The sequence below is a fragment of the Bacteroides intestinalis genome (assembly GCF_003464595.1).
GTDB classification, from domain to species: domain Bacteria; phylum Bacteroidota; class Bacteroidia; order Bacteroidales; family Bacteroidaceae; genus Bacteroides; species Bacteroides intestinalis_A.
This window is the reverse complement of sequence record NZ_QRZF01000010.1, coordinates 1-57,671: the sequence shown is the minus strand read 5'-3', so window position 1 is coordinate 57,671 and position 57,671 is coordinate 1. Positions and strand designations below refer to the sequence as shown.

Genomic DNA, 57,671 nt, shown 5'->3' with positions numbered 1-57,671 from the left:
TTCTATTTCAGTATAGGTTGTTTTTAAATAATTTCCCAACGCATAGGGCACAAAGTCAGAGTAGTGCCCTCCAAAGTGGCAATCGTTCATTCGTACCAAATAAATGCGTTCTGCATCCTTATGGAAGTCATCATAAGTCATTTCATATTGCACCCAGAATGTAGACAGTGCAAAACATGCCAGACCGATTGCCAGTCCGATGATACTGATGATACTTTGTGTTCTGTACTTTAGTAGATTTCGATATGCTATTTTTAAATAATGGTGTATCATAACTAACCTCCTATTCTGCTTTCATGATTGTTGCCGGATTGATGCGTGTTGCTTTATTAACTTGCCAGAGCAATGTTCCTAATGAAATGCCTGCCACCACTAATATACCAATCAAATAGATGAATATACTGACAGGAGCTTTCACTGCAAAATCTTGCGTATAAATGTATATCAGATAATAAGATAAAGGTATGGTTATCAATATGGCAACTCCTATTACCCAAATGTATTTACGGAACAAAACCGTATACAGATCTCTCAATTGTGCTCCGTTTACTTTACGAATAGCTATTTCTCGATAGCGCTGACGGATATCAAACAGAGAAATACCGAATAACCCGAGACTTACAATTAGAATCGCAATACAGGCAAAAACAGAATAAATGATGGTTGTCTGTCTGTCCTGGGCATAGATTGCTTTTACATCTTCTTCCAGAATGCTGTATTCAAAATCTTCACTGCCATAAATCTTTAATTCCGTTTTACGTAAGAACTCAAGCACTTCTTTCTTTTTACCCGGCACACAGGCTATCTGATAGACATCGCCGCTCATCTGATTGCTTACCATATAAACAGTCGGTTTCTTTCCTAAAGATAAATGCCCGTTGTAGTAATCATCTACTACCGCCACGATGGGCTGGGTTTTGGAGTCGTCTCCTCTTTTCAGAGGATTTTCTATGCTGGCACCTTGGCAAGTGGTGTAGTTTAAGGCTTTCATAGCTGCCTTATTCGCTACCAGGACTCCGAAAAAACCTTGATCTGATAAATCAGGGAGTTCCCCTTCGATAAATTTAATGTCATAGATCCGAAAGAAATGAGGCGTGGCAAGACGCATATTCAGGTAGATCTTCTTCCCTTGCTCGTTTATATAATCACTGCCGTAATCTCCTTTAAGAATGTCAATATAGCTGGCCTCAAAATCTTCTATATAGGGGCAGGAAGAAAGCTCATTATCCAATGCGTTCACTCGTTCCTGGCGTTGTTTCATGCTCTCTTCTGTATAAATATTAAAGTCCTTTGACTCGTAAGCCAACTGGGCAATGATAATATCTTTGGTACGAAATCCCGGTTCGGTATTGAGTAGCATATTCAACTGGTTATTGAAATAAAGCGAGACTACCACCAATAAGAAAGTGAGTACGTACTGAATGCCCAGAAATAGGATTCGTGAATGTATTGAATGTCTTTCTGAACCTATGGAACGGATGGAGACAATAGAGGGAGTATAATTGTATTTGATGAATGGATAGAGAGAAGTAACTAACGGCAGTACTATCAATATGCCTAATGATAATTGCCAGTCAAATGTAGTATAGCCAAACTGATGGTTGAAAAGATTTCTCACCGGCACAGTACTTACTTCTACAAACAACCAGGCTATGAGCATAGCGGCTGATACCAACAAAGTATTCTCTGTCCATATATTAAGAAATAGTTCTTTACCTCTTGCGCCGAACACCTTTTTCAATCCGTACTCTTTTCCCCTCCGGAGCATAACAACCAGATAGATATTGATGAAATTCATGATACCTGCCAATAATACTAATAGGCATACTCCTATCATAATCCACAGATGAGAATAGCTGCCGATAGAGACCATCAATGTCTCTTCATAACTAATGGAGCTATCCCAATAGAATTGCTTGACGGGAATCAAAGAATAGGTATAAGTGCGGGTATCACCGCTTCCGGGTGAGTTTACGTATCTGGGGACACTACCTGTTTTGTTCAGCTTATTTATATCAGTGCCCGGCATGAATGAAAACAAGTCTATAGCCATGCGTTCCCAGCTATCAGATAAAGCTTTAGACAATACCACATCGAACTGCAGGAAAGTCTTGTTTCCAGGACTACCCAATACCCCCTCAATGGTTACATCTTTCCCATTAGAACAGCGGATTATTTTGCCTATCGGATTCTCCTTACCGAAAAGTTTGTGGGCAAATGCCTCTGTAACCAAAGCGGAGTGCGGTGAAGGTAATGTAGTGTTTCCCTGCACTACCGGGTAGCGGAATAGCTGAAAAAAGATACTGTCTGTCACGATGATTCGTGAAGGAAACCGATTCGCTCCGACCATTACATAATCTTTCTCCAAGGGAATGAAACTGCTCTGCATATTGATGTAGCGTTGATCGATAAGGCTGCTGTCTGTCCTATTGATAAGAACGCTTAGATATTGATTGCCACCCATATCCGCTTTGACACCATAAACCTGTTCCCGGTCAATGCAATGGCTATCCACCGTCAATTCCCTGTGGATATAGCGGAGTAGAATGATGCAACATGCCAGGCTGAAGGCCAGTCCCAGCAGATTGATGAGGGTATATGATTTAGAGCGCATCAGGAAACGCCAAGCGTATTTGAGTGTTTTCATGTTTCAGTCTTTATTATAATAATTTCTTTCTGTCATTTGGGCTATTTTTAGACAATGTTGTCTTTGTCCTTTACTTTAATATCAGCTCTTCTGCTTCGCCAAAGTTATCATATCCTGTTGTAATAACCCAATCTCCGGGTTGTAAACCATCTGTAATCTCGTATTGCTGCGGGTTCTGGCGTCCAATGCTGAGAGGAACACGTATCGCTTTAGTTTTGGATGCATTTAGCTTGTATATCCATTGTCCACCAGTGGATTGATAGAAGTTACCACGAGGGATAACAATAGCCTGTTCCGGCTGTCCCAACTCTATTTGTACGCGGAAACTCTTACCTACGCGTACGTTGTCAGGCATTTCTCCGGTAAATACCAAGTCCACATCGAAAGTGCGGTCTTTTACTTCGGGCACTACTTTAGTGATGCGGAGCGGATATTTGCGTCCCTGATAATTAATTGTGGCGGGAAGTCCTGTCGTAATGCGGTCTATGTAGTATTCACTAAGAGAAGTGTGTATTTTATATTGATCTAATACCTTGATTTCTGCAATACCTTGGTTGGATGCTACTTGTTGCCCTGGGGTAACTTTTACAAAGCTAAGCTGTCCGGCGACGGGGGCCTTAATTATTAAATTCTCCAGTCGTTCGCAAGCGCGTTCGTACTTCTTGCGTTCGCGTTCCCGGTCATTATTGATTAAGTCTTTGCGGATAATAGCAACAACGGAATCTTGCCGTAAACTCTCGCGCTGTAACTTTGCTTTTTTTACATTATAGTTATATTCATCTTCGGCAACCTCTAACTGAGCTTTACTCTTGATACCCATTTTAAATTCTTCCTTGTCAAGATTGAAACTTTTTTGAAGACGAGCCAACTCATAGTTTGTTTGTAAAGTTTGTTGTTGAAGAGTCAGGCTCTTCTGTTCCATTTCAATTTCCTTCTCACGGAAAGAAATCAGTTGTTTGTCCAGATCATCGCGCTGTTCTTCAATGTTGTGTATCAAGTCGGGATTTTCGAGTACAAGGATTGTATCTCCTTTCTGTAGCAGACTTCCCTCCTCGCCTACAATGCGATCTACGCTTCCAGATTCACGGGCATTAACGATAATGGTGAGAATGGGCTGGATAAGTCCTTCTACATCTACATATTCCATGAACTTATCATTCTTTACTTCAGCGATCTGCACATTTTCCTGATCGATACGCAGTTTGCTGGGACCGGCAGAAAGAATGATAACGTAAATGATGAAAGCAAGAAATATAATTCCTCCTGCCAAATAATAACGGTAGCGAATGTACCAGGGTTTCTTTTCAAGTTTAATATCCATAGTGCTTTTATTGTTTTACAATTTATAATCAGACGTATGATATGGCTTTTTATTTCCTTATCATTTCATCCATTACTTCTTCTATTCTCTCAGTTTCCGTTAGCGGGGCATCTTTTTCAAAATCATAAAGTGTCAGGCTACGGAGAGTATAGTACAGGCTCCAGTAATTATATAATGCAGTTATATAATTACGTCGGGCAGCATCTTTTTCGCTGATAGAAGCGTTGAGGTCGAGTACGGTAGATTTTCCTAAAATATAGAGCCGCCGGGCTACATCTGCGCGTCGTTGCGCTGTTTCATCCGTGCGGGCGGCAATGTGTACGCGCTGGGATTGCAGATTGAATTGTTTTACCAACTTGCGGACATTCAATTCAAAGTCTGTTTTATCCTGCTCTACTTGGGTATAAGTTAAGTCACGGTTGGATCGGGCTACCCGAATCTGCCCTTTTCCACGTCCCCAGTCTAATATAGGTAGACTGATACCGAGGGTAACATATTGTTGATCCAAAGGGTTATGGTAGGCATCTTTTAGTTTATTTCCGGTCTGTGTCAACCCGAAGCGGAGATAAAGATCGGCTTTCAGACCGGCATTGGCACGGGCATTGGCCACTTTGCTTTCACTTTCCAGTTTGCGGCGTTGCATATTCAGTATGTCCGGACTGTTTTGCCGTGCTGTGATTAGAGCGGCATTCAGATCTATTTGAAGATTGGGTACATGGTCGCTGACATCGACTTTAATCAATACATCTTCTTGGATACCGAGGTATGAACGGAGTTCCTGCATACTATTTTCTACCTCAATATGGGCATTCATGCGGTTGGTTTCTTCTGTCAGTTTATTCAGTTCCAATTGCAACATCTCATTTTCGGTAATAGTACCTATATTATAGCGTCCTTGTGCATAGGTATATAAGGTATCCGCATTAGCATAGTTGGTAGAAGCTATTTCATAGTTACTTTGTGCTGTGGCAAGAGCAAAGAATTTTTGTGTAGCATTAGCAGCAACAAGTTCCAGAGTTTCTATATAAGTCTTTTTTGCTTCCCGGTAACGTAATGGCTCGATACGACGGTTCCATTTCAGACTATTGTATCCGAAAAGCGATTGACTGTAGCCGACATTTATAGGTGATGTCTGCCAGGAAGTAGAGTGATCGCTAAACAAGTCAAGCCGTTGGGCAGAGGTTTCTACAAACAGTGTACCACCTGTCCATGGAATATTCTGCGTCAGACTTAGGGTCAGGTCGGTACTCAACAGGTTTTGCTCTACAAACTTTACACTACCGTCACCCATGGTGACTTTGTTAATGGCACGGTTGAGATAAGGGTCGGAAGTCAGTTTCAGAGCAGGCAGATAGTTTGCTTTATAATATTTGTAGTTCCAATAAGACGAACGGAAGCTGTGCTGGGCTGTTTGTGCATCGGGAGATTGTAGACGAGCACGCTCTATGGTTTGCCCTAAGGTCAATTCCATAGTCTGTTCTTGGGCAGTAGCGGTTACCAGAGTACCGCAGGCTATCAATGATAAAAGTATATTTTTGTACATAGTATATTCCTTTTGATAATAGATATTCAAATCTCGTGCCAAAACTGTAATTAATTGTTATATAGAATATTACTTCAGGCAAAGGGAATCTTATTCTGTGCCATACCGCACAAAAATAGTGCGCATACGCACACACAACACATTGATATATTACCTATCTTTGCCGACAAGTGATGATAGAAAAATAATAGCTTTTATGGAACAATTAGGAAAGATACTGATAGTAGACGATAATGAGGACGTGCTTTTTGCCCTTAACCTTTTACTGGAACCTTATGCTGAAAAGATAAAAGTTGCAGTAACCCCTGATCGTATTGAACACTTCATGACGACTTTCCAGCCCGATATAATATTGCTGGACATGAATTTCAGTCGCGATGCCATAAGCGGGCAGGAAGGCTTTGAGAGTCTGGAACAAATTTTGCGTATCGATTCTCAGGCAGTTGTTATTTTCATGACAGCATATGCAGATACGGATAAAGCGGTACGAGCTATTAAAGCGGGTGCCACAGACTTTATCCCGAAGCCATGGGAGAAAGAAAAACTGCTTGCCACACTTTCGTCCGGTATCAAGTTGCGTCGTTCCCGATGTGAAGTGAATCTGCTGAAAGAGCAGGTAGAAGTACTTAGTGGTGCGGGCAGTAGTGTGGAAGAATCCATAATTGGTGAATCAACTGCGATGCAAGAGGTGTTTGCAACGATAGAGAAATTACGCGATACAGATGCTAATATTCTAATTCTTGGTGAGAATGGAACGGGTAAAGATGTAATAGCCCGTTTGCTATACCGCTGTTCGCCACGTTATGGCCGCCCCTTTGTAACGATTGACCTTGGAAGTATTCCTGAACAATTATTTGAAAGTGAATTATTTGGTTATGAAAAAGGAGCATTTACTGATGCCCGAAAACCGAAAGCCGGGCGTATGGAGGTGGCAACGGGGGGCACACTGTTTCTGGATGAAATAGGTAACCTTTCATTGTCCATGCAGGCCAAGCTACTGACGGCCATTGAAAAACGCCAGATCAGTCGTTTAGGTAGTACGCAATCTGTACCTATCGATGTGCGGTTAATTTGTGCTACAAATGCAGATATTCGCCATTTGGTGGAAGAAGGAAATTTCCGGCAAGACTTACTCTATCGCATCAATACGATTGAACTGCATATCCCTCCATTACGGGAGCGGGGGAATGATATTATTCTCCTGGCAGAGTATTTCTTGCAGCGCTATGCCCGTAAATATCAGAAGGAAATGCGAGGCTTAACGCGTGAAGCAAAAGTAAAATTGTTGCGTTATCCTTGGCCGGGAAATGTGCGTGAGTTGCAGCATACGATGGAACGTGCCGTAATTCTGGGTGACGGTTCGTTGCTTCGCCCCGACAATTTCCTGTTTCAGGCTTCTTCCCCCCGTCCTAAGAAGGAGGAAGAAGTACTCAATCTGGAGCAATTGGAACGGCAGGCTGTAGAAAAGGCTATGCGATTGAGCGAAGGGAATATGACGCGGGCCGCAGAGTATCTGGGAATCACGCGCTTTGCATTGTATCGGAAGATTGAGAAGTTGGGATTATAAATTGATAAGCAGTATGAAGCGGTATTCCTTAATTGTTATCTTGCACATCTGCCTTCTGGCAGTACTTTCTGTAGGCGTCTATGTGTTATTTTGTGCAGACTTGTGGTTTAGTATGCTTATCACATTCTTGTTTCTTTTGGGGACGGGCATACACCTTTATTATATACAGATGAAACAATTGCAGATGATGCGTCGTCTGACAGACAGTTTGCGTTATAATGATATGACACAGGCATTCCGTCCACCTCATAAAAATAAACTGATGACAGAGATGGCTGTAGAGTTATCTGAAACTTTACAGGCTTTTCGTGCCCGTTTATTAGAGGAAGAAGTAAAACACCAGTATTACGAAAGTCTGTTGAATAAAGTGGATACCGCTGTATTGGTGACTGACATGTCCGGTCGTATTGAGTGGTTGAATCGTGCTGCTACTGCTCAATTGGGGCAAGATCCACAGTTGCCGTCCGAGTTTCTGAATCTTCCCTCAGGTGAAACACAAGTCATGCGTATTCATCGGAATGGGGCTACTTTGGAAATGGCCGTAGCTACTACCCTTTTCGTAGCTCGCGGCATGGAAAGACGCCTCATTAGTTTGAAAAATATCCATTCTGTACTGGAGCGGAATGAAATGGAAGCCTGGCAAAAACTAATCCGTGTACTCACTCATGAAATCATGAATTCCATTACACCTATCATCTCTCTTTCCGAAACATTGAGTGAGCGTGGAGTGCCTGTGGCATTAAAAGATGCAGGAGGCGAAAAAGAATATGCCGTAATGCTGCAAGCCATGCAAACTATTCATCGGCGTAGCAAGGGACTGTTGGGTTTTGTGGAAAACTATCGTCGTCTTACCCGTCTCCCCGCTCCTGTCTGCGCAAGTGTATCGGTTCGGGAGTTGTTTACTGATTTGCAGAAACTCTTTCCGGACGAAACGATTCATTTTGAACTTCCACCTTCAGAGAAAACATTGGATGTGGATCGTGCTCAGATAGAACAAGTGCTTATTAACTTGCTGAAAAATGCCCGTGAAGCATCTGGTCGTCGCGAAGAACCGAGAATTGAGGTGAAAGCTGCTTTTGCACCCAAAGTGACTTCTTCTTTGACTTCCTGGCGTTGTACGATTACTGTTCGGGATAATGGTGAAGGTATCTTACCCGAAGTACAGGATAAAATATTTGTTCCGTTCTTCACGACGAAAACTGCCGGTTCGGGTATTGGACTCAGTCTTTGCAAGCAAATTATGAATCAGCATGGAGGAAATATTTCCGTTTATTCAGAGCCGGGAAAAGGTAGTTGCTTTACTTTACAATTCGGTTAGATGGACATTGCATCTGCAAAAGGTTGTTTTGAGTCTATTAAAAAATATAAATATTATATAATCGTAAAAATTCTGTGTCGATATTTTATTGCTTTTAACAGCTACTAATTTTTCCATTATTTATTTTTGCAGCCACACAAATCGATAACTCATATTTAATTAACCATAAAATTCTATATGATTATGCGAACTAATTATTTGCTGCTATTAACCATTTTGTTGGGTTTGATACCCATGAATTACACACACGCCTCTGATTCTGTACCAAGCGTGTTTCTTTATTCTCCTTACACAAAGATTTCCGTTTCTCCGGGAACGAGTATTGACTACAAAATTGATTTAATCAACAATTCGGATGCACCGGTCAATGCTGATCTGTCCGTAACAGGACTACCCGCAAGTTGGAAGCGCGAGTTAAAATCTGGTGGTTGGAATATTAACAAACTGGCAGTTTTGCCTAATGAAAAGAAAGACTTTAACTTGAAATTGGAAGTCCCGCTAAAGATAAATAAGGGTAGCTATAATTTCATAGTCTCTGCCGGAGATTGCCAACTTCCGCTAACAGTCACTGTAGCCCAGCAAGGTGCTTATCAGACTGAATTTACTACTGACCAGCCCAATATGCAGGGAAATTCTAAATCCACATTCACCTTCAATGCTGTACTGAAAAACCAGACTGCCGATCAGCAGTTATATGCTTTGATGTCCAATGCCCCCAGGGGGTGGAATGTTATTTTCAAACCTAACTATAAGCAGGCTACCTCTGCACAAGTGGAAGCAAATGCCAGCCAGAATGTATCGATAGACGTTACCCCGCCAGCCAATGTAGAAGCCGGAAATTATAAAATTTCAGTACGTGCGGTTGCCGGTAATACATCTGCCGATCTGGACTTGGAAGTAGTGGTTACAGGTACTTATCAAATGGAACTGACCACTCCACGAGGGTTGTTGAGTACTGAGATTACTGCCGGAGATGTGAAGCGCTTGGAACTGGTAGTCAGGAATACAGGCTCTTCTTTACTAAAAGATATCCAACTCTCATCCGGTAAACCTACAGATTGGGAAGTTTCTTTTGAACCGGCTAAAATAGAAATGCTGAAAGCCGGAGAAACATCTACTGTTACTGCTGTAATGAAGGCTTCGAAAAAAGCTTTGCCCGGCGATTATGTTGCAACCATGGAAGCCAGAACTCCCGAAGTGAATGCTACCGCACAATTCAGGATTGCAGTAAAAACGCCTATGCTTTGGGGGTGGGTAGGAATATTAGTTATCGTTGTAGCCGTGGGAGGTGTCTACTATCTATTCCGAAAATATGGAAGGAGGTGATTATGGGCGAACAAGTGATTGTACTTACCGATTTGACTAAAAAATACGGTAATTTCACTGCTGTTGACCATATTAGCCTGTCAATCTGCAAAGGAGAGATCTTCGGATTATTAGGTCCGAATGGTGCGGGAAAATCCACAACTATCCTAATGATGCTGGGGCTGACGGAGCCAACTTCCGGCAAAGTGGAAATTTGTGGAATAGACTCCACTACAAACCCTATTGAAGTTAAGAAGAAAATAGGTTATCTTCCCGAAGATTTGGGCTTTTATGATGAAATGACAGGATTGGAAAACCTTGTCTATACAGCACTTCTGAATGGTCTTTCAAAGAGGGAGGCTGAGGAGAAAGCAAAGGAACTCATGCACCGGGTAGGGCTTTCCGAACAGGCAAACAAAAAGACCGGAAAGTATTCCCGTGGTATGAGGCAACGTCTGGGATTGGCAGATGTACTGATTAAGAATCCGGAAATCATAATCTTGGATGAACCGACATCGGGTATAGATCCTGCCGGAATTCAGGAATTTATTGAACTGATTCGTAATTTGAGCAGAGTACATTCCCTTACTGTATTGTTTTCATCCCATAACTTGGATCAGGTGCAGAAAGCTTGTGATCGTGTGGGCTTGTTTAATCGCGGAAAATTATTGGCACAGCTTGATCTTAAGGAGATGGAGGGTAAACAGGTGGAACTTATTGATGTCTACAATGATTATGTAAAGGAAGGAGGTGAGAAGCATGAACAGAGTTGAGCAGCCTTTCTGGGTTATTGTGAATAAGGAAATCCGGGATCATGTACGTAGCTGGCGTTTTATTATCTTACTTGCCATTATTACACTAACCTGTCTGGGGGCTTTGTATACATCACTCACCAGTATGCGCGAGGCTATCAAGTCCGGTGGTGTGGAAGATACTTTTTTCTTTCTGAAATTGTTTACTGTATCGGATGGTACGTTACCTTCTTTCGTTCTATTCATTAACTTTTTAGGACCGTTGCTAGGTATTGCCTTGGGATTTGATGCCATGAATTCGGAACAGAACAAGGGAACATTATGTCGTATATTATCACAACCGATACATCGTGATTGTATCATCAATGCCAAATTTGTTGCTGCATTGATCGTGATTACAATTATGCTGTTTGTATTAGGATTCCTGGTAATGGGCGCCGGATTGATTGCAATTGGTATTCCACCCACGCCGGAAGAATTTGCCCGTATCATTTCTTTTTTGGTCCTCAGTGTTTTCTATGTAGGACTTTGGTTGAATATGGCGATACTGTTTTCACTTTGTTTCCGGCAAACGGCGACTTCAGCCTTGGCTTCTTTGGCAATATGGTTATTTTTTAGCGTCTTCTATACGATGATTGTCAACTGGATTGCCAAAATGTTGATGCCTTCTGATATGATGTCTCCTTATTATGCCATCGGTTATCAGAAAATAGTTTGGGGCATAATGTCGTTGAATCCGTGCGAGTTATTCAATCAGGCAACTTCTGTACTGCTGATGCCGTCTCTCCGAAGTTTGGGGCCGTTAATGATGGAGCAGGTTCAAGGAGCTATACCCAGTCCTCTCCCATTGGGACAGAGTTTACTGGTTATATGGCCACAGTTGACAGGATTGATTGCAGTTACAATACTCTGTTTTGCTCTTTCTTATATTATATTTATGCGTAGAGAAATTCGTTCAAGGTAATTGATTGGTTGGGTTAAGAAGAAATCCCTGACGATACTTTATATTTTAAAGTCGTCAGGGATTCATATGTTGTAGTTTGTATTATTTCTGCCTTACATACTCCAGAGTGTATCCGTAGTTAGAACTCAGCACTAAAGAATCCGGTGTTAACTTATCTATTTTCAGAGTGTCCACACCTTCAATTTCTATTCCATTACCAATGCTTTTTACTGTCAGGTAAAGCTGATCGCCCTGTTGCTCCCACTCTTTGTATACCAGTGTATGCATATTAATGGAAGATGCTTCTCCATTCTCTTCCAGTTTGATGCCTTGTACTTCTCCGGGTTGGCCGTCGATAGGCATTATCCACGATCCTACTACGGTAACGGGGGCTTTAGTGCCACCACATGCAGCAAAAACGACTGCCATGACAGCCATACTAAAGATTTGTTTTTTCATGATGTCTTTTTTATTATAGTGTAACGTTGAAATCAGCCAATTGTTTTTCGGGGCATAAAGTTAGTTGAAAAATATCGTTTTGCCAGCTATTATTTTATGTTTTCTACATTCCTGTTTAATATATATGTTGATGGGGTATATTGATATCTCTGCTACCTATCTGGATATGGTCAACTCCGTACCTGGTCCGTATAAAGGTACCTTTATTGGGAGTTGATACGGACTTGGTACGGAGATGACACGGATGTGGCTATACTTTAATGAGCATTCAATACCTCATCAGAAACTTTTTATGAAAAAAACTTCAGTTTCCTTTGTTTATTACAAAATAGTTTCTACCTTTGCACTCGCTTTTAAGAAATAAAGCACTCGGGGTGTAGCGCAGTCCGGTTAGCGCACCTGCTTTGGGAGCAGGGGGTCGTGGGTTCGAATCCCGCTACCCCGACAGTAAGGTGAAAGAAGGTGTTATAAATGACACCTTCTTTTTTTTTAAACAACTGGGCACTTTTTCTATTAATCTTATCATTTTATTATAAAAAGTGAAGTAATATATTTCTCTAAAGTGTATATTATTTCTATATTTACTGCGAATGGATAAGTGTCTAAAAATGTAATATCATGGAGGAGAATCAAGATGTTCGTTGGTTGCAGCGTTATGATAGCTTTCAAAAAGCTTGTAAAAGAGTACTTGAAATCACTGAATCCGACAAATCCCCGGAGGATTTATCAGAATTGGAGCAAGAGGGACTTATACAGCGATTTGAATATACTTTTGAACTGGCATGGAAGGTATTACAAGATTTTTTAAAATACAAAGGGTATGAGTTTATGCAAGGTCCTAACGGTGCCCTTCAAAAAGCCTTTGAAGATGGTTTGATTTCCAATCATGATGCTTGGCGGAGAATGGCTAAAGCAAGAGTAACAACCTCGCATACTTATAATGAGGGTGAAGCTATCGAAATAGTAAAAAATGTATTTGAAGAATACGCTGTACTATTAAAGCAATTGAACATTAGGTTAACTCAAGAGAAATCAAATATAGAAAATAATATTTATCCGGAATAACTATGTACGGATTAAGTGATATTGTCATTGCTGATATTTGTAGTGTGCTTGAGAAGCATGCTAATATAGAAAAGGCTGTAATTTTCGGTTCACGAGCTAAAGGTAACTATGGAGAAGGATCGGATATAGATCTTGCTATAGTGGGGAATGATATTTCTTTCAATCAATTGATGGATATAAATATTCAAATAGAAGATTTGGGGTTGTTGTATAAAGTAGATGTTATTGACTATAATAAGAATATCGGTACTCCAATTGGAGACCATATAAATCGAGTAGGTTTACTGTTTTATGAAAAAAAAGAGAAGTAATATAATCACATCTTTAAATAAAACTCTCTTGTCAACGCAATGTATTCCGGCGTAAATTGATTGCGTTCTACCTCAATACATAAAGTTTCCTCCATACATTTTTGTTCCTGATGTCCGAATGCGATAAGTACTCTCCTGCTAGGCTTGCCAGGTTTGGTAAAAACATGAAGGCGTCGTGAAGGGTATAATTTGTATTTCCAGGCTGTGTCAGTTACTAACTTTTCTGCCTCAGTAGGAATGATGATACATACCCTTCCTTGATCTTCAAGAAGGTGTGCCGAACGCCGGAAAAGTAACTCGTAATTTAGTTCGCAGGTATGACGTGCCATATTGCGTTGCTTGTCAGGGCAGTTTAAAGCATCAACAAAATAAGGTGGGTTAGAAACTATCAGATTATATTTATTATCTGTTTGAAACAAACTGAAATCATTACAGATTACTTCTATCCTATTTGCCCATGGAGAACGTGCTATATTTTCTTCTGCCTGAGCTGCCGCGGCTTCATCTATTTCTATAGCCGTAACTTGTGAACGTGGATTACGTTGGGCTAACATTAAAGCTATCAATCCTGTGCCGGTACCAATGTCGAGGATTTGTTGAGGGGCTCCGGCTTCTGCCCAAGCACCCAAAAGAACTCCATCTGTACCTACTTTCATAGCACATTTATCATGCCATATAGTAAATTGTTTAAACTGAAAATAAGGATTTGGCATAGTTTATAGTTATTATTTGAGGGCAAAAATAGGCAAAGTCGGGAATATTACGACTAATTTGGCACTGTTTTTGTCTTTTTATAGAAAAGGTGCTTTATATTAATGAAGAATAGATTAACTTTGCAGGCGCTTTGTAAGCCCTGTCAGTGTGACATAAACTTAAAAAGAACAAAATGAAGAAAAGACTTTACCTAAAAGATATGGAGACAAGAGAAGAAGGAAACTCTTTCTCAGTAATTGCTGATTTTGAGGGGAATGAGGAACAATTGATGGATATTGAAGTGAATGAGATACTTCCGATATTGCCTTTACGGAATATGGTTTTATTTCCAGGTGTGTTTATGCCGGTATCTGTCGGGAGAAAGACTTCCATGAAATTGGTGCGTGAGGCGGAAAAGAAGAGTGCATATATCGGAGTAGTCTGTCAGAAAGTAGCTGAAACGGAAATGCCGATGTTGGAAGATTTGCATACCATCGGTACGGTAGGTAAGATTATCCGTATTCTGGAGATGCCTGATCAGACAACAACGATTATCCTGCAAGGCGTCAAACGTATGGAGTTGGAAGAAATTGTAGATACAACTCCGTATTTGAAAGGACGAGTAAGGGCACTGGAAGAAGATATTCCCGATAAAAATGATAAAGAATTCCATGCTTTGGTGGAAGCTTGTAAGGATCTGACTATAAGATATATCAAATCATCTGATATGTTCCCGCAGGATTCTGCATTTGCTATCAAGAACATTACTAATCCTATGTTCTTGGTAGATTTTATTTGCACGAATCTTCCATTGAAGAAAGATGAAAAGATTGAGTTGCTACGTATTGACTCATTGCGGGCACGTACTTACCGTTTATTGGAGATACTGAACCGGGAAGTGCAGCTTGCCGAGATTAAGGAGTCCATACAGATGCGTGCACGGGAAGATATTGACCAGCAACAACGTGAATACTTCTTGCAACAGCAAATTAAAACCATTCAGGATGAACTGGGTGGCGGTGGCCAAGAGCAGGAAATTGAAGAGTTGCGCCGCAAAGCACTCACAACCAAATGGAGTGTAGAAGTGAGAGATACCTTTATGAAAGAGGTGGATAAATTGGAGCGTACACATCCGCAATCTCCTGATTACAGTGTGCAGCTTAATTATCTGCAAACTATGTTGAGTTTGCCATGGGGAATATATACTACGGATAATCTCAATCTGATTAATGCCGAAAAGACTTTAAATAAAGATCATTATGGCTTGGAAAAGGTGAAAGAACGTATTTTGGAGCACTTGGCTGTATTAAAGTTGAAAGGTGATATGAAGTCGCCTATTATCTGTTTATATGGCCCTCCGGGAGTGGGTAAAACCTCTTTGGGACGTTCTATCGCTGCTGCTTTGAAGCGTAAATATATTCGTATGTCATTGGGTGGTGTGCATGATGAAGCAGAAATCCGTGGACACCGTAAGACATACATCGGTGCTATGCCGGGACGTATTATCAAGAGTCTGATCAAGGCAGGTTCATCCAATCCGGTATTTATCTTGGATGAAATTGATAAGGTAAGCTCAGACCGTCAGGGAGACCCCTCTTCTGCCCTGCTCGAAGTACTCGATCCGGAACAGAATACAACATTCCATGATAACTTTCTGGATGTAGATTATGATTTGTCTAAAGTGATGTTCATAGCTACGGCAAACAACCTGAATACTATTCCCGGACCATTGCTCGACCGTATGGAGTTGATTGAGGTTAGTGGTTATATTACTGAGGAGAAGATCGAAATAGCCCGTCGTCATTTGGTTCCGAAAGAACTGGAAGCCAACGGTATGAAGAAGAATGATATCAAGATACCGAAGAATACGCTGGAGGCAATTATCGAGTCGTATACCCGTGAAAGCGGTGTACGCGAACTGGAGAAGAAAATAGGTAAGATACTTCGTAAATCGGCACGCCAGTATGCTACGGATGGTTATTTTGCCAAACAGGAAATCAAGCCGGGAGATTTGTATGAATTCCTCGGAGCACCGGAGTATACCCGTGATAAATATCAGGGCAATGACTACGCAGGTGTAGTCACCGGACTGGCATGGACTGCCGTAGGTGGAGAAATCTTGTTTGTAGAAACCAGTTTAAGTCGTGGAAAAGGCGGACGTCTGACATTGACCGGAAATCTGGGCGACGTCATGAAGGAATCTGCAATGCTGGCTTTGGAATATATCAAGGCACATGCTTCTTTGTTGAATCTGGATGAAGAGATCTTTGATAATTGGAATATTCATGTACATGTACCGGAAGGTGCTATTCCTAAGGATGGACCTTCAGCCGGTATTACGATGGCTACATCTCTTGCTTCTGCCCTTACCCAACGTAAGGTAAAAGCAAATCTTGCTATGACAGGAGAAATAACACTTCGTGGTAAGGTGCTTCCCGTAGGAGGTATTAAGGAAAAGATTCTGGCTGCCAAACGTGCCGGCATCAAGAACATTATTCTGAGTGAAGAGAATCGTAAGAATATTGACGAAATACAGGAAATCTACCTCAAAGGATTGACTTTCCACTACGTGAAAGATGTGAAAGAGGTATTTGCCATTGCGCTGACCAATGAAAAGGTAGCCGATGCCATTGACCTGTCCGTAAAGAAAGAAAAGACAGAAAAGAAAGCAGAATGACATTCGACTTACAATATACAGACAGTAAAAGTAACGCGCGTGCAGGATTGATAACCACCGATCACGGGCAGATAGCAACACCTATATTTATGCCGGTAGGTACCGTAGGAACGGTGAAAGGTGTGCATGTAACCGAACTGAAAGAAGATATCGAGGCGCAGATCATATTAGGAAATACCTATCATCTGTATCTGCGTCCGGGATTGGATGTATTGGAAAAAGCCGGAGGACTTCATAAGTTCAATGGCTTTGACCGTCCGATGTTGACGGATAGTGGTGGTTTCCAGGTCTTTTCATTGTCGGGTATTCGTAAACTACGGGAAGAAGGTGCAGAATTCCGTTCACATATTGATGGTAGCAAACATATCTTCACTCCCGAAAAGGTAATGGACATCGAACGTACGATTGGTGCAGATATTATGATGGCTTTTGACGAGTGCCCTCCGGGAGATTCGGATTATGCGTATGCCAAAAAGTCATTAGGGCTGACGCACCGTTGGCTGGACCGTTGTATTCAGCGTTTCAATGAGACGGAACCAAAATATGGATACCAACAGTCACTCTTCCCCATTGTTCAAGGATGTGTATATCCTGATCTTCGCAAGGAGTCGGCGGAGTTTATCGCATCGAAGGGGGCGGATGGTAATGCTATCGGTGGTTTGGCGGTAGGTGAACCGGTAGACAAGATGTATGAGATGATTGAGTTGGTGAACGAGATTCTGCCGAAAGATAAACCCCGTTATCTGATGGGTGTAGGTACACCGGTAAATATATTGGAAGGTATAGAGCGTGGTGTAGATATGTTCGACTGCGTGATGCCAACCCGAAACGGACGGAATGGTATGTTGTTTACCAAAGACGGTATTATCAATATGCGCAATAAGAAATGGGAAACGGACTTCTCTCCTATTGAGGCAGACGGAGCTTCTGCTGTAGATACCTTATATAGTAAAGCGTATCTGCGCCATCTGTTCCATGCACAAGAATTGCTGGCTATGCAAATTGCATCTATCCATAATTTGGCTTTTTATCTGTGGCTGGTGGGTGAAGCTCGCAAGCACATCATTGCCGGTGATTTCTCTACATGGAAACCGATGATGGTAAAACGCGTATCTACAAGGTTATGAAAAAACTGAACTGGAAAATAAAAGGTATAAAGTTGCCGGATAACTGGAAGTGGTTGAAGCGGCTCGACTTCTACATTATCAAGAAGTTCCTCGGAACTTATGTGTTTGCCATTGCATTGATTATCTCTATTGCAGTGGTATTCGACTTTAATGAGAAGATGGATAAGTTCATGTCACACGAAGCGCCATGGAAAGCCATTATTTTCGATTATTATCTGAACTTTGTTCCTTACTTTGCCAATCTGTTCAGCCCGCTGTTTGTGTTTATCGCGGTTATCTTTTTTACTTCAAAACTGGCTGAGAACTCGGAGATTATTGCGATGTTTTCTACCGGAATGAGTTTTAAGCGGATGCTTCGACCTTATATGGTGTCGGCTGCCATAATTGCAGTAGTAACCTTTTGCTTAGGCTCTTATGTGATACCTAAGGGGAGTGTGACACGTATCAACTTTGAGGATAAGTACTATAAACAACGTAAATCAAATACTGCCCGGAATATTCAGTTGGAAGTGGATTCGGGAGTAATTGCCTATATTGAACGTTTTGAAGATCATAGCAAGACAGGATATCGTTTTTCGCTGGATAAGTTTAAAGATAAGCAATTGGTATCTCATCTTACGGCTCGTTCCATCACCTATGATACGGCATCTGTTCATAGGTGGACCATTAAGGATTACATGATACGCGAGATGGACGGTATGAAAGAAAATATTGTTAAGGGGGATCGTATTGACAGTACTCTTTTCATGGAGCCTGCTGATTTTCTTATTATGAAAAATCAACAGGAAATGATGACCAGTCCACAATTAAGTGAATATATTAGCAGACAGCGACAGCGTGGATTTGCCAATATCAAGGAATTTGAGATTGAATACCACAAGCGCATTGCCATGTCGTTTGCATCGTTTATCCTTACGTTGATAGGTGTTTCTCTTTCTTCGAAAAAGACCAAGGGCGGAATGGGATTGCATTTGGGTATAGGTTTGGCATTAAGTTTCTCATACATCCTCTTCCAGACGATTGCCTCCACTTTTGCTGTAAATGGTAATGTACCTCCGGTAATTGCCGTATGGATACCGAATATACTCTATGCTTTCATTGCATTCTACTTATATCAGAAAGCACCGAAATAAGGAATAACCGAATGAATAAAAATAAGAAGCCCCTCCTGCTCCTTGTGTTACCACAAGCGCAGGAGGGGCTTTTTTGTTGTATCCATTTCCTCTTTTGTCTTTGCTTCTTCATAACTTTAACGATGCATTCTCATCGTATGCGTATTTAGAAGCAACCTCACTTTCGTCTTACAGGTTCTTTAAATCTTTCATGGCAATGTGCAGTGAAAGCTTAATTCAAGTAAGCTGAAAGTTCTGCAGCAGAGATGTTTTTGGCTATAATCACACCATTATCATCCAGTAAATAGTTAGTAAATCCCCGGCCTAAACGGTACTTTTTAAAGATGCCGGACGACTCGCCTTTAGTTTCCACGAAACAGGTGGGCGTAACTATTTGGTCCTTACGAATGGTTTCCTCGAAGATAGATTGATATTCATCGAATGATACGGAAACCATTTCCACATTGTTGTTTTGAGAAGTTGAACGAAGTGCATTGCTTAAACTTGCGTTTTGCATCCGGGATTGCCCGTCGTAACTTGCCCAGAAACTGAGTAACACATATTTTCCCTTCATCTTGGACAGATTTTGAGTCGGTTGTTGCTCAGTCGACATAGCTTTGATTTTAAAATCAGGGGCTATGTCACCCACATTTAAACCTCCGGTAGGTTTGTCTTTTTCTACGAAAGAAGTCAAGGAACTAATTAGTAATACAACAAAAATCCATTTTACATGCTTCATGTAAGGCGGTTTTGGTTAATACTGGTTGATTTATAGGTGTTTGTCGGACGATGAAATAACGTCTTAACAAACAAATATACGCTCAACGTTTACTAAGATTATAGAACCATTTGTTCCAAATCGGGGGCAAAGGTACAATATTATTATAGAAAATCAAGTAAACGATTGACTTTTTCATGTTATATAACATGTTTTGCATCTCAGGATATCCCCCAACATGATATATATGATGCATTTGATGAATAGATTATGATGTGTTTTCTCATTAGCATTAGAAATTTTGCCTACTTTTGCATCGTGTTATTCATTAATTTAGATAAACAACTTTTATGCAACCATTGAGTACAGAACTTATACTTATCCGGGTCACGGGCGAAGATCGTCCGGGATTGACTGCATCTGTTACAGAAATTTTAGCTAAATACGACGCTACTATTCTTGACATTGGTCAGGCCGACATCCATAATACACTGTCATTAGGTATCTTATGTAAGACAGAGGAACAACATTCAGGATTCATTATGAAAGAGTTGCTTTTCAAAGCGTCTTCTTTGGGAGTGACGATTCGCTTCTATCCTATTTCAGTAAAGGAATATGAAGATTGGGTGAATATGCAGGGAAAGAACCGCTATATCCTTACTTTGCTGGGGCGTAAATTATCTGCCCGCCAGATTTCTGCCGTTACCCGTATTCTTGCTGAACAGGGGATGAATATCGATGCTATCAAACGTCTGACGGGACGTATCCCATTAGATGAATGTGATTCGCGTACACGTGCCTGCATCGAGTTTTCTGTCCGGGGAACTCCGAAAGACCGTATCACTATGCAGGAACAGTTAATGAAGCTGGCGAGCGAACTGGAAATGGACTTCTCTTTCCAGCTTGATAATATGTATCGCCGGATGCGCCGACTGATCTGTTTCGATATGGACTCGACTCTGATTGAAACGGAAGTAATTGACGAATTGGCTATACGCGCCGGTGTGGGCAATGAGGTGAAAGCCATCACTGAGCGTGCTATGCGTGGTGAGATAGATTTTACTGAAAGTTTCCGTGAGCGTGTAGCTCTGTTGAAAGGTCTGGATGAATCTGTCATGCAGGAAATAGCAGAGAATCTGCCCATTACGGAAGGTGTAGACCGCCTGATGTATGTATTGAAAAAGTATGGTTACAAGATAGCCATCCTTTCCGGTGGTTTCACTTATTTCGGGCAATATCTTCAAAAGAAATATGGTGTTGACTATGTATATGCCAATGAATTGGAAATAGTGGACGGCAAGTTGACCGGCCGTTATCTGGGAGATGTGGTAGACGGTAAGCGAAAAGCTGAATTGTTGCGTCTCATTGCACAGGTAGAGAAGGTAGACATTGCTCAGACCATTGCTGTGGGTGATGGAGCGAATGATCTTCCGATGCTGGGCGTTGCCGGATTGGGCATTGCTTTCCATGCCAAACCGAAAGTGGTTGCCAATGCAAAGCAATCTATTAACACGATTGGTTTGGATGGGGTACTCTATTTCTTAGGCTTCAAAGACTCATATATCGATTTGCCGAAATGAGTTGAACTATTCCGCAAATATATTTGTTTCATATAGTGACATATATATTTGCGGAACCTCTTAAATTTGAATACTATGAAGAGAATAAGGAACCTATTCTGTCTCTCTTTACTTTTAGTTGCAGTCGGCTTACCTGCTGTCGCACAAACAAAACTCCATGTTACCCTCCCCGATTCGATAACCACTGTTGGATATGCCACCGGACTTCGTAAGAATCTTTCTGGCCTGGTGGAAAGAATTACAGAAAATCAGATGAATAAAGACCAGATTACCAATCCGTTGGATGCCATCCGTGGACGGGTACCGGGATTGACAATTCTGAAAGGTTCGAATGGACCTGCTGCGCTGGATGCTGTCCGCCTGCGTGGCACTACCTCCCTGACTACTGGAAATGACCCATTAATTATTGTAGACGGAGTTTTTGGTGACCTGAGTATGCTTACATCTATTTACCCGGCGGATATTGAAAGCTTTGTTATCCTGAAAGATGCTTCGGAAACTGCACAGTACGGTTCGCGCGGAGCGTCGGGTGTGATTGAGATTACTACAAAAAAAGGTGTCAGCGGGCGTACAAGCGTTAACTATAATGGAAGTTTCGGCATTGCCTTGAGCTATAAAACAGTGAGGATGCTCAATGGAAATGAATTCCGGGCATTGGCTCAGGAGCGTGGCATCTCTATTTTGGATATGGGAAACAATACAGATTTCCAGAAAGAGATCGAGCAAACGGGATTACAGCATAATCATCATATCGCGTTTTCGGGAGGAACGAATACTTCCAATTATCGTGTTTCACTCGCTCTAATGAATCGTGAAGGAGTGATTGTTAATGAAAAGTTGCAGAACTTCACATCGAATATGAATATGACACAGTATGTATTCGATAATTTTCTTAAATGTGATCTTGGTATGTTTGGTTCCGTACAGAAGGAACGTAATCTGGTGAATCTGCACAAAATATTCTATTCTGCTGCTTCGTATAATCCTACTTTCCCGAATCACAAGAATCCGGAGACCGGTAACTGGGATGGATATGCTTATGCCAGCCAGTTATCACATCCGCTGGCATGGATGGATGTGAAAGACAAGAATGCTACATCGCATATTAGCACGCATGCCCGGTTGACGTTTAATCTGGCCGAAGCATGGAAACTAACTTTTTTCGGTTCCTATACATATAATGTAGTGGAAAATGCGCAGTATCTGCCTGTTGCTGTCTGGGCACAAGGGCAGGCATACAGAGGAGACAAGAAAATGGAATCATTGCTGGGTAACCTGATGCTGTCTTATAAAAAAGAATGGCGGAAACACTTTTTTGATGTTTTAGGACTGGCAGAGATACAGAAAGATAAATATTCCGGATTTTACACTACAGTTACAAATTTCAGTAATGACAAATTAGGCTATAATAATCTTCAGGGAGGTGCCATTCGTCCGTGGGATGGAACTAATTCCTACTACGAAGATCCTCGTTTGGTTTCTTTTATGGGGCGCGTGAATTATACATATGATGACCGCTACATCCTGACGGTGAATGCCCGTGGGGATGCATCTTCCAAGTTTGGCAGTAATCATAAATGGGGATTTTTCCCGGCTGTATCTGTTGCATGGGTAGTTAGTAAAGAGAAGTTTATGGAAAAGCTTTCTTTTATCGATAATCTGAAAATCCGTGCAGGATATGGTTTGGCAGGCAATCAAAATGGCATTGATTCATATACTACGTTGAATCTGATGCGACCTAATGGTATTGCACCGGTAGGTTCTACACCTGTAGTCACAATGGATAAGTTGCGGAATACGAATCCGGATTTGAAGTGGGAAGTGAAACAGACATTCAATGCCGGTATAGAAGTAGCTTTACTGGGTAACCGATTGCTGCTGACTGCCAACTATTATAATTCCAAGACGAAGGATATGCTTTATCTTTATAACGTGAGTGTACCCCCTTTTACTTATAATACTTTGCTGGCAAACATTGGTTCTATGCGTAATTATGGAACAGAGCTATCTATCGGCATTACTCCGCTGAAGACCAAAGACATGGAACTGAATATCAATGCCAATCTGACTTTCCAGCAAAACAAATTACTTTCTCTTGACGGAAACTACCAGGGCGAACATATTTCAGCTACAGAATACAAGAGCCTTGCCGGACTGGATGGTGCAGGATTCCACGGTGGATATAATCATATTGTTTACCAGATTGTGGGTCAGCCTCTGGGTGTATTCTATCTGCCCCATTGTACAGGGCTGGTATCCGATGGAAATGGTGGATATATCTATCAGATTGCCGATCTGAATGGCGGTGGTGTCAGTTTAGAAGATGGTGAAGACCGTTATGTGGCAGGACAGGCTGTGCCAAAGACGATACTTGGTTCTAATATCAGTTTCCGTTATAAAGATTTTGATATATCGCTACAGATAAACGGGGCATTCGGTCATAAAGTGTACAATGGTACTTCGTTGACTTATATGAATATGAACAGCTTCCCCGATTATAACGTCATGAAAAAAGCGCCTGCGCAGAACATTAAAGACCAGACAGCTACGGATTACTGGTTGGAAGATGGTGATTACATTAACTTTGATTATGTTACGTTAGGCTGGAATGTTCCGTTAAAGAATACCCGTTACTTTCAGTCGCTCCGCCTGTCCCTGACTGTTAACAATCTGGCGACAATTTCAGGTTACTCGGGCTTAACGCCTATGATAAACAGTTCGTCTGTAAATGCTACTCTGGGAATAGATGATAAACGCAATTATCCTCTATACCGCATATATACTATCGGACTTAGTGTAAACTTCTAAACCTTAAAGCCATGAAACGTAATTCTATATTTTGTTCGTTTTGTATTTTAGTTGCCCTTTGCTGGGGAATGACTTCGTGCGACGGTTTTCTGAAAGAAAAGTCTCGTGATGCACTGCCTGAAGAGGAAGGTTATAGTAATATCTCTGAACTCTATCTCAATGCAGTGGCATCCCTCTACAATTACATAGGTGGAAATGCTGATAGCCAGGGATTGCAAGGAACCGGCCGTGGTATCTATGACCTGAATACTTTTACCACTGATGAAGCCATTATGCCTACCCGAGGTGGCGACTGGTATGATGGCGGTTTCTGGCAAGGGTTATTTCTGCATAAATGGGGCGTAAACAATGATGCAATACAGGCCACCTGGGAATATCTTTATAAGGTAATTATGCTTAGTAACAACTCTCTGGAACATATAGAGACCTATGCTCTAACCCACTCTGATGTGGAGCTTTCCGGCTATCGCGCCGAGGTACGTGCTTTTCGTGCAATGTACTATTACTATCTGATGGATCTGTTTGGACGTATACCACTGGTTTTACACTCTAATGTTGCTTCAAAAGATATAGTGTTGAGCGAGCGTAAGAATGTATTCGACTTTGTAGTCAGGGAATTACAAGAGGCCGCTCCACTCCTGCCCGCCCAGTTCAGCAACCGTTCCGGCAATTATTACGGACGTTTGACACGTCCTGTTGCATACTTTTTGCTGGCAAAGTTGGCACTGAATGCCGAAATTTACACAGACAATAACTGGACAGATGGTGTTCGTCCTGATGGAAAGAATATCTTTTTCGAAATAGATGGCACTACATTAAATGCCTGGCAGGCTGCAGAAACTTATTGTGATAAGATCACAGCGTTTGGCTATCGCCTCGAGCCGGATTATACAGCTAATTTTGCTGTATACAATGAAAGTTCCGCTGAGAATATCTTTACTGTACCTATGAGCAAAACACTGTACACCAATCAGATGCAATATCTTTTCCGCTCACGCCATTATAATCATGCCAAAGCATTGGGGTTATCCGGTGAAAACGGATCGAGTGCTACCATTGAAGCCCTGCAGACCTTTGGATATGATACCGATCTACAAGACCCTCGTTTTGATTTCTGCTATTATGCAGGTACAGTCTACGATTTGAAAGGTAACGTTGTAAAACTGGATGATGGAACTGTTTTGGTTTACGAGCCGTGGAAAGTAAAGTTAGATATATCCGATGAACCTTACAAAAAGACTGCTGGCGCCCGCATGAAGAAATATGAAATTGATGATAAAGCAATGAAAGATGGTAAGCTGATGGAAAATGATATTGTCTTGTTCCGTTATGCAGATGTGCTATTGATGAAGAGTGAGGCTAAGGTTCGTGACGGACGCGATGGAGATGAAGAACTGAACCAAGTGCGTGCCCGCGTAAGAGCACCGGAACGTGTTGCTACTTTAGAGAATCTTCTTGCTGAACGTCAGTTGGAATTTGCATGGGAAGGTTGGAGACGCCAGGACCTAATTCGTTTCGGACAATTTACCCGTGCTTACAGCAGTCGTCCGCAACTGCCTGACGAGGAAAACGGATATACTACCGTCTTCCCTATTCCAGAGAAAATCAGACAGATGAATCCGGGATGGGAGCAGCATCCGGGCTATTAAAGGAATGGATTGCAAAGTCGCTTCATTCTTTTGTGTTAATCACTTTATTTCCTATCTTTGCGGCTAAATAAAAAGAAACATGAAGTTTTCCGAACTACAACTGAATGACCAGGTGCTTGATGCACTGGAAGCCATGCGCTTCGACGAGTGCACACCTATACAAGAGAAATCCATCCCCGTTATACTTGAAGGCAGAGATTTGATAGCCGTAGCACAGACCGGAACTGGTAAGACAGCCGCTTATCTGCTGCCTGTATTGAATAAACTATCGGAAGGTAACCACCCGGAAGATGCCATCAACTGTATTGTTATGTCGCCTACGCGTGAGTTGGCGCAGCAGATAGACCAGCAGATGGAAGGTTTTTCTTATTTTATGCCTGTCAGTAGTGTAGCTGTTTACGGTGGTAACGACGGAGTACTTTTTGAACAACAGAAAAAAGGGTTGATGTTGGGAGCTGATGTTGTAATTGCTACTCCGGGACGTTTGATTGCTCATCTTAGTTTGGGTTATGTTGATCTTTCGCGTGTCTCCTACTTCATTCTTGATGAAGCCGACCGTATGCTCGATATGGGATTCTATGACGACATTATGCAGATAGTGAAGTACTTGCCCAAGGAACGGCAAACAATCATGTTTTCTGCCACCATGCCTGCCAAGATTCAACAACTTGCTAATACCATCCTCAACAACCCTGCCGAAGTTAAGCTTGCTGTTTCCCGTCCTGCTGAAAAGATCGTGCAGGCAGCGTATGTTTGTTACGAGAATCAGAAATTGGGCATCATTCGCAGCCTTTTTGCGGAGCAGACACCGGAACGCGTAATTATATTCGCTTCATCCAAGTTGAAGGTAAAAGAGGTGACGAAAGCTCTTAAAATGATGAAGTTGAATGTGGGTGAAATGCATTCAGATCTGGAACAGGCTCAACGTGAGGAGGTGATGCATGAATTTAAAGCCGGGCGTGTAAATATCCTTGTTGCCACTGACATTGTGGCACGTGGTATTGATATTGATGATATCCGTCTTGTGATCAACTACGATGTTCCCCATGATAGCGAAGATTACGTTCACCGTATTGGCCGTACAGCACGTGCTAATAATGATGGCGTTGCTTTGACTTTCATCAACGAAAAGGAGCAAAGTAATTTCAAGCAGATAGAAAATTTCCTGGAGAAAGAGATTTATAAAATAGCTGTACCCGAGGAGTTGGGCGAAGCGCCTGAATACAAGCCACGCAGTTATGATGGTAGAGGCAAGAAAAACTTTCGTTCGTCCAAGGGAGGCAGAAATGCGAATAAAGGTGGTAGAAAGAAATAATGGTGAAGTTTTACTACTCCACCATTTTTATATGTAGCTCTTTATCAGCATCAATAGTCAGGTCCACAAGGTGGTAAACGGAGCTTTCCGGAATACGGAGCGTTGCTTCATAGTGATAGCCTTTTCCATTCACTCCCATGAAATCCATATCAGTAAGGATCATCTGGCTGAGTACCTCTTCCGGGAAGACAGTATGGAACATTTTCTTGGTTATATCTTGACCGTACAGTAAATTCTTCCCTTCATAGACACAGATATGTATCACATTGTCGTAGTATACATTGTCGATACCAATTCCTTCATCTGAATAAGTAGTCCTGATAACCTTCATCTTGGAGGGATTAATATAGACGTATCCCCGATAACGTGTCCCTTTATACATTACCACACTATCCTTTTGCACCACTTCGGAGATAGTGGGAATGGCTTCCGCTTCCTGACTGGAGAATGACAGTGTATCTTCCGGGTTTTCTGACTTATGCAGTTTCACGATTTCATCAGAAAGCGAATGGAACCAGAAACTGTATTCTGTCTGCCGGTCTATTTTATAAGCTATAGGGGTATTACCTCGTACATATATTGTGTCGCGAAGTACCTTGAAATAAACTGGAATATTTTGAGGGTCGACATAATAAATCGTATCACCGCTAATACGCATTAACGGCATATCCGTCTCGTCATCTATCCAGATACCTTGCAACATTTCTTTTGCGGTCAGATCTTCCTTGCTGGAAGTCTCTCCACTTTTGACGTTATTGCAAGATGTCAGCATAATAACGAGCACTATAGAAATAGTACTCCACTTCATCATAACTCCCTCCGTTTTAATATTCTTAATGTCCGATGCAATAATAAATAAACCCTTGCTCTTCCATTTCTTTTTTATCATAGATGTTGCGTCCGTCCAGTACTACAGCTCGTTCCATGGTCTTCTTGATAACTGCCCAAGACGGTAACCGGAACTCCTTCCATTCAGTAACCAGCATCAAAGCATCAGCATCAAGTACGGCATCATACATGTCTCTTGCATAGTAAATGCTCTCTCCTATCCGGCGGCGGCATTCGTCCATTGCAGCGGAGTCATAGGCGCGTACTTTACATCCGGCTTTCAGCAATTTATCTATCAGAACCAGTGAAGGGGCCTCACGCATATCATCAGTTTCCGGTTTAAAAGCCAGCCCCCACAAAGCAATTGTTTTACCTTTCAGGTCATTGTTGAAATGCTTGCAAAGCTTATCAAAAAGGATACTTTTTTGCAGTTCGTTTACTTCTTCTACTGCATGCAACACACGCATTTGGTAGCCATTTTGTTCAGCGGTCTTAATGAGTGCTTTCACATCTTTTGGGAAGCAAGAACCTCCATAACCAATACCGGGATAGAGAAACTTACGACCAATGCGGGTATCCGAACCAATACCGCTACGCACCATGTTCACATCCGCACCTACCAGTTCGCAAAGATTAGCTATGTCATTCATAAAACTGATGCGGGTGGCGAGCATTGAATTAGCTGCATATTTAGTCATCTCGGCAGATGGAATATCCATAAATATAACACGGAAATTATTCAGCAAAAACGGCTTATAGAGTTTGCTCATCAGCTTCTTTGCCCGTTCGGACTCTACTCCTACTACTACGCGGTCGGGACTCATAAAGTCATTAATGGCGTTACCTTCTTTTAGAAATTCCGGATTAGAAGCTACATCGAATTGAATGTTAATGCTTCGTTTATCCAATTCTTCCTGAATAGCAGCGCGTACTTTTTTAGCTGTACCAACGGGAACTGTACTTTTGGTAACTACCAATATGTATTTCTGCATATTCCGGCCAATAGTACGGGCGACTTCAAGTACATAACTAAGGTCAGCGCTTCCATCTTCATCAGGAGGAGTACCAACGGCACTGAAAATGACGTCCACTTCATTCAGGCAACTTTCCAGCGAAGTGGTGAAGTGTAGGCGTCCGGCTTTCATATTCCGGTTTACCATTTCTTCCAGACCACTCTCATAAATAGGAATGATCCCTTTCTTCAGTGCTTCGATTTTCTCACTGTTCGTATCTATGCAAATAACGTTGACACCAATTTCTGCAAAACAGGTTCCAGTCACCAGACCGACATATCCTGTACCGACAATAGCTATCTTCATACTCTTTATTCAAAATATACTGCATCCTTAAAAAGAGGAGCAGCTTTATCTTTAGGAGATAATAGTAAATGTTCTTCGGCAACCGGCCAGTCAATGCCTATTGCTTCATCATTGTAGCGGATGGATGCTTCTGCCTGTGGAGCGTACACATTATCCACTTTATACGTAAAAATAGCTTCGTCGCTTAATACCAGAAAACCGTGTGCAAAACCACGGGGAATGAAGAACTGGCGTTGGTTCTCTTCACTGAGTTCCACGCTGACGTATTTGCCGAACGTTGGGGATGTCCGTCGCAGGTCTACTGCCACATCCAGAACTTTTCCTTTAATGACACGTACCAGTTTCGACTGGCAGTATTCTCCTTTTTGATAGTGTAGTCCGCGTAACACGCCGAAAGAGGATTTCGATTCATTGTCCTGAACGAAATGTACATCACCTATGTGCGCTTTAAAATCTTCCTCTTTAAAGGCTTCCATAAAATACCCACGCTCGTCGCGAAACACTTTTGGCTCAATCAACCATACGCCATCAATTTCTGTCTGTATGTAATTCATTTCTTTAGAATATTTTTCGTACTTTCAACTGGCAACCTAAATTGTCGCCATATATCTCTCCGGTATCAAAAGCGATAGAAGCATTGAACTTCCATCCCTTCCATTTACGGGGAGTATAGATAATTGATGCAAAAGTAGAAAAATTTTCTAATATATCGGGTATAGGTTTGAAAGGAGTTCCCCAAGTTTTGTTATATGACAGTTTTGCGAGGTATGTCCATTCACTGCTGATGTCTCCGCTCCAACCTAAATGCATGGCTCGTATACGGTTGTATTTGAAGGACATATCGCCATCTTTGTTGTAAATGGGAGAAGCTATCAATGGATTGGCCATGCTCATCCCCCAATGCACCCAACCGGGATACCAATCATTATTATAGTAGTCATCGGCTCCCCCTGTCTTCTTTACCTCACTGAAGTCTAACCCATGCATCGGGCCACTTTGATTGGTAGTTTGATAATACTCCAGAACGAAACCGTTGATAGCTTGCTTGTGATTGGATTTATACTCGACTCCCCACAATCCGTCAAATCCATTGAGCTTACCCATTCCGCTGAAATCGTCGTAATAGTTTTCCATATAGGCACTAATTGAGAAATCATTGTGACGATAGGTCATCCGGATATGTTCACTGCCCATAAAATTACCTTGATAAGCTATCTGTTCACCCTCCGGGCTGCTGTCATCTCCATGAGTCGGGATAAATACTTTAAAATAATCTTTCCAACTATTGCCCAAATCTCCTGCATCTGTTCCGGCACTTTTGTAACCGCCAAATTGTACATCCAGGCTCATACCTAAATCCAGTTGCCATTTACCTTGTGGTACACCGATGCGGAGAAATCCACTCTTGTGATGGTATTTGATACTCTTGGTATACCAGAAATCTTCTCCAACTTTTTCTTCCTGATATTTATTGTCAGTAAACCATCCGTATGATATTTCTGCTTTCAAGGCAAGGCGCGGCAGTATCTGTACATATTCAGGAAGGCCTATCCATACTTGCGGAATTGGTCTTGCATTTCCTGACCAGAGCAATCCTCCGCTACTTAATTCTTGGTTTAACAAAGGGGAATTAATCTCTTTACTACCAATAAGTAATCCTATCCATTTGTATCGAATATCTGCATATGCCTGTTGCAAAACAAAGGTAGATGTAAACCCTGTAGCCATTGCCATATCCAGTCCACCTTCCAACCTCCATTGGCGGATTGTATCTGTATAGAAAGCACCACCTCTCAAGTAAGTATTATTGTCGATAGAGGAAAGTCCATGCTGATTACTTACTTGCCATAAAGGAGTATTATCGCCTGTGTGGACAGATGCTCCATATTCAACGAAAGATGAAACATTCTGTTGTTTCAGGCCATTTTGTGCTGTCACCACGGAGGATGCAGAGAAACAAAACAGGATTGTGAGTATGTGGCAGACTTTACGCATAGGCTTATCGGAATATGATTTTCACTGTGCTCAGCATTATTCTTAGGTCTAATAAGAATGACCAATGCTCAATATACCATATATCATATTCCACTCTTTTCTTCATCTTGTCTAATTTTTCCGTTTCACCGCGCAAGTTGTGTATCTGTGCCCAGCCCGTTATTCCCGGTTTCACCATAAGCCTTTTGTTGTATTCAGGAATAATATTGCAATATTGCTCAGTATGTATCAGCATATGAGGACGTGGACCAACTACGGACATGTCTCCTTTAAGAACATTCCAGAATTGAGGTAATTCATCAAGACTGGTGATACGTAAGAAACGGCCAAGAGGAGTGATACGCGGATCTTCATGAGATGCCTGCTGTATATCAGCTTCACCATTTGGCAACATAGAACGGAATTTATAACAGGTAAATACTTTCCCATGTTGTCCATTCCTTTTTTGAGAAAATATTATTTTACCGGGCATCATTATTTTGATGCAACACCCAATAATGATATAAGCTAGTGGATATATCAGAATCAAAACTATCGATGCAAATATAATATCGAGAGTTCTTTTTATAAATTGGTTACCTTTCCGTTGCAGCGGGAAATTATATAATGGAGACTGTATATTCATTCTTAAAATATAGCGTACTTTGAATTATAGAACGGTAAACTTTTGCCTATATTGTTTTAAACAATTAAAGAATCATAGATTTCTTTAGTCTGTTGAGCAATGTGATGCCAACTATAAAATGATAGATCATAAGTAATCCGTTTGCTCTGAGATATTTCTATCTTTTCCTTTAGAGTGTGAAGCAAATTACTAAAATCGCCATTTCTGAAATAACATTCATCAGGCAGTCCTATTTCTTTGTTGGCAGGAATATCACTTGCCAGTACCGGGCAACCATAGCTCATCGCTTCAAGTAGTGCAATAGGTAGACCTTCGTGGGTAGATGGCAATACAAATACTTTTGCATATGTATATAATTGTGCTAGTTTATCTCCTTTTATAAAACCTGTCAGGCAAATATTTTTCTCTTTCCGGCATACTTCTTTTAACTTTTGGGCATATTCATCTTGAAAGTCGGCATCTCCGGCTATTACTAATTTCATAGAAGGTGAAGAAAGTTGCGTGAAAGCTTCGACCAGTTGGTCTAAGTTTTTTTCTTTCACAAAACGTCCTACAGCCAAGACATATCCATATTCTGTCAAATCTAAACTTTCAAGATATTCTGTACCAATTACACGCGCTGGTACATTTACTCCATTGTGTATCAGCGTGACGTTTCTTTTTGCTGAATACTGATGATATATTATTTGCCGTATATGTTCTGATATTACAATTATATTATTGGCATAATAGACTCCTGCTCTTTCTCCCATACGTAGTATCCACTTGGCAAAACGCCCCCATTTATCACGGTCATAATCGGGACCATGATGTGTTATCACGACTTTCATACCCAACAAACGCGCGATAGGAGTCATCAGAGCCGGTCCCACAGCATGAATATGAACGATGTCAGCTTTCACTTTGCGAGCATAAATCACAGCTTTAAAAGTATGAACAAAAGCTTCCAGGTGTTTGCTGCGGGGGGTACTGATATCTTTAATAGCAACTTGTTTATAGATTTGTATAGAACGATCCACAGCATAATTGGGACGACGAACGACGATGATCTCGTGTTGTTCATCCGCAATCAAGGGATAGAGTTCCTGACAATGTGTTTCTACCCCACCCTGTATGCCGGGAATACCTCTGGTACCTGTGACAACAATTCTCATTTTTCTTTATTCTCCAAGTTTATGGGATGTCCCAATAACGATTGTATTTTTTGATTTATTACCCATTTCATGGGAATTGCCATGTATTTCTTCATGACAGGGGCAGCAGTACCTACCATCCAGCAATTTTTTGGGCAATTACGCACACAACTTCTGATGTGTCCAGCCTGTTCACTTCTCCATAGTTCTTCAAAGGAAGTCATAGTTCGGATATTTCCCATACTTTCTTTCCAGTATTTGCTTTCCAGTCCGTTACAGGGATAAACATCACCGTATGGATCTACAAAGAAGTTAACCAATCCAGCTTCGCAAGGGAGTAATCGTGGTTGCCCTTTTACATAATTGATTAACCCCCAGTTAAAATATGCACGAAACCAAGATTTGGGATGCTTTTCTTTCAGTTGCCATTCTATCAGTTTACTGAAATTTCCACAAACTTCTGTTTGGTTAGTAATTGTGTTATCTGTTTTATGAAAATAATATGAATTATGTAAGGCGGCAGTTGCGAACTCCATTCCCAATGAACGTGACAATCTATATAGAGAAAGCATATCGGCGGAATTAGAATTAGATACCGTAATGCCGAAACCTATATCTTTCACTCCCATTTCTTTAAGACGTAATAAGGTGCGGAGCCCTTTATCAAAACCTCCTTTCCTCCCCCGGAGCTCATCATTTTTTTGAGATAGCCCTTCGATACTAATACGTATTCCTATTTTAGGAAATTTTTCGGCCAAACGAATGATTCGTTCTTCAAACCATCCCGAAGTAGATATAACAACACGGGGAGATTTGCGGAATGCAACTTCTATAATCTCTTCAAGATCCTCCCGGACAAATGGTTCTCCTCCTGTTATATTAATAAACTTAACTTTAGGAAGCCTTTCCATTTCCATAGGAGTTATCTCCTGGTGCTGATCTGTAGGATTCTGCCATATATTACACATCTGGCACTGCATCGGGCAGCGGTATGTAACGATGATACACATATCAGTAGGCAAACTTATAGCAGATTTCATGTATATATACTATTTATTAATTTATAAAAACATTATTTCTTATTCTACAATCTTAAGCCACTTTTGATAATATTGCTCACTAGAAAAACGTCGTAATGAAGTGGCAGATAATTCATCTCGATTATTAGAGACAACCGTATCAAACATTTTAGTGATAAGTATCGGCAATTCTTCATCTTGTGCAAAAAGAAGGTTACAGTTATCTGATTCTAATAATTCAGGTATTCCTCCAATATCTCTACCTAATACAGGAGTACCACAGCATAGAGATTCAATTACACTGAGGGGATTATTTTCATACCAAATTGATGGAATAACAGTAAAGCACACTTTTCTTAGAAGATTTATAGTATCTTCCATTGTTAAGTGTCCAAGGAATACAATATTATTTGCAGTATATTTCTTCTTCAATTCTGTCTCTAATGGACCGGTACCTGCAATATATAGTCTATAAGGTAGTCGGGATGCAGCTTTTAAAAGCGAATCAATTCCTTTTTCTCTTGAAAGCCGTCCTATATATGCATAAGCCTTCTCTTGTGCAGGACAAGTTGTAGTTTTTATATATTCTGCTTGTTCTTCCCCTATAAAGTTACTAATAACTTGCAATTTATCTGCCGGATAACCGCCTTGCTGCATTTTCTTTGCCATAAAGTGGCTGGGACAAATAAATGTATCTGTCCATGCAGAAAGTTTATCCTTATTCCAATTTACGGCTTCTCCCCATGCTAATACACTTGCTAAAAGATTATTCTTCATACATTTACGAAGCACTACATTCTTCTTATTAGTGAGGCACACCTCACATACTTTTCCATTGCAAAGACAATTATAGGTTGGACATATCAATTTGTAATCATGAAGTGTCCAGATCACTTTAATGCCCTGTTTCTGTGCAAGTTTGGCGATCAGAGGTGAAAGATAAGAATGAATATTATTTAAATGTACTATATCTGGATGAAAATCTTTCAATAATTTTTGGAACCCATTTTCTACTCCTGTTCCCCATAAGATACGTCTGGTAGCTTCAAATTTACCAGATAGCTTAGTAGAAGAAAAATTAATTTCTTTTGCATAAAAAGATCTATTCTCATTTTCTATGTTTTTTGAATGATCCATAGCATAGAAACGAACGGTATGTCCCATTTTGTGCAACATCTGGCCAAGGCTCAGGGTATGAATGCAATCTCCGCCCCGAGGATAAAGGAATTTATTGACAAGTAGAATCTTCATTGCTTATATATTTATTTAGACCACATTTTTAGTGGTTTTATAAAGGTACTATATGATAGTCTTGATTTTATCTTAATGCAATAGTAAAAACAACCATATAGATTAATGCATACAGATCTTGAGGCAAATTTATGGGCTAATTTATATATTATAAGCTGCTTCTCATTTTCAATACCTAAATCATTGAATAGCTTTAGCAAAGATTGAAAATATGAATGCCTTCTTTTTATAAATTTAAACACCTTAAATATTTTTTTCTCTCTTTTGGGCCTAAGAAGTGTCATAGAGTGATCGTGTCTTCGCCAAAAAACTAAAGGGTAAGGAATGTAGATTATACTATTGCGATATGACGCTGAAATAGCTAACCACCAATCGTAGTAAACATCAAAGTTCCATTCATGAATTTCATTAATAAATTCCTTCTTTACCAACATTCGGTGTCCTGATACTACATTATTAAACATGATATCTTCAATACTATTTTCTGGTATATATGAATCAAATTCAACACTTTGCTCTTTATTATAAGGAGTGAGCATTCCAGAGAAAGGTATAGCATCACTATAGGCAAGTACATGAGTTCCTATTTCTCTTATCATTATTTCTATTTTCTCAGGAAACCATATGTCATCTTGATCTGATATAGCGATATAGTTGCCAGATGCAGTATCCATTAATCGCTTAAAATTATAATTGACTCCATGCTTGCCATTCGATGATATGATTTTAATATTCTCATATTTACATGCATAATCATTTAAAATACTCATTGTATTATCCGCACTTCCGTCATCTCCTATTAGTATTTCATAAATAGGGTAAGTTTGAGCAAGGATAGAATCTATTTGCTCTTTTATATATTTTTCGCCATTATAGGATGCAAGTATGACTGATACGGTTTTCATTATGAAGTAAGATATTATAAAGTTTACTGGTATATAGCTCTTTTGAACACTCTGATCTTAGTTTGTTATACAACGCTTTTCCTTTCGCTCTAGCAATGTCAGGGTGTTGCAAATGATACTCTATCTCTTTTCTAAATTGGTCAATATTGTTTTCACAAAGTACTCCTGTTTTGTTATCAATATATTCCTTGGTTACTGGAGTGGATGTTGTTATGACTGTTTTCTGTTGCGATGCAGCCTGGAATATAACAATAAGTCCTGCAGGTGCATCAGTATTAAGTGGAAGCATTACAATGGATGATTCCTGTAACAACTTATTAAACTCAACCAATGATACATTCTCAAAAATATGTATATTATCGGATATTTTAATTTTTGAATAATATTTTTGAATAAAAGTGGGCATAACCAAAGTAAATTGTACATTCGGCATACTTTGACCAATTTTTATAGCTAACTCCCAATCTCTACCATTATTTCCTCCACAAAATACTTTGTTCCCATAGTTTTTATATTCTGTTTCTTCCTTTTTGTCAAAAGGATAGACGTCATGCAAAAGCATATATGAACTTTTAATTCTTAGCTGGCTATTTAATGCCTCACCATATTCTAGAGATGTTACTGTGGCTTCTACATTATTTGCTTGTAATGCCGATTTATATAAGTATGATACAATTTTATTTTTGAAAGTCGGTTTGTTTTTCAATAAGAGATTCAGAATTATAATTCTTCTTTTTGTCCAAAGTAATTTACATACTCCCCAAAAGATAATACCCTGAAAATCATACCAAAATATTAATGTATCGCCAGAAGAAGATTTTAGAATAGCATTCAATACTCCTTTTAGCCATGCAATCCATTTATATTTGCTATCTGGAGAATATATTTCTTCTATGTCGACTCCCTTTTTTCTCAGTGCTTCGACTATATATCCATTATTATCATGGAAGTTATCAAAAACAATATAGTTCATATATTCTCAAATTATAAATGATGTATTTTCTTCTCTATCCGTTTCTGTAAATAGAGCCATATTATCAATGTGGTAAGCATTTCGATGAATATGTATACAAAAGCATATCCGTTTTCTTGCCAATAATAAATGGAGACGGCATACATTGTACAAGATATGATATTTACAAATACCATAATACTAATATATTGCCGAATATATCCCTGCGTGAAAAATACTTTCATATAGGCTAAACTCATAGCTGTAAAAGGCATACTGAATGTTAGTAAACCGATAAGATGAGATAATTTATTTCCTGCTTCGATAGGCATTTTCCCTAATCCAAAAAGGGTTTCGGCAATGAAATCACGTAATAAGAATATTACTAGTGATGTAAACAAAGTGAGTAAGAATAAGCGAATTGCTATCTGAGAAGCAGATTGGTAAATTTCATTTTCTTTCCTATCGCTTTTCAAATTATTGAGCTTTATTTGTAGTACAGCTGTAAATTGTTGTATCCATGCTAAAGGAGCCTGGATGAATTTTTGTGCATAATTGATTATGGTTATGACTCCTGGTTGATAATAGGATAACAAATACATAGGAAAAGTAGAAGAAAAAATGACCACTCCCTGATTAATAGCTAGTCCGGTTATGGATTTCCATTGGGAGGAAATAACAGAAAAATCAACTAAAAAGAACTTCCACTGTAACTTCCTCCTCATAAGAATAATTAGTATTATTGTATTAATCACACTGGCTATACAGCTTCCATATATCATAGATACGACACCTACTGTATTATTAAATAATAGTAAAGCAAAGATAATTCCTCCATTCAGTAACAAATTGCAAACTAAAGGTAAAGAAAAGAATTTGAATGAAACTAATATTTCTGTCAGATACAGATTGGTGGCCATAAGTATCATCAATATAAGAGATGCATAATAAATAGATATGTATTTTTTTATCTCATCCGTTGGGAAATTGGTTATTAATTCCGGTACTTTATCTCCTCCAAGACTTACAAGAAATATGAGTAAGAAAATAATAAAAATAAAGCTATACATAAAAGCATTCAGATATTTCATTTCAGCTTTTGTAGAAATAGAATGTCGTAATAGCATAGATTGTGGTATGAGGATTGAAGTTGTAATTGTCTGTATCATTCCTCCTATCATTATTACCAGATTAAATAAATAGAAATATAAGTCAGTTCCGGTATTGGCACCAAAATAATAAGCAATCAGTAAATGTTGCATGAATGCCACCCCTTTAGCCAGCACACTAAAGAAAGATGAATGAATGGCACCTTTTTTATATGTTTCGCTGTTCAACTTCATCTTTTCTTATTATCATGAGGGCTAATATTATCAAAATAAATAATCCGCGATTATGTGTAAAAGTGGAGTCTGCTATACCCTCAATAAGAAAGAATATGAAGATCATCCAGATACAGGTACTCTTTTGTATGTTTTGGGAAGTTGATTTCCGGATAATTGTATACCAGAAAAAAAAGTATAATATAGCTCCAATTATTCCAAACTGGGCTAATTCCGGATAAAATGCATCGCAAATAAAAATAGGCATATTCTTTGATAATCCCCATATATGGTTAAGTCCATACATTTCGTAAATAGGAGAATAATATTCAGCTGATGCAAAAGTACCAAAGCTTCCTAGTCCACATCCAAATGGAAAATAGTCATAAAAAATTTGTCCAGATGTAAATAACATGGCAGGCCGACTCCACATTTCGCGGGAATTCATCATTCCATCGACATAATAAATTATTATTTTCTCTTTGGCAAACCAAATGGCGAGTAGGCATATAAGGATACCTGTTGCAATACTTTTCCAGTTTAAACGTATCTGGCCGCCTAATTTAGTAAATACTATAAGGCTGGTAGCCACTACCCAAAAACCGTAAAATTTAGCTCGGGTAGAGAAAAAGCCTATGGTTAGCAGAAATAGGAATATAAGGACATCACTCCATTTATAAGTGCTGCAATAAAGAAATAAAAAAGCGGTAGCAATAGCCGCAGTTGCAAAACGGGAAGGATGTCCAAACACGGAATCAATTTGAGCTGATAACCCAACAATGATCAATAATCCTCCTACTATTAAACAAAGAATGCTGATAAAGTATTTTTGAGAAGATGAAAGCTGTGGAGCAATTAGATAGGCACAATAAAATCCGAGAAAAGGTTTTATCTGAATGAGTAAATCAGTAAGAATGGCTTTCGGAATATTACTCTGTATTATAAATGAATAAATGGTATAAAAAAGGAAGATGAAAACAATAATCGTAACAGGAATCAACTCTTTCCATGCTTTTCTTTCCCAAACCACAATGCCTGCAAATAAACATAGGAAAAGTGCCATTAATTCATCAGTATATTTAAATTCTATGAAATCATATAAGATGACACCAAAGATGTAGCCTGCCACAAGAAAGGCAAAGAATAAATTGTTTTTTGAGCAGACTAGCTGTGAAAGCATGAGATTATCTTTTTGTAAAAACGAATACTTTCAAATAAATACTAATTAAGGAAAGGATACAAGCTATTATAAAAGCTATTGCCAATACAATCAATTTCTTGGGAAAAACGGGTTTTGCCGAACAATAAGCAGCATCCACTATTCTTCCAGCCTGTTCATCTGGAGAGTTTATCAAACTCTTTTCTTGTAATTTTTGCATAAGGAACAGGTAAATCGTCTCCTTGATTTTCTGTTGGCGTTTCATCTCAATATATTCTCGTTCCTGTGTGGGTAGTTCACTCAGTTGACTGTTGAATATATGATTTTTCTTGTTGAATTCATTTAGGCTGGCTTTGATGCTATTTCGAGTTGCAGCGATTGTTTCCAACAACATTTTACGTTGTTCTGCCAATTGTTTATCGGCAAGTAACAAGGCTGGATTCCCTTTTTCAGAAGCAAGTAGTAGACGTTCACGGTCAAGTACTAATTGATTATACAAAGCGATAGATTTCTCTCCTATTCCCTCAAAGGCAGGAATAGAAGCATATTCATTTTCTGGATTTTGCATATATTCCACTACATAATCCATCATTTTTATACGTGCTTCAGTTTCTAAAATCACACTCTCTAATTCTTGTTTTCCTGTCATGGCAACTTTGGCATACAGTGTGGGTTCTGGAATGTTATTCAGTTTCTTGTAAGTTTCAATTTTATGTTCCAGATAGGCAAGTTCCGTAGTGATCGTATCCAAGCGACTTCTTACAAATTGGGCGTTAAGTTCTGCTTCTTGTACTTTTACATTTCTTGAGTATTGATTGAAAACAGACATTAATTCATTCAGAAAATCACGTCCACGCTGTTTGTTTTCGTTGTCAAAACTCAATAATATGATATCAGAAATTGTTTCTTCTGCCCCAGCTGTCATGTTTTTATATAGATCTTCATAAACTTTTTGCAACGGAGTGATCTTTATATTGAATGTTTGTTTGCCAAAAGTTGAAATCTCACTATTGGGAACAAGCATTATTGTACCAACCGGAAGCTGTAAGCGACAAGGTAAAGATTGATCTTGCACTTTCATGGTTTCAAATAGCTCTGATTGAATTTTTGCTGACTGCATCATTCCATTTGATAATGTCATTTTTATCTTTACCGGTTCACTGATAGTATCTAAAAACTGTTCAGGAAAAAGAACGGTAAAGGGAACATCTTTTCCATAGAGTAATACTTTCTTCAAACCACGTTGTTGCCGTATCTCCATTTGGTAATTAGTTTGAAGAATGGCTTTGGTCATGTTAGTACGTGATGTTAGTACAATAATCTCATCTTCTATACTAATACCTGAAGTACTACCCCCAAGTAATGCACTAATACCACTGGTTTTTAACATTTTCAACTCAGACATCATACCATGGTTGTTGCCAATTAGTCGCATCCGAGCAGTAAATTCATATTCTTTAGGTGTGACTATCAGAAAGCATATGGCACTAATCAGACAGATAATTCCAATGGGTATGTAGATCTTCCAATAGCAAAGAAACTGTTTTAATAGCTTTCCAATATGTATATTTTCGTCATTCATAAACAAAAGAGGTTATTTTACTAACAATGCGATACCTAGTGATGCTAATATAGATAAAGCGCTAATTATAGTTGAAGCCAACGATACGTTGAACTGCCCATTTTGACTATATTTTGCATTTCCTTTTCGTGCTTTGTTTGGTTCTACATAGAGAACATCATTTTGTTGCAAATAGTAATAAGGAGATGTTAGCATTTCTGCAGAAGTAAGGTCAAAACGATGATATTCTTTTAGTCCATTATTATCGCGAATTAGTAGCACATTGGTGCGATTTCCATAAATTGTCAAGTCACCTGCCATGCCAAGAGCATCAAGTACAGATAAGCGTTCATTAGGTACATTTACGGTTCCTGGTTTGTTTACTTCTCCTAATACAGAGACTTTAAAGTTCCGTATTTGTATTGTAACAATTGGAGATTTTACATAGGCAGAAATCTTTTTAGTCATCATATCGGTAAGTTCGCTACGTGTCATTCCACCAACTTGAAGTTTACCTAATACTGGAAAGTCAATTTCTCCATGTGAATTGACCAGATATGTATGAAGTACAGGTGTGGAGGTCACATTTGTTTCTCCAGGTGCCAGATAGCTGGTAAGTGGTATGTTGAATGTGGCGACTGCATTAGGGTCCATACCTGATACAGTTATGGATAATTGGTCATCGGGAGCTATACGCGGAGTATAATTCACAGCTTTTCCTGTAGTAACTGCCGATTGGTTATCCAAATCCTGAAAATAGGTGATGTTATTAGTCGTCGTTTTGCACGACGTCAATAATATAATAGTAAAAGCAAATATCAGCGTTTTAATCTTCATCGTATACTTTTATATTTTATAGATTGATCGGTTGCAAAAATAGCTTTCTTATGCCAATAAACGTTAGTTTTATGAGTTTATTGTTGAATTGTCTATTATTTGTGCATTAATGCTCCAAGGTAGAATATAGTATTTTCGTGTAGGTATTAACGAATTGGCTGACTTTTATTCAAAGAAGCATTGTGTTATTCCGTATTGTTGATAAGTTGTTGAAAGAAAAATGCCCTGAAACTGGCTTATATCCAAGATTTGCGTTACTTTTGCATCATGATTGAATTGGCACAACATATAGAAGCTTTGTTATTGGAAAATGACTGCGTCATTGTTCCGGGTTTAGGAGGATTTGTTGCTCATTATGCTCCGGCTACGAGAGTGAAAGAAGAGAATATTTTTCTGCCTCCTACCCGTATCATCGGTTTTAATCCACAACTGAAGATGAATGACGGTCTGCTGGTTCAGTCTTATATGTCTGTATATGGAACCAATTTCTCTGATGCTACCAAGATGGTAGAACGTAAAGTGGGTGAATTGATTTCTGTTTTACACGAAGAAGGCAAGGTTGATCTGCCAAATGTTGGCGAAGTACGTTATACTATTCATAACACCTTCGACTTCGCACCTTATGATAATAAGATCACAACCCCCTATTTATACGGGCTGGATGCATTTGAAATGCAGGAATTATCTGCTTTGGAAAAGCCACAGGCAGAAAAGGCTGTTTCTTATTCAATGCCTACTGTTGTTAAGAAAGAAAAGCGTACTTTCGCAATCAAAATTAACCGTGCATACCTGACAAATGCTGCTGCAGTAGTAGCTGCTATAGTGCTTTCTTTCTTCTTTTCTACTCCGATAGAAAATACAGAAGTGATAGAGGAAAATTATGCAAAGTTACTTCCGGATGAATTATTTGAAAAAATAGAAAAACAATCTCTGGCCATTACACCGATTGTTGTAAAGCAGAATACTTCTACACGCAAATCTGCAACAGATAAACAAGCCGGAACTAAGAAAGTTGTAGCTCCTGTTGCTGTCAGAGAAGTTAAGGTTGGCAAAACAACAGCTGTTGCTTCTGAAACAAAAGTGAAGGAAGAAGCCTCCCATTCAGCTACAACGACTGAAGTTCCCAAGCAGAATGTACAGCCTGCCGCTACAGTTAAACCAGTTGTTGCAATTCCTAAAAGACCTTATCATATTATCATTGCCAGCGTTGGAACTGAACAAGATGCAGAAACAATGGCTGTTCAGTTGATTTCTAAAGGTTTTAAGAGTGCAAAAGCGATTGTCGGTGATGGTAAAATGCGTGTTAGCATTGAATCTTGCGGAACGGAAGTAGAAGCCTATCAAGCATTGGCTAGAATTCGCCAGGATGAAACATATAAGAATGCTTGGGTTTTGAAGAAGTAGGAAGCATTAACTTTGCTTTAATTTTTAATTCTTTAATTTGTAATTGTCATGAAGCGTATCCGTTGCCCTAAATGTGAGAACTATCTTTTATTTGATGAAACAAAATATAGCGAAGGCCAATCTTTGGTTTTCGTTTGTGAGCATTGTGGCAAGCAATTTAGTATTCGCCTGGGAAAAACAAAAATGCGTGCTCCTCAAAAAGAAGAACGTCCTGACGAAGAAGAATTCAAGGATGCTTTCGGTAGCATTACGGTGATTGAGAATGTATTCGGATTTAAGCAAGTGTTACCTTTGCAGGAGGGCGATAATGTGATTGGGCGTCGTTGTGTTGGTACTAATATCAATACTCCCATTGAAACCTCGGATATGAGTATGGATCGTCGTCACTGCATTATCAACGTGAAGCGCAATAAGCAAGGCGTGCTTGTTTATACTCTGCAGGATGCTCCCAGTCTGACCGGAACTTTCCTGAATAATGAAATACTGGGAGATAAAGATCGCATTCGCATTGAAGACGGAGCCATTGTTACCATTGGAGCTACGACGTTCATTTTGCGTACGGCGGAATAGTTGGCTCATTCATTCTGCGGCAAAAGCTTTGATGCTAATTGAATAGCAATCAGGCTTCACTTTACTTTACCCCATTGATTTGTGTATTTGCAGTAACTCTGAAAAGGTATCAACCTTGGTTGACGAGCCTGTTAACCAAGATTGATACCTGATAATTCCAAAGGCTGAATAGGATCTTCCTTAAGACAGAATAATACAAATCTCTCATGTAAAACCTATTAATCTCTCATTCACGAGACACTGTGAAAGTAAGCTTTCTATCCTCACGCTTTTATTTTACTCTCACTCACACTTAATATTCTATATGTCAACTATTTATTCTCAAAGTGAGAGTAGTGATGGTAAATTACGATAAACTTCCATTGAAATAAAATAGGGCGAAGCCTCCGCCCCGCCCTATCTCCTTTGTGATACTTGTAGATTAATTAAAGAATTCCCTTTACTGTTTTCAGCATACCTTTTTCCTGAATAGAATCCAGATCAGCTTTCACAGCAGCGGTAAGTCCCGGGATATTATTCAAATCTTCGCCCCAGATAGAAGTTGCAGCAAGTACACCTTCGGTTACTTTCTGAGTATCGCCTGTTGCCCACAGGTCTTTCAGTAATTGCATGATTTCCGGAGCATCGTTCGGGGTGATCTCAGCACCGTCTTCACGAACACCGCCTTTATAATAAGTAATAATAGCGGCCAAACCGAGAACCAGTCCCTTAGGCAATTCACCTTTGCGTTGCAGATAAGTCTTCAAGCCAGGCAGGTCACGAGTTTCATATTTCGGGAAAGAGTTCAGCATAATGCTGGTAACAGCATGGTCAACAAACGGGTTGTTGAAACGCTCCAATACATCTTCCGCAAACTTCTTCAACTCATCTTTCGGCAAGTTCAATGTTTCCATCAACTCATCGAACATTACCTTGTTGATGTACTGACCAATAACCGGATGTTGACAAGCATCACGCACAATGTTTACGCCCGACAAGTAAGCTACCGGAGAAAGAACAGTGTGAGGGCCATTCAGCAACGTTACTTTTCTTTCATGATACGGTGCTTCAGAAGGAACGAACAATACATTCAAACCAGCCTTGTCAGCAGGGAATTCTTTGGCAATCTCCTGCGGGGCTTCGATGACCCAGAGGTGGAAGATTTCAGCCTGTACCACCAAATTATCATCATACTGCAATTTTTCCTTGATTGCTGCAATATCCTTGCGCGGGAATCCCGGAACAATACGGTCAACAAGCGTAGCGTACACACCACATGCTTCTTCAAACCAAGTTTTGAATTCATCACCCAATTGCCATAATTCGATATATTGGTAGATGGTTTCTTTCAGCTTGTGACCGTTCAGGAAGATAAGTTCGCAAGGGAAGATAATCAGACCTTTGCTCTTATCACCGTTGAATGTCTTGAAACGATGATACAGTAGTTGGGTCAGTTTGCCCGGATAAGAAGAAGCCGGAGCGTCAGTCAGTTTGCAGGAGGGATCGAAAGCGATACCGGCTTCCGTTGTGTTGGAGATTACAAAACGCATTTCCGGTTGCTCAGCCAACTTCATGAATTCATTGTTCTGAGTGTAAGGATTCAGTGCACGGCTGATAACGTCGATCATTGTCAGGCTATTGACAGTTTCTCCTTTATCCAATCCTTGCAGGTTTACGTGATAAAGATCATCCTGTGCATTCAGCATGTCTACCATACCTTTGTCAATGGGTTGAACTACTACAACACTGCTATTGAAGTCAGTTTTTTCGTTCATGTTATAAATAATCCAGTCGATAAATGCACGTAAGAAGTTTCCTTCACCGAATTGAATGATACGTTCCGGGCGCTGAGCCTTGGGAGCGGTCTGTTTGTTTAATGCTTTCATGCTTAAAAATCGTTTTTAAAGTGATTGATATTATGATGTTTATTCAAATTCAAAATAGAAATTGATGTTTTCTTTCATCAGGATGTCGATAGGCATATATTTTACACCGGTCACCGGACGTTTGAATACGACATGGTCGCACAGAGCTTTTACGCCACAGTATCCTTGCAGTCCCGGTCGTTGTCCGATGAGATAATTTACTTCGCCGGATTTCAGGTACTCCACGTTCTTGGGCAGAAGGTCATATCCAACTAGTCCTTCCAAATGGTGTCCTGTTTCCTGTAGATATCCTGCCACCTGGTAGACACGTGAGTTAAAAACGGCTCCTAATACTGCCTTGGGATGTGCGGCAAAGAAATCTTCTAATGTCCGGCGGTTGGCTTCATCATCTTCTTTATTCAGTACTACATCATGAACCACCAGATTCTCATGTTCCTGTGCAATAAAATTCATGAAACCGTCCATGCGTCGTTGCATCTGTATTTCTGCCGGACTATTCTTTTTATTATTAAGAAATAGTATCAGTTCCTGTCCTTCCTTATACTTGCGCATCAGGATTTTAGCAGCCATATACCCGCTTGTTTGGGAGTCTTGGCCGATGTAGCAGAGTGCATGGGTGTCTTCTATATTAAAGTCGACAAATGCGTAAGGTATCTTTTTCCCTTCCAGATAAGATGTCAGCGACATTGTCTCTTCACGGAAATTGGGGGCGATCAATACGGCATCCACTATTTCTTTGCGGAGCTTTGCGCAGGCTTTTTCATAAGAAAGCCGGTCGGCATGATGGTAGCACAAAAAGTCCACGCTTACATTAAAAGGACGCAACTCTTGTGCGGCACGGTTGATGCCTTCTGCAACGGAATGCCAATAGTCATGTTCCACATAATAAGGTATAATACACAGAACACGGTAGCGCTTCTTGGCTGCCAGGCCAATGGCAAACATATTAGGATGATAGTCTATCTCATCAAGCACTTTTTGAACCTTCTCCCTGCTGGCAGCAGAAACATCTCCCCGATTGTGCAACACGCGGTCCACAGTTCCGGCAGAAACACCCGCCATGCGGGCAATGTCTTTAATGGTGTAGTTCTTGTTTTCCATATTCTTTGTCTCATTCGTTTTAAGGCACTAAAGGTTCAATGTCTAAAACTTAAATATTATAAATATTTGCGGCAAAGATACGAATTATTTTGTTTCTCCAAGTAAATTTTCTACTTTTGTGTTCGATAACGGTTAATAAAAGCAAAAACCAATATCTTGCCTATTAGCTTTACAATCAATACTATATAGGTATAGAAAAGAGAAAGTAATATTTTTATATACTTAAAACACAGTAGAATGAAAAAATTTATGGATGAAAACTTCCTGTTGCAGACAGAAACCGCACAGAAGTTGTATCATGAACATGCGGCCAAGATGCCGATTATCGATTATCACTGTCACTTAATCCCTAAAATGGTAGCGGACGACTATCAGTTTAAGTCATTGACTGAAATCTGGTTGGGCGGCGACCATTACAAATGGCGTGCTATGCGTACCAATGGTGTAGACGAACGTTTCTGCACAGGCAAGGATACTTCCGACTGGGAAAAATTTGAAAAGTGGGCTGAAACCGTTCCTTATACTTTCCGTAATCCTTTGTATCACTGGACACATCTGGAGTTGAAGACAGCGTTCGGTATCGATAAGATCCTGAGCCCGAAGACTGCCCGTGAGATTTATGACGAGTGTAATGAGAAGCTGGCTCAACCGGAATACTCTGCTCGTGGTATGATGCGCCGTTATCATGTGGAAGCTGTTTGTACTACGGATGATCCTATTGACTCTCTGGAATATCATATTCAAACACGCGAAAGTGGTTTTGAAATCAAAATGTTGCCGACATGGCGTCCTGACAAGGCAATGGCTGTAGAAGTTCCTGCTGATTTCCGTGCATACGTTGAGAAACTGGCTGAAGTAAGCGGTGTTGCTATCTCTAATTTCGATGATATGGTAGCTGCCCTGCGCAAGCGTCATGACTTCTTTGCTGAACAAGGCTGTAAATTGTCTGATCACGGTATTGAAGAATTCTACGCAGAAGACTATACAGATGCTGAAATCAAAGCTATATTTAATAAGGTATATGGTGGAGCAGAACTGACCAAGGAAGAAATCCTGAAATTCAAATCAGCTATGCTGGTTATCTTCGGTGAAATGGACTGGGAAAAAGGCTGGACACAACAATTCCATTATGGCGCTATCCGTAACAATAACAGCAAGATGTTCAAGTTACTCGGTGCTGATACTGGTTTCGATTCTATCGGTGAATTTACTACTGCTAAGGCAATGTCTAAATTCCTCGACCGCTTGAATTCCAAAGGCAAGTTGACGAAGACTATTCTTTATAACCTCAATCCGTGCGCTAATGAAGTTATTGCCACTATGTTGGGTAACTTCCAGGATGGCACGATTCCGGGTAAGATACAGTTTGGTTCCGGCTGGTGGTTCCTTGATCAGAAGGACGGTATGGAGAAACAGATGAATGCTCTTTCCGTACTGGGTCTGCTGAGTCGTTTCGTAGGTATGTTGACGGACTCTCGTTCATTCCTCTCCTATCCGCGTCATGAATATTTCCGCCGTACATTGTGTAATCTTGTTGGCCGTGATATTGAAAATGGTGAAATTCCGGCTTCTGAAATGGACCGCGTGAACCAGATGATTGAAGATATCAGCTACTATAACGCTAAGAATTTCTTCAAGTTCTAAAAGAAGAATTACTTTTTACTCATAGCAAGGAGTGCATCAAAGTTATATTGATGCGCTCCTTTTTTTAATACGCATCCATCGCTTCGCTTCTTTTAAAGATAAAATGCGTCCAAATTGGATATCAATTTCCTTTTTACTATATTTGCATATAAATCCCATAAAACAGAAGATTATGATAATAATTAGCACAAGAGATTTCAGAGCCAATCAATCTAAATTCATGGATATGGCTAACAATGGAGAGGACATTATTTTGAAGTCCCGTAAAAACGGAAGTTTTAAACTTGTTCCGGTAAGTGAAAGTGATATGCTGATAAGCAAAGAATATATTCTTGAGCCAGATGCAGATCTTGATCGGGCTATAACAATGGATGAACTTCTTCAAGGTGTAAAAGCAGACATTCATGAATTGTTCGGGGATAAAAGGAAGCAAGAATAATGAAAGTAATAGCATTACCAGAGGTGAGAGAATACCTCATGGAGCTGATTCAGATTCTCTATAAAAAAGAATATTTCGGATTTGAGGAAAATGCACAAAAGTACGTGGAAGAATTGATTTTCGATATAAAAAACAACCTTCCGCTAAAGCTAAACAAGCCGGCACCTCCCTATTTTGACAGGTATGGAAAGAAGATGTTATACGCTACGTTCCGGAAAAATAAGGCTACACAATGGTATGTATTTTTCAATGTCTATCAGAAAGACGGTGAAATGATTTTTATTATACGCTATATCAGCAATAACCATGTAACAGCGCAATATTTATAAAGCACTCTAATACTATCGCATCACTCCCCTGACTACTACGGCAGAATGACATTGTTTCTTCTTAATTCTGGTTTGTAAAGATGTTGCCTTGAGCATAAACATCCCGGAAAGAAGAGTTACTTTTTACCCATAGCAATGCATCAAAGTTATATTGATGCGCTCCTTTTCTTTTATATATATACAACGCTTCTTTAAAGAATGATGTTACTTACATGCACATGTTAGCACTATCAACACCCGGATGTTAGCATCATCAACATGTACATGTCAATAGCACTAACATATGCATGTAAGTAATACTATTCTTTAATAATAATCGAGCATATCCTTTAACCTTGCATGAGAAATTATATATATGGGAGAGAAAATTTCTCTATGTTATTGGCTTTTATAAATTATTCATTAACTTTGCGACACCTTTAGGAATATTCTGATATACTCCTAAAAGGCTACATATTAAATAGTTAGAAGCGTTTACCATATTATTCTTGTCAAAGGAAATCGCCAATTTCAAAAAGACACGAGAATAATAGGCAACAAAACGCTCATGCTCGCTGTATATCTAAATGTATAGTAGGGCGTGGGCTGTTGCCTCATTATCTGTGTCTTGGGTGTTTGGCGATACCTCTTTGACAGATGATGGCAACAGTTCCCACGCTTTTATTTTATTTATAGGTGTCGTATGGGGACTTTCGGCACCAGATATACACGATGAGAAATACTATATCTGTCTTATGTGCGGCAACTTTTCTGTGCCTGCTCTGTTCTTCCTGTTCATCAAGCAGGCAAGTATCCTATTTGCAAAAGCTGAATGAGGGATTCCGGGACACTCTTATAGAATATGATGCCCGCATCATGCCTAAAGATTTGCTTACCATCTCCGTCAGTTGTTCTGAACCGGAAGCCGCCTTGCCTTTCAATTTAGTGGTACCTGCTTCGCAAACAGGAATCAATTCCACTAATTTAGTTTCACAACCTACCCTGCAAAACTATCTGGTGAACAATCAGGGCGAGATCGTTTTCCCTGTACTCGGCACCTTGAAAGTAGGTGGAATGACCACTCAGGAAACCTCTGAACTGATTGTGGGGAAACTGGAACGCTACTTGAAAGAGCGTCCCATCGTGACTGTCCGGTTGGTAAACTATAAGATTTCCGTAATTGGAGAAGTAAGCCGCCCGGGAGTCTATACCGTAAATAACGAACAGGTGAATGTCTTTGAAGCTGTAGCAATGGCGGGTGATCTGACCATATACGGGAAGCGGGATAATGTACGTATCATCCGCACCGTAGACTGCAAACAAAAACTTATCACCATCAACCTGAATGATGAAAACATCATCTATTCCCCCGACTTTTATCTACGGCAAAACGACATCCTCTACGTGGAGCCGAACAAGGCGAAGAAACAGAGTGCCAACATTGGTTCTTCCACCAATCTTCTGATTTCCATAACCTCTATACTTATATCCCTGGCGGGGTTAATGGTCAATATTTTACGATAAAAAGTATAATTCACTAACTAACACAATCTATATATATGAACACCAATCAAACAGACACTAATCAAATGCAGGAACAAGAAATAGACCTGATTGAACTATTCTACAAACTGTTGGCGCACTGGCGGTGGTTTCTGCTGGCTGCTGTGGTAGCATTTGCCGGAGCATACATTTATGTACATGTAGCTACTCCCATCTATCAGGCGACGGCTTCTGTTGTCATCAAGGATTCGGAAGGAAGCAATAAGGCCATTGATGAGCTATTTCAGAAAGTCGCTCCTTCTTCCCTCAGCTCTGCAAATACGCGGATTGAAGATGAAATGGAGATATTGCGTTCACGCTCTATCCTGCTGCAAGTGATTAATGAGCTGAATCTGCATACGAAGTACAAGGTGAAAGATGGACTTTTCTACAATGAAACCACTACACCTCCCATCATTGCTTCTATGGATAAAGCATCCATGGATACATTGAGCGGGACATTGCTGATACAAGTAGAGAAAGCAGGTGAACGTTATGCCGTGAGCAGCGCCTTGGACGATATTTGTGTAACGGAGACTTTCACAGGTTTCCCCGCTTTTATAGAAACTCCTGCCGGGCGATGCACTTTAAGATTGCTGCCCGGACATCAGTTTTCCGAAGCTATAAAGATAAGTATTTGTCGTCCTATCGATGCTGTGAACGATTATTCCGGTCAGCTGGTGGTCACTACTACCTCAAAGAAAACTTCTATCATCAGTCTGACCTTCAAGGATACGGATAAGAATCGTGCGGAAGCTTTTCTTGCCAAGTTGATTGAAGTCTACAACCGGGATGCAATGGATGATAAGAATAAGGTGACAGGAAATACACTCATCTTTTTGGAAGAACGTTTGGACAGTATCAGCAACGAACTGGGATTTGTAGAAAAGCATCTGGAGCAATACAAACAAAAAGAACGTCTGAGCGATTTGAAAACCAACATGACTCTGGATCTGAATACAAACAATGAGTACGAAAAGAAGTTGCTGGATGTGGAGATGCAACTAAATATGACTAACTATATTTATAACTATTTGTCGGATGATAAACACCGTTTTTCGCTATTACCGGTGAATACGGGGATTGCCGATACGGAACTGGTGCAACTGATTAACGAATATAACAAGGAACTGCTGGAACGTGAACGGCTGATGAACACCATGAAAGCAGATAATCCGACGGTGGTAAATCAGGATATTCGCATTGATGCATTGAGAAGAAATGTAGTAAGTTCTGTGGTCGGTGTGAAAGACGGACTGAGCATAGCACGCACTGATATTCTGCGTAAAACCGATTATTTCAACTCTCGTATCGGAAATATGCCGAAGCAGGAAAGGGAGTTCAATAACATAGACCGTCAACAGCAAATTAAGGCAAACCTATATCTGATGTTGCTTGAACGGCGTGAACAGGCAGCTATTTCTTTGGCAGCCACAATGAACAAAGCAAGAGTGATTGATGCTCCCCTATCCGCTGACAGACCGATAGCTCCGCGAAGTATGATGATCTATGCCGGAAGTCTGTTTCTGGCATGTGCAATGACGGCAGGAGTGATTTTGTTCGGAGGCATTTTCCGCACTAAAATAATGTCGGTAGCAGAAGTAGAGAGTACACAAATTTCTGTAATGGGAATCATTCCGTATACCAAAGAAGGTGGTGGTGTTGAAGAAGGACAAAACGGCATCATGGAAGAATCTTTTCGCCGCATGAGAAGCAATCTGCGTTTTCTTACTGAAGACGGTGACAAAAAATGTATCCTGATGACCTCCACCATTAGCGGAGAAGGAAAGAGTTTCATCAGCATCAACCTGGCTCTGACCTTTGCTTTTCTAGGATGCCGGGTACTGGTAGTAGGTCTGGATATCCGTCGTCCCAGACTGGCGGAGTATTTCAGAATAAAGAGTCATGTAGGTATGACCAGTTACCTTTCGGACAATGAGATAAAACCGGAAGATATAATCTTCCCGTCAGGAGTACATGAGCAATTATTCGTCGCACCTGCCGGACCTATCCCTCCTAATCCGGCAGAACTGTTGGAAAGAGCCCGATTGAAAGAGGCATTTGCGTATTTCCGTGAACAGTTTGATTATATCATTGTGGACTCGGCTCCGGTGGGGTTGATTAGTGATACATTGAGCTTGAGTAAAGTGACTGATTTCACACTCTATGTGTGCCGCATGAATTATACGCACAAGAATGTGTTGTCTGAAATTGTCGAGATACAACGATCAGGGCAACTAAACCAAATATCTTTAGTAGTGAATGGTGGTAATCTGGCGGAAAAGAAATATGGTTACGGATATGGCTACGGATATAGTTATGGCTACAGAGATACTCATAAAAAGCATAAGTAATATACACTCATTTTTTCATCTCACTTTTTTTTCTTCTCAATGAAGATACTGCTCCGGACTTTCATAAGTTAGGTAAAGTCCGGACGGTATTTTCTAAAACCACCACTTCTTCTTTTTGTTCTGTTCCGCAGGGATATTGCCTTGCGTATAGATATCCCGGAAGGTTTTACGTTCTTTAATCATCTGATAGATAAGTCCCCAATCGGGCAATCCGCCCAGATTACGGTCATCAATGAAAAGGTCTACTTTTAATTTACGGGAAAATCCACAGTCCTGCTGCTTTTCTTCGGGATAATCACGATTGACAGCATAGAATTCCACTCCTCTTTCTTTGCACCAGGCAACGGCTTCTTCCAGAAGTTCACCTTCGCGCACACTCCACAAAATAAGCCTGTGCTGATCTTGCTGCAACAGTTTTAAAGTGTCTGTTGCAAAAGGAATTTCTCTACCGATACGGGGATAGCGATGTTCTACTATAGTTCCGTCGAAATCAACTGCTATTGTCATAGTTTTATGCTGAAAAATTACAGAACAAAGATACGAATCTTATTGAAAAAACAAAGCGTTCTCTCCCTTTTACAATAGGCAAATATGAAAGAAATTTGCATATAATTTCATAAAAATGTATTTTTGCGCTTAATTTTTCACTAACAACATAATATTAGGATGACTCAATCACCCAAAAATGTATCTAAAGGGTTCACTAAAGCCTTTTGGGTAAGCAACACGGTCGAACTGTTCGAACGTATGGCGTATTATGCCGTTTTTATCGTTCTCACTATTTATCTTTCTTCTATTTTAGGCTTCAACGACCTTGAAGCGAGTATGATTTCCGGTTTATTTTCCGGTGGTCTTTATCTTTTGCCTATCTTCACGGGTGCTTATGCCGATAAGATAGGTTTCCGGAAATCCATGATTGTTGCTTTTTCGCTGCTGTCTGTCGGATATCTGGGTTTAGGAATTCTCCCTACCCTGCTGGAAGCTGCCGGTTTGGTGGAATATGGCAAAGCAACCCGTTTCACCGGACTGCCGGATAGCGATAGCCGCTGGATGATCGTTCCTGTGCTGTTTGTTATCATGGTGGGCGGATCGTTTATCAAATCTATCATTTCAGCTTCAGTGGCAAAAGAGACTACGGAAGCAAATCGTGCACGCGGTTATTCCATTTTTTATATGATGGTGAATATTGGTGCATTTACCGGAAAAACAGTGATTGATCCGTTGCGGAATGTTATAGGAGATCAGGCTTATATCTATATCAACTATTTCTCTGCTACGATGACCATATTGGCATTGCTTTCCGTTGTTCTGCTTTATAAATCTACCCATACGGCAGGCGAAGGAAAAAGTATGCGTGAAATCGGTCAGGGCTTCCTGCGCATCATAACAAACTGGCGTCTGCTGATTCTTATCCTGATTATAACAGGATTCTGGATGGTACAGCAACAGTTATACGCTACGATGCCTAAATATGTAATCCGTATGGCGGGCGAAACTGCCAAGCCGGGTTGGATAGCCAATGTAAACCCATTTGTAGTGGTTTGCTGCGTTAGTTTCGTGACGCGTTTGATGGCGAAACGTTCAGCTATTACTTCCATGAATATCGGTATGTTCCTTATCCCCTTTTCGGCTCTGCTGATGGCATGCGGTAACCTGCTTGGAAATGATGTGATAAGCGGAATGAGCAATATCACATTAATGATGATAGCCGGTATTGTGATACAGGCTTTGGCAGAATGTTTCATTTCACCGCGTTATCTGGAGTACTTCTCCCTGCAAGCGCCTAAGGGTGAAGAAGGTATGTATCTTGGATTTAGCCATCTCCATTCCTTCCTCTCTTCCATCTTCGGTTTTGGTATCGCGGGAGTATTGTTGACAAAATACTGTCCCGATCCTGTCCTCTTTGAGACTCGTGAAGCATGGGAGGCTGCCAGCACCAATGCGCATTATATCTGGTACTATTTCGCTGCTATCGGTCTGATATCTGCACTGGCACTGTTAGTATTTGCCAAAATCACCCAATCCATCGACAAAAAGAAGAAAGCCAAGGTCTGAATATCTCATTTTTTATGTATATTTGCCGTCACTTTGCCATAAAAGTGGCGGCTTTTTCTAAATTGAGGAGAACATAATGAAAGTAAAATTTATAAGCCTTGCGAGCGGAAGTAGTGGCAACTGCTATTATATAGGCACTGAAAAATACGGAATACTTATTGACGCTGGTATAGCGGTACGTACTATTAAGAAATCATTGAAGGAGGTGGGCATCGGTATGGAAACAATACGCGCGGTATTTGTTACACACGACCACGCAGACCATATCAAAGCTGTAGGCGGACTGGGTGAGAAACTGCACATCCCTATCTACACAACTGCACGTATCCACGAAGGAATCAACAAAAGTTATTGCATGACGGAGAAGCTCCACTCTTCCGTTCATTACCTGGAGAAAGAAGAACCGATGGTACTGGAAGATTTCCACATTGAGTCTTTCGAAGTTCCCCACGACGGTACGGACAATGTGGGTTATTGCATTGAAATCGACGGAAAAGTATTCTCGTTCCTTACCGACCTTGGTGAAATCACCCCTACTGCTGCCAAGTTTATCCGTAAAGCGAATTACCTGATACTGGAAGCTAACTATGATGATGAAATGCTGCGTATGGGTACATATCCGCAGTATTTAAAGGAGCGCATCACCAGCCGTACGGGACACATGAGCAATATTGCAACTGCCGAGTTCCTGGCTGAAAATATCACGGAAGATCTGAAATATATCTGGCTTTGCCATTTGAGCAAAGACAATAATCATCCGGAACTTGCTTACAAGACGGTGGAATGGAAATTAAAGAGTAAAGGTATATTGGTAGGTAAAGATGTGCAACTCTGCGCTTTAAAGCGTAGCACTCCCTCCGACTTGTACGAGTTTGATTAAAAAAAGCCGCTTTCATCGAAAAAAAGATTTTATTTTGCTTGGATGAATAAAATAAAAGGACTACTTTTGCACCCGCAAATAAGAAAAACGATGCACTCTTAGCTCAGCTGGTAGAGCAATTGACTCTTAATCAATGGGTCCAGGGTTCGAGTCCCTGAGGGTGTACGAAGATAAGGTTCTGAAAACAATTGAGTTTCAGAACCTTTTTTAATCTCACCTTGTTTCACTCTCATCATGAATAATTGGAAGAAAAAATTTATCATAATATGGAGCGGGCAACTATTTTCTATATTAAGTAGTTCCATCGCTCAGTTCTCTATCGTCTTATGGATTAGTCTCAAAACGGGTTCTGCGGAAGTTTTGTCCTTTGCCATGATTGCCGCCTTGTTGCCGCAAGCCTTGTTAGGGGCATTTGCAGGCGTATATGTGGATCGCTGGAACCGGAAATGGACTATGATAGGTGCAGATAGTTTCGTTGCACTCTGTTCCGGTGTCATCGCTTTGTTATTTTACCTGGATATCGTGGAATTGTGGCACATCTATATATTATTGGCGCTTCGTTCCATTGGTGGTTCGTTCCATTCACCGGCAATGAAATCATCCATTCCATTGCTGGCTCCGGAAAAGGAACTGACCCGTATTGCGGGGATTAACCAGGCTATCCAGTCTATTTGTAATATCGGTGGCCCTGCGTTGGGAGCGGTTCTGCTTCTGGCATTCGATATGAGTGTAGTCATGTTATTGGATGTGGCAGGCGCAATCATTGCCTGCACTTCCCTACTGTTTGTTTACATTCCGAATCCGAAGAAGGAAAATATCTCAGCTAAGAGTGTATTGAACGATATGCGCGACGGTTTTCATGTGATTATGCGCAACCGAGGAGTTAGTTGGGTGATGGTTACAGAAATCCTGATTACTTTCTTTGTGTTGCCGATAGTCGCCCTGATGCCGCTGATGACTTTGCATACTTTCTCCGGAACAGCTTATCAGATTAGTTTGATAGAAACACTTTTCGGGGTGGGCATGTTGGCCGGAGGGGCTTTACTGGGAATCTGGAATCCTAAGATCAGGAAGATACTGATGATCGCGTTCTCTTATGCAGTACTTGGTCTGGCATTGGCTATATGTGGTATGTTGCCTGGCAATGGGTATGTCTTTTTTGCCATACTGACGGTGGTACAAGGACTTATCGTGCCATTTTTATCCGGTCCCTTTACCGCTCTATTGCAGACGCAGTTCAAGCCGATTTATCTGGGACGTGTATTCTCGCTTTTCGACAGTATAAGTTTATTCCCTTCTATTATCGGTTTGCTTGTCACAAGCTTTGTTGCTGACTCTTTGGGAATAGGCAACATATTTATATACTGTGGTTTTGCCATTGTACTGACTGCAATTCTGATGATGTGTATTCCTTCTGTTAGGAATCTGGAGAAAGAGGAGATCAGGAAGAAAAAGTAAATGAAATATGAAGGTGTGTCATAATGCAGTACTATCTCAATTCTCCTCCTCCCGGGAGGAGGAGTACCCGTAGGGGGAGGTGGTAGGTGAATGCGTAAGTCTTTAGTATTTAATGTTATATGTTTGTCTACCACCCCGCCCTTTGGGCACCCCTCCTCCCGGGAGGAGGGGGCTTAAGTTACTTTCCAGTTTTGACACATTTACATTTGCAGTATTAAATATCACAATAAAATAT

General features: G+C 40.4%; 48 protein-coding genes and 2 tRNA genes (1 of these 50 running past the window's edge). 26 read left to right on the top strand and 24 right to left on the bottom strand.

Annotated features, from left to right (window positions below; all coding sequences use genetic code 11):
* The 4 genes from DWW10_RS15055 to DWW10_RS15040 form a co-directional block, all read right to left on the bottom strand.
* Window positions 1-273, bottom strand: partial view of an ABC transporter permease gene (locus DWW10_RS15055; RefSeq protein WP_022392097.1) — the 5' end (the start) only. It extends 2,109 nt beyond the left edge of the window; only the first 273 of its 2,382 coding nucleotides appear in the window; the start codon lies at window positions 271-273; the stop codon falls past the left edge of the window.
* A 10-nt stretch (window positions 274-283) separates the two neighbouring features.
* Window positions 284-2,647, bottom strand: a complete 2,364-nt coding sequence (locus tag DWW10_RS15050) for an ABC transporter permease (RefSeq protein ID WP_022392098.1) — start codon at window positions 2,645-2,647, stop codon at window positions 284-286.
* Between the two features lie 70 nt (window positions 2,648-2,717).
* The gene (locus tag DWW10_RS15045) at window positions 2,718-3,968 is read right to left on the bottom strand and encodes an efflux RND transporter periplasmic adaptor subunit (RefSeq protein ID WP_022392099.1); all 1,251 of its coding nucleotides are present in this window, start codon (window positions 3,966-3,968) and stop codon (window positions 2,718-2,720) included.
* Between the two features lie 49 nt (window positions 3,969-4,017).
* Entirely contained in the window at window positions 4,018-5,511 is a 1,494-nt protein-coding gene (locus DWW10_RS15040) for a TolC family protein (protein WP_118422243.1), read from the bottom strand.
* A 196-nt stretch (window positions 5,512-5,707) separates the two neighbouring features.
* Between DWW10_RS15040 and DWW10_RS15035 the strand changes: the two genes are divergently transcribed.
* From DWW10_RS15035 to DWW10_RS15015, 5 genes are all read left to right on the top strand, one after another.
* Window positions 5,708-7,078 (top strand): sigma-54-dependent transcriptional regulator, encoded by a 1,371-nt coding sequence (locus DWW10_RS15035; RefSeq protein WP_022392101.1) that lies wholly within the window; start codon window positions 5,708-5,710, stop codon window positions 7,076-7,078.
* A gap of 13 nt (window positions 7,079-7,091) precedes the next feature.
* Window positions 7,092-8,396 (top strand): sensor histidine kinase, encoded by a 1,305-nt coding sequence (locus DWW10_RS15030; protein ID WP_022392102.1) that lies wholly within the window; start codon window positions 7,092-7,094, stop codon window positions 8,394-8,396.
* A 177-nt stretch (window positions 8,397-8,573) separates the two neighbouring features.
* Window positions 8,574-9,722, top strand: coding sequence for a COG1470 family protein (locus DWW10_RS15025; RefSeq protein ID WP_118422242.1), 1,149 nt, complete (start codon window positions 8,574-8,576; stop codon window positions 9,720-9,722).
* 2 nt (window positions 9,723-9,724) lie between these two features.
* Window positions 9,725-10,474 carry an ABC transporter ATP-binding protein gene (locus DWW10_RS15020; RefSeq protein ID WP_118422241.1) on the top strand — a complete coding sequence of 250 codons (750 nt, stop codon included), beginning with the start codon at window positions 9,725-9,727 and terminating at the stop codon, window positions 10,472-10,474.
* Window positions 10,461-11,417, top strand: coding sequence for an ABC transporter permease (locus DWW10_RS15015; RefSeq protein ID WP_022392105.1), 957 nt, complete (start codon window positions 10,461-10,463; stop codon window positions 11,415-11,417). Before DWW10_RS15020 ends, DWW10_RS15015 begins: the two co-directional genes overlap by 14 nt.
* Before the next feature lie 81 nt (window positions 11,418-11,498).
* Here the strand turns inward: DWW10_RS15015 and DWW10_RS15010 are convergent, their stop codons facing one another.
* Window positions 11,499-11,855 (bottom strand): lipocalin-like domain-containing protein, encoded by a 357-nt coding sequence (locus DWW10_RS15010; protein ID WP_022392106.1) that lies wholly within the window; start codon window positions 11,853-11,855, stop codon window positions 11,499-11,501.
* Window positions 11,856-12,225: 370 nt separating this feature from the next.
* On the opposite strand from DWW10_RS15010, the gene DWW10_RS15005 reads away from it, so the two are divergent.
* From DWW10_RS15005 to DWW10_RS14995, 3 genes are all read left to right on the top strand, one after another.
* Window positions 12,226-12,300 (top strand) — tRNA-Pro (locus DWW10_RS15005).
* Between the two features lie 173 nt (window positions 12,301-12,473).
* Window positions 12,474-12,920 carry an HI0074 family nucleotidyltransferase substrate-binding subunit gene (locus DWW10_RS15000; RefSeq protein WP_022392108.1) on the top strand — a complete coding sequence of 149 codons (447 nt, stop codon included), beginning with the start codon at window positions 12,474-12,476 and terminating at the stop codon, window positions 12,918-12,920.
* Window positions 12,921-12,922: 2 nt separating this feature from the next.
* On the top strand, window positions 12,923-13,231 hold the full coding sequence (locus tag DWW10_RS14995; protein WP_007662583.1) for a nucleotidyltransferase domain-containing protein: 309 nt from the start codon (window positions 12,923-12,925) through the stop codon (window positions 13,229-13,231).
* Between the two features lie 5 nt (window positions 13,232-13,236).
* Here the strand turns inward: DWW10_RS14995 and DWW10_RS14990 are convergent, their stop codons facing one another.
* Complete coding sequence (locus DWW10_RS14990) at window positions 13,237-13,944, bottom strand: tRNA1(Val) (adenine(37)-N6)-methyltransferase (protein ID WP_022392109.1); 708 nt, start codon at window positions 13,942-13,944, stop codon at window positions 13,237-13,239.
* Window positions 13,945-14,117: 173 nt separating this feature from the next.
* On the opposite strand from DWW10_RS14990, the gene lon reads away from it, so the two are divergent.
* The 3 genes from lon to DWW10_RS14975 are packed head-to-tail and all read left to right on the top strand — an operon-like array spanning window position 14,118 to window position 18,861.
* Complete coding sequence (gene lon / locus DWW10_RS14985; protein WP_022392110.1) at window positions 14,118-16,601, top strand: endopeptidase La; 2,484 nt, start codon at window positions 14,118-14,120, stop codon at window positions 16,599-16,601.
* Complete coding sequence (tgt, locus tag DWW10_RS14980; protein WP_007662586.1) at window positions 16,598-17,728, top strand: tRNA guanosine(34) transglycosylase Tgt; 1,131 nt, start codon at window positions 16,598-16,600, stop codon at window positions 17,726-17,728. The genes lon and tgt overlap by 4 nt, the downstream gene beginning before the upstream one ends.
* A complete protein-coding gene (locus DWW10_RS14975; RefSeq protein WP_022392111.1) occupies window positions 17,725-18,861 on the top strand; it encodes an LptF/LptG family permease in 1,137 nt (378 codons plus the stop codon). The genes tgt and DWW10_RS14975 overlap by 4 nt, the downstream gene beginning before the upstream one ends.
* A gap of 211 nt (window positions 18,862-19,072) precedes the next feature.
* On the opposite strand, the gene DWW10_RS14970 is transcribed toward DWW10_RS14975, so the two are convergent.
* Window positions 19,073-19,579, bottom strand: coding sequence for a redoxin domain-containing protein (locus tag DWW10_RS14970; protein ID WP_022392112.1), 507 nt, complete (start codon window positions 19,577-19,579; stop codon window positions 19,073-19,075).
* 329 nt (window positions 19,580-19,908) lie between these two features.
* Here DWW10_RS14970 and serB point away from each other — a divergent pair, with 329 nt between their 5' ends.
* The 4 genes from serB to DWW10_RS14950 all read left to right on the top strand — a co-directional run bounded on the left by serB (window position 19,909) and on the right by DWW10_RS14950 (window position 26,910).
* The gene (gene serB, locus DWW10_RS14965; RefSeq protein WP_022392114.1) at window positions 19,909-21,138 is read left to right on the top strand and encodes a phosphoserine phosphatase SerB; all 1,230 of its coding nucleotides are present in this window, start codon (window positions 19,909-19,911) and stop codon (window positions 21,136-21,138) included.
* Between the two features lie 75 nt (window positions 21,139-21,213).
* The gene (locus DWW10_RS14960; RefSeq protein WP_022392115.1) at window positions 21,214-23,946 is read left to right on the top strand and encodes a SusC/RagA family TonB-linked outer membrane protein; all 2,733 of its coding nucleotides are present in this window, start codon (window positions 21,214-21,216) and stop codon (window positions 23,944-23,946) included.
* A gap of 11 nt (window positions 23,947-23,957) precedes the next feature.
* On the top strand, window positions 23,958-25,595 hold the full coding sequence (locus DWW10_RS14955; RefSeq protein ID WP_022392116.1) for a RagB/SusD family nutrient uptake outer membrane protein: 1,638 nt from the start codon (window positions 23,958-23,960) through the stop codon (window positions 25,593-25,595).
* Between the two features lie 79 nt (window positions 25,596-25,674).
* Window positions 25,675-26,910 carry a DEAD/DEAH box helicase gene (locus DWW10_RS14950; protein ID WP_118422240.1) on the top strand — a complete coding sequence of 412 codons (1,236 nt, stop codon included), beginning with the start codon at window positions 25,675-25,677 and terminating at the stop codon, window positions 26,908-26,910.
* 13 nt (window positions 26,911-26,923) lie between these two features.
* Here the strand turns inward: DWW10_RS14950 and DWW10_RS14945 are convergent, their stop codons facing one another.
* The 14 genes from DWW10_RS14945 to DWW10_RS14880 are packed head-to-tail and all read right to left on the bottom strand — an operon-like array spanning window position 26,924 to window position 41,816.
* Window positions 26,924-27,721 (bottom strand): DUF4738 domain-containing protein, encoded by a 798-nt coding sequence (locus DWW10_RS14945; RefSeq protein WP_022392118.1) that lies wholly within the window; start codon window positions 27,719-27,721, stop codon window positions 26,924-26,926.
* A 22-nt stretch (window positions 27,722-27,743) separates the two neighbouring features.
* A complete protein-coding gene (locus tag DWW10_RS14940; protein ID WP_022392119.1) occupies window positions 27,744-29,057 on the bottom strand; it encodes a UDP-glucose dehydrogenase family protein in 1,314 nt (437 codons plus the stop codon).
* Between the two features lie 5 nt (window positions 29,058-29,062).
* A complete protein-coding gene (gene rfbC, locus DWW10_RS14935; RefSeq protein WP_022392120.1) occupies window positions 29,063-29,611 on the bottom strand; it encodes a dTDP-4-dehydrorhamnose 3,5-epimerase in 549 nt (182 codons plus the stop codon).
* Window positions 29,612-29,615: 4 nt separating this feature from the next.
* Window positions 29,616-31,052, bottom strand: coding sequence for a capsule assembly Wzi family protein (locus DWW10_RS14930; protein WP_022392121.1), 1,437 nt, complete (start codon window positions 31,050-31,052; stop codon window positions 29,616-29,618).
* Between the two features lie 4 nt (window positions 31,053-31,056).
* Window positions 31,057-31,677 (bottom strand): exopolysaccharide biosynthesis polyprenyl glycosylphosphotransferase, encoded by a 621-nt coding sequence (locus DWW10_RS14925; RefSeq protein ID WP_118422239.1) that lies wholly within the window; start codon window positions 31,675-31,677, stop codon window positions 31,057-31,059.
* A 56-nt stretch (window positions 31,678-31,733) separates the two neighbouring features.
* The gene (locus DWW10_RS14920) at window positions 31,734-32,831 is read right to left on the bottom strand and encodes a glycosyltransferase family 4 protein (protein ID WP_022392123.1); all 1,098 of its coding nucleotides are present in this window, start codon (window positions 32,829-32,831) and stop codon (window positions 31,734-31,736) included.
* A complete protein-coding gene (locus tag DWW10_RS14915) occupies window positions 32,828-33,850 on the bottom strand; it encodes a radical SAM protein (RefSeq protein ID WP_022392124.1) in 1,023 nt (340 codons plus the stop codon). Before DWW10_RS14915 ends, DWW10_RS14920 begins: the two co-directional genes overlap by 4 nt.
* 39 nt (window positions 33,851-33,889) lie before the next feature.
* The gene (locus tag DWW10_RS14910) at window positions 33,890-35,080 is read right to left on the bottom strand and encodes a glycosyltransferase (protein ID WP_022392125.1); all 1,191 of its coding nucleotides are present in this window, start codon (window positions 35,078-35,080) and stop codon (window positions 33,890-33,892) included.
* Between the two features lie 11 nt (window positions 35,081-35,091).
* Entirely contained in the window at window positions 35,092-35,985 is an 894-nt protein-coding gene (locus DWW10_RS14905; protein ID WP_022392126.1) for a glycosyltransferase, read from the bottom strand.
* The gene (locus tag DWW10_RS14900) at window positions 35,951-36,958 is read right to left on the bottom strand and encodes a glycosyltransferase (protein ID WP_022392127.1); all 1,008 of its coding nucleotides are present in this window, start codon (window positions 36,956-36,958) and stop codon (window positions 35,951-35,953) included. Before DWW10_RS14900 ends, DWW10_RS14905 begins: the two co-directional genes overlap by 35 nt.
* An 11-nt stretch (window positions 36,959-36,969) precedes the next feature.
* A complete protein-coding gene (locus tag DWW10_RS14895) occupies window positions 36,970-38,280 on the bottom strand; it encodes a lipid II flippase MurJ (protein ID WP_022392128.1) in 1,311 nt (436 codons plus the stop codon).
* Window positions 38,255-39,439: a hypothetical protein gene (locus DWW10_RS14890; protein ID WP_022392129.1), complete on the bottom strand. Its 1,185-nt coding sequence runs from the start codon at window positions 39,437-39,439 to the stop codon at window positions 38,255-38,257. The genes DWW10_RS14895 and DWW10_RS14890 overlap by 26 nt, the downstream gene beginning before the upstream one ends.
* 4 nt (window positions 39,440-39,443) lie before the next feature.
* The gene (locus DWW10_RS14885; RefSeq protein ID WP_022392130.1) at window positions 39,444-41,000 is read right to left on the bottom strand and encodes a GumC family protein; all 1,557 of its coding nucleotides are present in this window, start codon (window positions 40,998-41,000) and stop codon (window positions 39,444-39,446) included.
* Between the two features lie 12 nt (window positions 41,001-41,012).
* Window positions 41,013-41,816, bottom strand: coding sequence for a polysaccharide biosynthesis/export family protein (locus tag DWW10_RS14880; protein WP_022392131.1), 804 nt, complete (start codon window positions 41,814-41,816; stop codon window positions 41,013-41,015).
* Window positions 41,817-42,083: 267 nt separating this feature from the next.
* Here DWW10_RS14880 and DWW10_RS14875 point away from each other — a divergent pair, with 267 nt between their 5' ends.
* Together DWW10_RS14875 and DWW10_RS14870 are read left to right on the top strand one after the other, a co-directional pair.
* Window positions 42,084-43,220 carry an HU domain-containing protein gene (locus tag DWW10_RS14875; protein WP_022392132.1) on the top strand — a complete coding sequence of 379 codons (1,137 nt, stop codon included), beginning with the start codon at window positions 42,084-42,086 and terminating at the stop codon, window positions 43,218-43,220.
* Window positions 43,221-43,268: 48 nt separating this feature from the next.
* The gene (locus tag DWW10_RS14870) at window positions 43,269-43,790 is read left to right on the top strand and encodes an FHA domain-containing protein (protein ID WP_022392133.1); all 522 of its coding nucleotides are present in this window, start codon (window positions 43,269-43,271) and stop codon (window positions 43,788-43,790) included.
* Window positions 43,791-44,215: 425 nt separating this feature from the next.
* Here DWW10_RS14870 and DWW10_RS14865 read toward each other — a convergent pair whose 3' ends face one another.
* On the bottom strand, window positions 44,216-45,655 hold the full coding sequence (locus tag DWW10_RS14865) for a tagaturonate reductase (protein WP_022392134.1): 1,440 nt from the start codon (window positions 45,653-45,655) through the stop codon (window positions 44,216-44,218).
* Window positions 45,656-45,694: 39 nt separating this feature from the next.
* Window positions 45,695-46,756 carry a LacI family DNA-binding transcriptional regulator gene (locus DWW10_RS14860; RefSeq protein ID WP_007214135.1) on the bottom strand — a complete coding sequence of 354 codons (1,062 nt, stop codon included), beginning with the start codon at window positions 46,754-46,756 and terminating at the stop codon, window positions 45,695-45,697.
* Window positions 46,757-46,993: 237 nt separating this feature from the next.
* Between DWW10_RS14860 and uxaC the strand changes: the two genes are divergently transcribed.
* The 5 genes from uxaC to DWW10_RS14830 all read left to right on the top strand — a co-directional run bounded on the left by uxaC (window position 46,994) and on the right by DWW10_RS14830 (window position 53,043).
* Complete coding sequence (gene uxaC / locus DWW10_RS14855; RefSeq protein WP_022392136.1) at window positions 46,994-48,400, top strand: glucuronate isomerase; 1,407 nt, start codon at window positions 46,994-46,996, stop codon at window positions 48,398-48,400.
* Window positions 48,401-48,572: 172 nt separating this feature from the next.
* Window positions 48,573-48,839 (top strand): type II toxin-antitoxin system Phd/YefM family antitoxin, encoded by a 267-nt coding sequence (locus DWW10_RS14850; protein WP_022392137.1) that lies wholly within the window; start codon window positions 48,573-48,575, stop codon window positions 48,837-48,839.
* Entirely contained in the window at window positions 48,839-49,168 is a 330-nt protein-coding gene (locus DWW10_RS14845; RefSeq protein ID WP_022392138.1) for a hypothetical protein, read from the top strand. The genes DWW10_RS14850 and DWW10_RS14845 overlap by 1 nt, the downstream gene beginning before the upstream one ends.
* A 711-nt stretch (window positions 49,169-49,879) precedes the next feature.
* Complete coding sequence (locus tag DWW10_RS14835; protein WP_259029041.1) at window positions 49,880-50,671, top strand: polysaccharide biosynthesis/export family protein; 792 nt, start codon at window positions 49,880-49,882, stop codon at window positions 50,669-50,671.
* A 35-nt stretch (window positions 50,672-50,706) separates the two neighbouring features.
* Entirely contained in the window at window positions 50,707-53,043 is a 2,337-nt protein-coding gene (locus tag DWW10_RS14830; protein WP_022392140.1) for a GumC family protein, read from the top strand.
* Window positions 53,044-53,136: 93 nt separating this feature from the next.
* Here DWW10_RS14830 and DWW10_RS14825 read toward each other — a convergent pair whose 3' ends face one another.
* Window positions 53,137-53,550, bottom strand: coding sequence for a BT0820 family HAD-type phosphatase (locus tag DWW10_RS14825; RefSeq protein WP_007214129.1), 414 nt, complete (start codon window positions 53,548-53,550; stop codon window positions 53,137-53,139).
* A gap of 159 nt (window positions 53,551-53,709) precedes the next feature.
* On the opposite strand from DWW10_RS14825, the gene DWW10_RS14820 reads away from it, so the two are divergent.
* From DWW10_RS14820 to DWW10_RS14805, 4 genes are all read left to right on the top strand, one after another.
* Entirely contained in the window at window positions 53,710-55,098 is a 1,389-nt protein-coding gene (locus DWW10_RS14820; protein WP_022392141.1) for an MFS transporter, read from the top strand.
* A gap of 76 nt (window positions 55,099-55,174) precedes the next feature.
* Complete coding sequence (locus tag DWW10_RS14815) at window positions 55,175-55,978, top strand: MBL fold metallo-hydrolase (protein WP_022392142.1); 804 nt, start codon at window positions 55,175-55,177, stop codon at window positions 55,976-55,978.
* A 92-nt stretch (window positions 55,979-56,070) separates the two neighbouring features.
* Window positions 56,071-56,143, top strand: a tRNA-Lys gene (locus tag DWW10_RS14810).
* A gap of 69 nt (window positions 56,144-56,212) precedes the next feature.
* Window positions 56,213-57,436, top strand: a complete 1,224-nt coding sequence (locus DWW10_RS14805; protein WP_022392143.1) for an MFS transporter — start codon at window positions 56,213-56,215, stop codon at window positions 57,434-57,436.
* Window positions 57,437-57,671 lie beyond the last annotated feature (235 nt).

Bases quoted from the DNA above. Each gene is read 5' to 3' on its own strand.
- DWW10_RS15050 (WP_022392098.1), bottom strand. From the start codon at position 2,647: ATGAAAACACTCAAATACGCTTGGCGTTTCCTGATGCGCTCTAAATCA.
- DWW10_RS15045 (WP_022392099.1), bottom strand. From the start codon at position 3,968: ATGGATATTAAACTTGAAAAGAAACCCTGGTACATTCGCTACCGTTAT.
- DWW10_RS15040 (WP_118422243.1), bottom strand. From the start codon at position 5,511: ATGTACAAAAATATACTTTTATCATTGATAGCCTGCGGTACTCTGGTA.
- DWW10_RS15035 (WP_022392101.1), top strand. From the start codon at position 5,708: ATGGAACAATTAGGAAAGATACTGATAGTAGACGATAATGAGGACGTG.
- DWW10_RS15030 (WP_022392102.1), top strand. From the start codon at position 7,092: ATGAAGCGGTATTCCTTAATTGTTATCTTGCACATCTGCCTTCTGGCA.
- DWW10_RS15025 (WP_118422242.1), top strand. From the start codon at position 8,574: ATGATTATGCGAACTAATTATTTGCTGCTATTAACCATTTTGTTGGGT.
- DWW10_RS15020 (WP_118422241.1), top strand. From the start codon at position 9,725: ATGGGCGAACAAGTGATTGTACTTACCGATTTGACTAAAAAATACGGT.
- DWW10_RS15015 (WP_022392105.1), top strand. From the start codon at position 10,461: ATGAACAGAGTTGAGCAGCCTTTCTGGGTTATTGTGAATAAGGAAATC.
- DWW10_RS15010 (WP_022392106.1), bottom strand. From the start codon at position 11,855: ATGAAAAAACAAATCTTTAGTATGGCTGTCATGGCAGTCGTTTTTGCT.
- DWW10_RS15000 (WP_022392108.1), top strand. From the start codon at position 12,474: ATGGAGGAGAATCAAGATGTTCGTTGGTTGCAGCGTTATGATAGCTTT.
- DWW10_RS14995 (WP_007662583.1), top strand. From the start codon at position 12,923: ATGTACGGATTAAGTGATATTGTCATTGCTGATATTTGTAGTGTGCTT.
- DWW10_RS14990 (WP_022392109.1), bottom strand. From the start codon at position 13,944: ATGCCAAATCCTTATTTTCAGTTTAAACAATTTACTATATGGCATGAT.
- lon (WP_022392110.1), top strand. From the start codon at position 14,118: ATGAAGAAAAGACTTTACCTAAAAGATATGGAGACAAGAGAAGAAGGA.
- tgt (WP_007662586.1), top strand. From the start codon at position 16,598: ATGACATTCGACTTACAATATACAGACAGTAAAAGTAACGCGCGTGCA.
- DWW10_RS14975 (WP_022392111.1), top strand. From the start codon at position 17,725: ATGAAAAAACTGAACTGGAAAATAAAAGGTATAAAGTTGCCGGATAAC.
- DWW10_RS14970 (WP_022392112.1), bottom strand. From the start codon at position 19,579: ATGAAGCATGTAAAATGGATTTTTGTTGTATTACTAATTAGTTCCTTG.
- serB (WP_022392114.1), top strand. From the start codon at position 19,909: ATGCAACCATTGAGTACAGAACTTATACTTATCCGGGTCACGGGCGAA.
- DWW10_RS14960 (WP_022392115.1), top strand. From the start codon at position 21,214: ATGAAGAGAATAAGGAACCTATTCTGTCTCTCTTTACTTTTAGTTGCA.
- DWW10_RS14955 (WP_022392116.1), top strand. From the start codon at position 23,958: ATGAAACGTAATTCTATATTTTGTTCGTTTTGTATTTTAGTTGCCCTT.
- DWW10_RS14950 (WP_118422240.1), top strand. From the start codon at position 25,675: ATGAAGTTTTCCGAACTACAACTGAATGACCAGGTGCTTGATGCACTG.
- DWW10_RS14945 (WP_022392118.1), bottom strand. From the start codon at position 27,721: ATGATGAAGTGGAGTACTATTTCTATAGTGCTCGTTATTATGCTGACA.
- DWW10_RS14940 (WP_022392119.1), bottom strand. From the start codon at position 29,057: ATGAAGATAGCTATTGTCGGTACAGGATATGTCGGTCTGGTGACTGGA.
- rfbC (WP_022392120.1), bottom strand. From the start codon at position 29,611: ATGAATTACATACAGACAGAAATTGATGGCGTATGGTTGATTGAGCCA.
- DWW10_RS14930 (WP_022392121.1), bottom strand. From the start codon at position 31,052: ATGCGTAAAGTCTGCCACATACTCACAATCCTGTTTTGTTTCTCTGCA.
- DWW10_RS14925 (WP_118422239.1), bottom strand. From the start codon at position 31,677: ATGAATATACAGTCTCCATTATATAATTTCCCGCTGCAACGGAAAGGT.
- DWW10_RS14920 (WP_022392123.1), bottom strand. From the start codon at position 32,831: ATGAGAATTGTTGTCACAGGTACCAGAGGTATTCCCGGCATACAGGGT.
- DWW10_RS14915 (WP_022392124.1), bottom strand. From the start codon at position 33,850: ATGAAATCTGCTATAAGTTTGCCTACTGATATGTGTATCATCGTTACA.
- DWW10_RS14910 (WP_022392125.1), bottom strand. From the start codon at position 35,080: ATGAAGATTCTACTTGTCAATAAATTCCTTTATCCTCGGGGCGGAGAT.
- DWW10_RS14905 (WP_022392126.1), bottom strand. From the start codon at position 35,985: ATGAAAACCGTATCAGTCATACTTGCATCCTATAATGGCGAAAAATAT.
- DWW10_RS14900 (WP_022392127.1), bottom strand. From the start codon at position 36,958: ATGAACTATATTGTTTTTGATAACTTCCATGATAATAATGGATATATA.
- DWW10_RS14895 (WP_022392128.1), bottom strand. From the start codon at position 38,280: ATGAAGTTGAACAGCGAAACATATAAAAAAGGTGCCATTCATTCATCT.
- DWW10_RS14890 (WP_022392129.1), bottom strand. From the start codon at position 39,439: ATGCTTTCACAGCTAGTCTGCTCAAAAAACAATTTATTCTTTGCCTTT.
- DWW10_RS14885 (WP_022392130.1), bottom strand. From the start codon at position 41,000: ATGAATGACGAAAATATACATATTGGAAAGCTATTAAAACAGTTTCTT.
- DWW10_RS14880 (WP_022392131.1), bottom strand. From the start codon at position 41,816: ATGAAGATTAAAACGCTGATATTTGCTTTTACTATTATATTATTGACG.
- DWW10_RS14875 (WP_022392132.1), top strand. From the start codon at position 42,084: ATGATTGAATTGGCACAACATATAGAAGCTTTGTTATTGGAAAATGAC.
- DWW10_RS14870 (WP_022392133.1), top strand. From the start codon at position 43,269: ATGAAGCGTATCCGTTGCCCTAAATGTGAGAACTATCTTTTATTTGAT.
- DWW10_RS14865 (WP_022392134.1), bottom strand. From the start codon at position 45,655: ATGAAAGCATTAAACAAACAGACCGCTCCCAAGGCTCAGCGCCCGGAA.
- DWW10_RS14860 (WP_007214135.1), bottom strand. From the start codon at position 46,756: ATGGAAAACAAGAACTACACCATTAAAGACATTGCCCGCATGGCGGGT.
- uxaC (WP_022392136.1), top strand. From the start codon at position 46,994: ATGAAAAAATTTATGGATGAAAACTTCCTGTTGCAGACAGAAACCGCA.
- DWW10_RS14850 (WP_022392137.1), top strand. From the start codon at position 48,573: ATGATAATAATTAGCACAAGAGATTTCAGAGCCAATCAATCTAAATTC.
- DWW10_RS14845 (WP_022392138.1), top strand. From the start codon at position 48,839: ATGAAAGTAATAGCATTACCAGAGGTGAGAGAATACCTCATGGAGCTG.
- DWW10_RS14835 (WP_259029041.1), top strand. From the start codon at position 49,880: ATGAGAAATACTATATCTGTCTTATGTGCGGCAACTTTTCTGTGCCTG.
- DWW10_RS14830 (WP_022392140.1), top strand. From the start codon at position 50,707: ATGAACACCAATCAAACAGACACTAATCAAATGCAGGAACAAGAAATA.
- DWW10_RS14825 (WP_007214129.1), bottom strand. From the start codon at position 53,550: ATGACAATAGCAGTTGATTTCGACGGAACTATAGTAGAACATCGCTAT.
- DWW10_RS14820 (WP_022392141.1), top strand. From the start codon at position 53,710: ATGACTCAATCACCCAAAAATGTATCTAAAGGGTTCACTAAAGCCTTT.
- DWW10_RS14815 (WP_022392142.1), top strand. From the start codon at position 55,175: ATGAAAGTAAAATTTATAAGCCTTGCGAGCGGAAGTAGTGGCAACTGC.
- DWW10_RS14805 (WP_022392143.1), top strand. From the start codon at position 56,213: ATGAATAATTGGAAGAAAAAATTTATCATAATATGGAGCGGGCAACTA.